We start from the raw sequence: 56,503 nt of genomic DNA, 5'->3' as shown, positions 1-56,503 counted from the left end.
CGCAGGGTTAAAAGTCCCGCCGCACTCGATTGAAGCGGAACAGTCGGTGTTGGGCGGTTTAATGCTGGATAACGAACGCTGGGACGACGTCGCTGAGCGCGTGGTGTCTGAGGATTTCTACACCCGTCCGCACCGTCATATCTTTACCGAAATGGCGCGCCTGCAGGAGTCGGGCAGCCCGATTGACCTGATTACGCTCGCGGAATCGCTTGAGCGTCAGGGTCAGCTGGACAGCGTCGGCGGGTTTGCCTACCTGGCAGAACTGTCAAAAAACACGCCAAGTGCGGCGAACATCAGCGCTTATGCTGATATCGTGCGGGAACGTGCCGTCGTCCGTGAGATGATATCGGTGGCGAACGAGATCGCCGAAGCCGGTTTTGATCCGCAGGGGCGCACCAGCGAAGACCTGCTCGACCTGGCGGAGTCCCGCGTCTTTAAAATTGCCGAAAGCCGTGCGAACAAAGACGAAGGGCCTAAAAACATTGCCGATGTGCTCGACGCGACCGTGGCGCGTATCGAGCAGTTGTTCCAGCAACCGCATGATGGTGTCACCGGGGTCAACACCGGTTATGACGACCTCAACAAAAAGACCGCCGGCCTGCAGCCGTCGGATCTGATTATCGTTGCGGCGCGTCCGTCGATGGGTAAAACGACATTTGCGATGAACCTCGTCGAAAATGCCGCAATGTTGCAGGATAAACCTGTTCTCATCTTCAGTCTTGAGATGCCCTCCGAGCAGATTATGATGCGTTCTCTGGCATCGCTGTCGCGCGTGGACCAGACCCGTATCCGTACCGGCCAGCTCGATGATGAAGACTGGGCGCGTATCTCCGGCACGATGGGCATTCTGCTGGAAAAACGTAACATCTATATCGATGACTCCTCTGGCCTGACGCCGACGGAAGTGCGCTCCCGCGCGCGCCGTATCGCCCGCGAACACGGCGGCATCGGCCTCATCATGATCGACTACCTCCAGCTGATGCGCGTGCCGTCGCTCTCCGATAACCGTACGCTGGAAATTGCAGAGATTTCCCGCTCGCTCAAGGCGTTAGCCAAAGAGCTGCACGTGCCGGTGGTGGCGCTATCGCAGCTGAACCGCTCCCTGGAACAACGTGCCGATAAACGCCCGGTCAACTCCGACCTGCGTGAATCCGGCTCCATCGAGCAGGATGCCGACTTAATCATGTTCATCTACCGTGATGAGGTTTATCACGAGAACAGCGACCTGAAAGGGATCGCCGAAATTATTATTGGTAAACAACGTAACGGCCCGATCGGGACGGTGCGTCTGACCTTTAACGGACAGTGGTCGCGTTTCGACAACTACGCCGGTCCTCAATATGATGATGAGTAATTTCTAAGGAATTCAAATGCAAGCGGCAACTGTAGTCATTAACCGCCGCGCTCTGCGACACAACCTGCAACGTTTGCGTGAACTGGCGCCCGCCAGCAAGCTCGTTGCAGTCGTGAAAGCGAACGCTTACGGACACGGTCTTCTTGAGACCGCGCGAACGCTCCCCGATGCCGACGCCTTTGGCGTCGCCCGTCTTGAAGAAGCTCTCCGCCTGCGTGCGGGGGGGATCACGCAACCCATTTTGCTGCTGGAAGGCTTTTTCGAAGCCACAGACTTGCCTACGATTGCTGACCAGCATCTGCACACGGCGGTACATAACGAAGAACAGCTGTCCGCGCTGGAAAACGCCGAGCTGAGTGAACCCGTTACCGTCTGGATGAAGCTCGACACGGGCATGCACCGTCTGGGCGTTCGCCCGGAAAATGCGGAGGCGTTTTATCAGCGTTTGTGCCGGTGCAAAAACGTGCGCCAGCCCGTGAACATCGTCAGCCATTTTGCGCGTGCCGATGAGCCTGAATGTGGGGCAACCGAGCAGCAGCTCGATATCTTTAACACCTTCTGCGAAGGCAAGCCGGGAATGCGCTCGATTGCGGCTTCCGGCGGGATCCTGCTGTGGCCGCAGTCGCACTTTGACTGGGCGCGCCCGGGCATTATTCTTTATGGCGTGTCGCCTCTGGAGAGCAAACCCTGGGGGCCGGACTTTAGCTTTAAGCCAGTGATGTCTCTGGTCTCGAATCTGATTGCCGTGCGTGAGCACAAAGCGGGCGAGCCGGTGGGCTATGGCGGCACCTGGATTAGCGAGCGCGACACGCGCCTTGGCGTGGTGGCGATGGGCTACGGAGATGGCTATCCGCGTGCTGCACCGACAGGTACACCGGTGCTGGTCAACGGTCGCGAGGTCAACATTGTCGGTCGCGTCGCGATGGACATGATTTGCGTGGACCTTGGACCCGACGCCCAGGATAAAGCAGGTGATGATGTGGTGATGTGGGGTGAGGGCCTGCCCGTTGAGCGCATTGCTGAAATCACGAAAGTGAGTGCTTACGAACTTATCACGCGCCTGACCTCCCGGGTGGCGATGAAATACCTTGACTGAACCGTCTGTGAAGTGAGGTTATTAACCTCACTTCAACTTTATTAACATCCTCTCGACCTTCTCACACTTCCGGTTTATTGTTGAAACTCCTGCCTCATCGAATTCCGGAGAACCATCGCGTGTTTCAGAACGTTGACGCCTATGCCGGCGACCCTATTCTCTCCTTAATGGAGCGTTTCAAAGAAGATCCTCGCAGCGATAAAGTGAACCTCAGCATCGGTTTGTATTACAACGAAGAGGGTATTATTCCTCAGTTACAAGCCGTTGCCGAAGCCGAAGCGCGTCTGAATGCGGTCCCGCATGGAGCGTCGCTCTATCTGCCGATGGAAGGGCTCAATGCGTACCGCAATACCATCGCACCGCTGCTGTTTGGGGCCGATCATCCGGTACTTGCGCAAAAACGTGTGGCGACCATCCAGACGCTGGGTGGATCGGGCGCGCTGAAAGTTGGTGCTGATTTCCTGAAAAAATACTTCCCGGATTCCGGCGTGTGGGTCAGTGACCCGACGTGGGAAAACCACGTCGCAATTTTTGAGGGCGCAGGCTTTAATGTCGAGACTTATCCGTGGTTTGACAGCGAAACCAACGGCGTGCGCGTTGAAGCCCTGCTGGAAAAACTGAAAACGTTGCCGGCGCGCAGCATTGTGCTGCTGCATCCGTGCTGCCACAACCCAACGGGTGCGGACCTCACCAATGACCAGTGGGATGCCGTCATTGAGGTGCTCAAGGCTCGCAACCTGATTCCATTCCTCGACATCGCCTATCAGGGCTTTGGCGCCGGGATGGAAGACGATGCCTATGCTATCCGCGCCGTTGCGAGTGCCGGCCTGCCTGTGCTGGTGAGCAACTCTTTCTCGAAAATCTTCTCCCTGTATGGCGAACGCGTCGGCGGGCTGTCCGTGGTCTGCGAAGATGCCGAAGCTGCCAGCCGCGTGCTGGGCCAGCTTAAAGCTACGGTGCGCCGTATCTACTCCAGCCCCCCGAACTTTGGTGCGCAGGTTGTGGCGACGGTACTCGGCGACGAACAGCTGAAAGCTAGCTGGCTTGCCGAAGTGGAATCCATGCGTAAGCGCATTCTGTCGATGCGTCAGGAGCTGGTCAACGTGCTGAAAGAGGCGGTACCGGGGCATAACTTTGATTATCTGATCAGGCAGCGCGGGATGTTCAGCTACACCGGTTTGAGCGCCGCGCAGGTCGACCGTCTGCGCGACGAGTTCGGCGTCTACCTGATTGCCAGCGGCCGCATGTGCGTCGCGGGTCTCAATGCCAGCAACGTTCATCGCGTGGCACAGGCATTTGCTGCGGTAATGTAAGTACTCACTATGGTTTCTCCCTCTCCCTGTGGGAGAGGGCCGGGGTGAGGGCATCAGGCTACTCAGGTCGATGTCTCGCTTTGTGATCGTCTTCTTTTTCTGCAGATTGATAATCAAAAACTCCTTTTCTTCACCTGCCGCTGGGGTTATGGTCGGATAGTTTTTTGACCATTCACTCAAAATAAAACGATAACAAACTGAATATTCAGGGGAAAATATGCGCAAGATCACACTGGCGCTCAGCGCCGCCTGCTTATTGTTCTCACTTAATAGTGCCGTCGTCGCGCGCGCTTCTGCGCCAACGCCGCTTTACACCGGCACTACCGCTGCCATTCTTGCCGAACAGGCTCCTATTCACTGGGTATCCGTAGCCCAAATCGAAAACAGTCTGATGGGCCGCCCGCCCATGGCCGTTGGCTTTGATATTGACGACACCGTTCTGTTCTCCAGCCCGGGATTCTGGCGCGGCAAAAAAATGTATTCGCCGGACAGCGAAGCGTATCTGAAGAACCCGGCGTTCTGGGAAAAGATGAATAACGGCTGGGACGATTACAGTATCCCGAAAGAGGTCGCCCGGGCGGTCATTGCCATGCATGTGAAGCGCGGCGACAGCATTTACTTCGTCACCGGTCGTAGTCAGACCAAAACAGAAACCGTCTCCAGAACCCTGCAGGATGATTTCCAGATCCCGGCTGCCAACATGAACCCGGTCATTTTTGCGGGTGACAAAGAAGGGCAAAACACCAAAACCCAGTGGCTGGAGAAGAAAAACATCAAAGTGTTCTATGGTGATTCGGATAACGACATTACCGCGGCGCAGGATACAGGAGCCAGAGCGATCAGGGTGTTACGCGCCTCTAACTCGACCTATCGACCGCTGCCAATGGCCGGAAAATTTGGCGAAGAGGTGATTGTTAACTCGGAGTATTAAGCGTCTGGCCGCGAGTTTGATTCTTTTTTAATCAAATCTCGCTGCGGCGGGTTTTACCTTTCGACTTCTTGCTGCACACTTAGAAAGGTTCATCTTTCTAAACGGAGCAGCACATGTGGTATCAACAGACCCTGACCTTAAGCGCTAAACCCCGCGGGTTTCACCTGGTGACGGAGGAAGTCATCGGGCAAATCCGCGATTTGTCGCGCGTCAGAACGGGTTTACTGCATCTGCTGCTTCAACACACGTCAGCCTCCCTCACGCTTAATGAAAATTGCGATCCCACTGTCCGGTCTGATATGGAAAACCATTTTCTGAAGAGTGTCCCGGACAACGCCCCCTATGAGCACGATTATGAGGGCGCAGATGACATGCCTTCGCATATCAAATCTTCTCTGCTCGGGGTATCGCTGATGCTGCCGGTACATAACGGGCGGCTACTGCTGGGAACGTGGCAAGGGATCTGGCTGGGAGAACATCGCATTCACGGTGGTTCGCGTAAAATTATCGCAACGCTACAAGGGGAATAATGATGACAATTTCGGAGCTACTTCAGTACTGCATGAGTAAACCTGGCGCGGAGCAGAGCGTGCATAGCGACTGGAAAGCCACGCAGATAAAAGTGGGAGATGTGCTGTTTGCGATGGTGAAAGAGGTCGAAGGCCGCCCGGCCGCGTCGCTGAAAACCAGCCCGGAGCTGGCGGATTTGCTACGTCAGCAGCATGATGATGTGAGGCCGAGCAAACACCTGAATAAGGCGCACTGGAGCACGGTTTATCTGGATGGATCCCTGCCCGGCTCGCAAATTTACTATCTGGTGGATGCGTCTTATAAACAGGCCGTAGAGCTGCTGCCGGAAGCGACCCGACAACAACTCTCCGTCTGACATTACAGCAACGGTTTAAGGAAGCGCGCGGTGTGCGAGGCTTCGCACTCTGCAACGGTCTCTGGCGTACCGGAGACGAGGATTTCACCGCCGCCGCTGCCGCCTTCCGGGCCGAGATCGACAATCCAGTCCGCGGTTTTAATCACGTCCAGATTATGTTCGATGACCACAATCGTGTTGCCCTGATCGCGCAGCTGATGCAGCACGTCGAGCAACTGCTGGATATCCGCAAAGTGCAGACCGGTGGTCGGCTCATCCAGAATATACAGCGTCTGACCGGTGCCGCGTTTGGAGAGCTCACGCGCCAGCTTCACGCGCTGGGCTTCACCGCCCGACAGCGTAGTGGCGGACTGCCCCAGACGAATGTAGGTCAGACCGACGTCCATCAGGGTCTGCAGCTTACGCGCCAGCGCAGGGACGGCGTCAAAGAACTCGCGCGCCTCTTCGATGGTCATGTCCAGCACTTCGTGAATGGTCTTGCCTTTGTACTTAATTTCCAGCGTTTCGCGGTTATAGCGTTTACCTTTGCACTGGTCGCACGGGACGTAGATATCCGGCAGGAAGTGCATCTCAACTTTGATGACGCCATCGCCCTGGCACGCTTCACAGCGGCCGCCGCGCACGTTAAAGCTGAACCGTCCCGGCGTGTACCCGCGTGAACGCGCTTCCGGCACGCCGGCGAACAGTTCACGTACGGGCGTGAAGACGCCGGTATAGGTCGCCGGGTTCGAGCGAGGGGTTCGGCCAATCGGGCTCTGGTCAATGTCGATAACCTTATCGAAATGTTCCAGCCCCTGAATGTCTCGGTACGGCGCGGGCTCGGCCAGCGTCGCACCGTTCAGCGCCGTCTGCGCAATCGGGAACAGGGTATCGTTAATCAGCGTCGATTTACCGGAACCGGACACGCCAGTGATGCAGGTAAACAGGCCAACCGGTAGCGTCAGCGTCACATCTTTCAGGTTGTTGCCGCGCGCGCCGGTCAGCTTCAGCACTTTTTCCGGATCTGCCGCTACGCGCTGTTTTGGCACCTCAATCTTACGCTTGCCGCTCATGTACTGGCCGGTCAGCGACTCGGGTACCGCCATAATGTCTTTCAGCGTCCCTTCCGCGACCACCTGACCGCCGTGTACGCCCGCGCCAGGACCAATGTCGATCACGTGATCCGCAGCGCGAATCGCGTCTTCGTCGTGCTCCACCACAATCACCGTGTTACCGAGGTTGCGCAGGTGGACCAACGTGCCGAGCAGACGTTCGTTGTCGCGCTGGTGCAGGCCGATTGACGGCTCATCCAGCACGTACATCACGCCGACTAAGCCCGCGCCAATCTGGCTGGCCAGGCGGATACGCTGGGCCTCACCGCCGGACAGCGTTTCTGCCGAGCGGGAAAGCGTCAGGTAGTTCAGACCCACGTTCACCAGGAACTTGAGACGATCGCCAATCTCCTTCAGCACTTTTTCAGCGATTTTCGCGCGCTGACCGGAGAGCTTCAGGTTGTTGAAGAAGTCCATCGCGTGGCCGATGCTCATGTCTGAGATGGTCGGCAGCGCCGTGTTTTCGACAAAGACATGACGCGCTTCGCGACGCAGACGCGTGCCTTCACAGGTGGCACAGGAGCGGTTGCTGATGAACTTCGCCAGCTCCTCGCGTACCGCGCTGGATTCGGTCTCCTTGTAGCGGCGCTCCATATTGTGCAGCACCCCTTCGAACGGGTGGCGACGCACGGAGGTATCACCGCGATCGTTCATGTATTTGAACTCAATGTTCTCTTTACCGGAACCGAAGAGGATCACTTTGTGCACGTTCGGGCTGAGGCTGGCCCACGGCGCTTCCACGTCGAACTTATAGTGCTCCGCCAGCGATTTCAGCATCTGGAAGTAGTAAAAGTTACGCTTATCCCAGCCGCGAATGGCGCCGCCTGCCAGCGACAGCTCAGGGTTCTGGATCACGCGGTCCGGGTCGAAATACTGCTGTACGCCCAGGCCGTCGCAGGTTGGGCATGCGCCTGCCGGGTTGTTAAACGAGAACAGACGCGGTTCCAGCTCGCGCATGCTGTAGCCGCAAATCGGGCAGGCAAAGTTGGCGGAGAAGAGCAGCTCTTCCGCTTTCGGGTCGTCCATATCGGAAACAACGGCGGTACCACCGGAGAGTTCCAGCGCCGTTTCGAACGATTCCGCAAGACGCGTCGCGAGGTCTTCACGCACCTTAAAGCGATCGATCACCACTTCAATGGTGTGCTTTTTCTGCAGCTCCAGTTTTGGCGGATCTGACAGGTCGCACACTTCGCCGTCAATACGGGCGCGGATATAGCCCTGGCTTGCCAGGTTCTCCAGCGTTTTGGTGTGTTCGCCTTTACGCTCTTTAATAATTGGCGCCAGCAGCATCAGGCGTTTGCCTTCCGGCTGCGACAGCACGTTATCCACCATCTGGCTCACGGTCTGCGCCGCCAGCGGGACGTCGTGGTCCGGGCAGCGCGGCTCACCCACGCGCGCATACAGCAGACGCAGGTAGTCGTGAATTTCAGTAATGGTACCGACCGTTGAACGCGGGTTATGCGAAGTCGACTTCTGCTCGATGGAGATCGCAGGCGATAACCCTTCAATATGATCGACATCCGGTTTTTCCATCAGCGACAGGAACTGACGCGCGTACGCGGAGAGAGATTCAACGTAACGACGCTGTCCTTCGGCATACAAGGTGTCGAAAGCCAGTGAGGATTTGCCAGACCCCGAAAGCCCGGTCACGACGATGAGTTTGTCGCGAGGGATTATGAGGTTGATATTTTTGAGATTGTGGGTGCGGGCGCCCCGAACTTCGATCTTATCCATTCACCTTTCCCGGTTGAAACACGGATTGCCTGGTTTGTTTGAAGGACAAACGGCTGTCAGAAACGGCTAATTATGACACAATTTAACCTGTTTGAATATACAGTATTGGAATGCATTTTCTGATTCGCTGTGTAACAATGTCGAGTTCGCGTGAGATTTCGGAACCGACTACGCAACTATGCAAATTGCCGCGTGGAAATGGTACACTCGCGCGTTTACACTATTAAGAAACGTATTCAGGAGACACGAACATGGCCAGCAGAGGCGTAAACAAGGTGATTCTCGTCGGTAATCTGGGCCAGGACCCGGAAGTACGCTACATGCCGAGTGGTGGCGCAGTTGCCAACATTACGCTGGCTACTTCCGAATCCTGGCGTGATAAAGCGACCGGTGAGATGAAAGAGCAGACTGAATGGCACCGCGTGGTGCTGTTTGGCAAACTGGCAGAAGTTGCCGGTGAGTATCTGCGTAAAGGTTCTCAGGTCTATATCGAAGGCCAACTGCGCACCCGTAAATGGACCGATCAGTCCGGCGCTGAGAAGTACACCACCGAAGTTGTGGTAAACGTTGGCGGTACCATGCAGATGCTGGGCGGCCGTCAGGGCGGTGGCGCGCCAGCAGGTGGCGGTCAGCAGCAGCAGGGCGGTTGGGGTCAGCCTCAGCAGCCACAGGGCGGCAACCAGTTCAGCGGCGGCGCGCAGTCTCGTCCGCAGCAGCAGTCTGCTCCGGCACCGTCTAACGAGCCACCAATGGACTTCGACGACGACATCCCGTTCTGATCAACGGATGCTCAAACAAAAAACCCAGACATCGTCTGGGTTTTTTATTTATACAGGAATCAGGTAATCACCATTGGCCAGTCTGGTGGCTGGTGGCTCATTGCCTCTACCATCACGACTTTAATATTTTCCCAGACAGCGGCAATATCCAGCAGGGTGATGCCCAACAGGCCCGTTGCGAACCAGCAAGCCGCGCCAAGTCCCAGCAGAGTGCTGATGACCGCAAGACCCGCGTAGTCAGATTTACGAAACTGAATGTTCAGCGTGCTGGCTAAAAACATCAGTACCGCGCTCAACAAAGGCCAGCGCAGGAGAACCATGCTGGTAGTAATGGTTGCCATAGAACCCATCCTCTACAAAACAGACGAACTGAATGAAACGGTGTTTCTCGTTACAGAATATGTGTGAACTATATCACATTTGTTGATTTATTCGCCAGCGTCTGAGCGTTCAAAATGGGGATTTTATTACGCAAAAAAGGCGATGGTGCCGGGTACCTGGGTCCCGATACCTGGGTGAGCGGACACACGATGGGCCAGCCACGAGGTTTTTATAAGTGGCACGTTATTTTTTGCTCATCCTGAAAATAATGTGGTAATAGCCGGGCATTTATAAAACATCGATTCTCTGTTGTGTTATCTTCAAACCCCACATGTTCGCTGGATAATTATTTCCCTTAATTGAAACGGAACGAATACTTACAGTTTAGCTTACGGGAAAATATTATCGTCATAACGAAATTTAAGATTTTTAATACTAAAAGTCAGTTGCTAACTTCGCATGATTCATGCAACGTAATCACCTGTTTAACAAAGCATCCGGCCTTCATTACTACAGGCGTACAACATGCAGGGATATAGGGCGGGAAATGAATCGTAGCGCGCGGCGCAAAATGCTCAGGGTAGTAGGGATCATCATGGTAGTTATGCTGCCGGTGATGCTTGCCCTATGGTTTGCCCAGCTAAGAGCCGTGTCGGAAACAAGCGCTCAGCTCCGTACATTTGCTGAACTGGCTTTAGACAAAACAGAACTGGTTATTCAACAAGTTGATCTGGCCCGGGACGAGGCCGAAAAATATCAGGGTAAACTTTGTACACCGGAACATCGCCAATATATGTTGAACGTTGTGCGTGGCCGCCTGTTTGTCGCTGATTTAATTTATGCAGAAGGTCAGAATTTTCTTTGTTCAACCGTTTTTACGCCGGACCAACCTTACGCGATCCCGATTGCCAATTACACCCGTAAACCTGACATCGCTATCTATTATTTTCGCGACACGCCATTTTATACTGGCTATAAAATGACATATATGCAGCGTGGAAATTATGTCGTGGTGGTCAATCCGCTTTCTTACAGCGAAGTGATGTCTACCGATCATTCTCTCTCCTGGGGAGTGTACGACACGGTAACCAATGCATTCTTTTCCGTTAGCCAGAAAGCTAATCCTTCTTTATTAAATTCGATGATTCAGGATAAGGAATCGGTATTTCAAAAAGATAACCGTTTCTATACCGTCGTGAAATCACCGAAACGGCCTATTGCCGCTATCGTGTCGACGTCAAATAAGCGTTTTTACGAAACGCTCTACCATCAGGCGACGTTGACGCTGCCGCTGGGGATGATCTGCAGCATTATTATTTTGCTGGTATGGTCGCGGACGCACCGCGAGCTTAATTCGCCAGGGCGGTTGCTGCATCGGGCGTTGCACAAACGACAGCTTTGCCTGCACTACCAGCCGATTATTGATATCAAGAACAACCAGTGCGTGGGGGCAGAGGCGTTGTTGCGCTGGCCGGGTTTCAACGGGCAGGTGATGAGTCCGGCTGAGTTTATTCCGCTGGCTGAAAAAGAGGGAATGAGCGAGCGGATTACGGATTATGTCGTTGAGGAGGTATTCAGCGATCTGGGCCATTTCCTGGCTGAGCATCCGCATCTCTATATTTCAATTAACCTGTCGGCCACGGATTTCCACTCCTCGCGGCTGATCGCCATGATTTCTGACAAGGCGCGCCACTATGCCGTCCGTGCCCAGCAAATCAAAATCGAAGTGACGGAACGTGGGTTCATTGATGTGCCAAAAACCACTCCGGTGATTCAGGCTTTCCGGCAGGCGGGTTATGAAGTGGCGATCGATGATTTCGGGACCGGTTACTCGAACCTGCACAACCTCTATTCGCTGAACGTCGACATTCTGAAAATCGATAAATCGTTTATCGATACGCTAACGACCAACAGCACCAGCCACCTGATCGCCGAGCATATTATCGAGATGGCGCAAAGCCTGCGGCTTAAAACCATTGCGGAAGGGGTCGAAACGGCAGAGCAGGTGAGTTGGTTGCTGAAGCGTGGCGTCCAGTTCTGTCAGGGATGGCACTTCGCGAAAGCGATGCCGCCCCAGGAATTTATGACCTGGCAGCAGCAACCTTTGCACTAAGGGTGATTAATTCAACTGGTGGCGATAGTCGCTCGGCGTACGGTCAAACTCGCGGCGAAACACGCGGGAAAAGGTTTGTTGCGACACATAGCCAAGATCCATCGCGATATCAAAAATCGGTCGCTGCGTTGAGCGTAACGCCTGCGCCGCCAGCAGCAATCTGCGCTGACGAATGTACTCACCCAGGGTTTGATGCATAACCGTGCGGAACATTCTCTGTAAATACCATTTCGAATAGCCCGACTTTTTAGCGACCACATCAATGTTCAACGGTTGATCGATATGATCATCAATCCATTCAATAAGTGTCTGAATAATCTGCTGATGCGACATAAGGTTGCCCCTCTGTAGATACAACTTTCTTGGTTGATTCGTCGTTTTCTCTGCGGGGGAGTATAATTCCTCAAGTTAACTTGAGGTAAAGAGGTTTTATGGAAAAGAGATTGCCGCGTATTAAAGCGCTTTTAACCCCCGGCGAAGTGGCAAAGCGAAGCGGTGTTGCGGTATCGGCGCTCCACTTCTATGAAAGCAAAGGGTTAATTAAAAGCATCCGTAACGGCGGAAACCAGCGCCGCTATACCCGTGACGTTCTCCGTTACGTGGCGATTATCAAAATTGCGCAACGAATCGGCATTCCCCTGGCGACGATAGGTGAGGCGTTTGGGGTGTTGCCGGAGGGCCACACGCTGAGCCCGAAAGAGTGGAAAGAGCTCTCCTCCCAGTGGCGTGAAGAACTGGACAGACGTATCCATACGCTGGTTGCGCTGCGCGATGAACTGGACGGTTGTATCGGCTGCGGCTGTCTGTCCCGTAGCGACTGCCCGTTGCGGAACCCCGGCGACAGGCTGGGCGAGCAGGGGACAGGGGCGCGGCTGCTGGAGGAGGAGTAAGTCTCTGCGGCCTGCGCGTCGGGTGGCGGCTGCGCCGCAAAAAGAACTAAAGCGCCACTAAGGGCGCTTTAGTTTTTCCCGGTCTTTGTCTTTCTCTCTATCCCGCTGGTTCACGGGAGGGTTTCCCCCGACATCAGCACCCCTCGTGTCGAGCTGGTTGGTGAGGTTCCGGATTGTGCTGACACTTTAATTCTATGCAAGCCCCGTTTTTTCGCCAGCGTCGCTGACCGGTTTTTAGCCGAATTTTTTTCGCGGTGTTGTTCAATTTTCTATAGTTAAAAAGTATGAATCACAGGAGAAGACCATGCTCACGGTACATCACCTTAACCAGTCGCGCTCACATCGTGTGATCTGGGCGCTGGAAGAACTCGCCCTGCCTTATGAGATCGTTCACTACCAGCGCGAAAAGAACATGCTGGCGCCTGAGGCTCTCAAAAAGGTACATCCGTTGGGCAAATCACCGGTCATCGAAGATAACGGGCTAATCCTCGCGGAATCGGGTGCCATTCTGGAGTACCTCCAGGAAACCTATGATGCCGAATCGCGCCTTAAGCCGTTAGATCCGGCGCATAAGGTGCAATACCGCTTCTGGCTGCATTACGCGGAAGGATCGCTGATGCCACTGCTGTTAATGAAGTTGGTTTTCAACAGCCTCGGCAAGCCGCCCGTGCCGCCAGGCATCCGACTCCTGGGCAAGGCGCTGGGTAAGGGGGTGCAGAAAGCGTATCTCAATCCCCAGCTGGAAACGCATGCGCGCTTTATTGATTCGCATCTCGCTCAAAACAGCTGGTTTGCCGGGGACGCGCTCAGCATGGCCGACATTCAGATGAGTTTCCCGATCTTTGCCCTGCTGGCGCGTGGGGGCATCGACAATCTGCCGCATATTGAGGCCTGGAAGCAAAAGGTCGATAACAGTCCCGGCTGGAAGCGAACCCTGGAACAGGGGGGGCCATTATCCATCCCGGGTGAGGATTGAAATGTAAACAAATTGCGCATAGACGATAACGTTTGCGCATCCTCTGTTTATTTCTTCAGCGTCATAAGCGAATTTTAGCGAAAAACGATAAAGTTCAGTTGAAAAGGGCGGTGTTTAGGCTGGATAATCGTTTGCCTTAATTTGACCACCCGTTTTTAAGCGCGGAGCTAAACGTTTGCTTTTTTTGTGACGCCCTTTCGTCGCAAACGCAAGACAAGGATTTGACGTATTAGCTGGCAGTGGCGTCTCCACCACGCTTATGAACGTTCTATAAAAACTCTCAGGGGATGTTTTCTATGTCTACGCCATCTGCGCGTACCGGCGGTTCACTTGACGCCATGTTTAAAATTTCGGCTCGCGGCAGCACCGTGCGTCAGGAAGTTGTTGCCGGTCTGACAACGTTTCTGGCGATGGTTTACTCCGTCATCGTTGTGCCGGGCATGCTGGGTAAAGCGGGCTTCCCGCCAGCAGCTGTTTTTGTCGCGACCTGCCTGGTAGCCGGTGTGGGCTCCATTGTGATGGGGCTGTGGGCGAACCTGCCGCTGGCGATTGGTTGCGCCATCTCTTTGACCGCGTTCACCGCATTCAGCCTGGTGCTGGGTCAGCAGATCAGCGTACCGGTCGCACTCGGCGCCGTGTTCCTGATGGGTGTGCTGTTCACCGTTATCTCTGCTACCGGCATTCGTAGCTGGATTTTGCGCAACCTGCCGCAGGGCGTGGCGCACGGCACCGGTATCGGCATCGGTCTGTTCCTGCTGCTGATCGCCGCTAACGGCGTGGGCCTGGTGATCAAGAACCCGCTGGACGGCCTGCCGGTGGCGCTGGGGCATTTCGCGAGCTTCCCGGTGATCATGTCGCTGATCGGTCTGGCGGTGATTATCGGTCTGGAAAAACTGAAAGTGCCGGGCGGCATTCTGCTGACCATTATCGGTGTATCCATTGTCGGCCTGATTTTCGATCCGAACGTCCACTTCTCCGGTATTTTCGCCATGCCGTCGCTGAGCGATGACAAGGGCAATTCTCTGATTGGCAGCCTGGATATCGTCGGTGCGCTTAACCCGGTAATCCTGCCAAGCGTGCTGGCGCTGGTGATGACCGCCGTGTTTGACGCAACCGGTACGATTCGCGCGGTGGCCGGTCAGGCTAACCTGCTGGATAAAGACGGTCAGATTATTGATGGCGGCAAAGCCCTGACGACTGACTCCCTGAGCAGCGTTTTCTCAGGACTGGTGGGCGCAGCGCCTGCGGCAGTGTATATCGAGTCCGCAGCGGGCACGGCTGCAGGCGGTAAAACCGGCCTGACGGCCATCACCGTCGGCGTGCTGTTCCTGCTGATCCTGTTCCTCTCTCCGCTCTCTTATCTGGTACCGGCTTACGCGACCGCGCCAGCGCTGATGTATGTCGGCCTGCTGATGCTGAGCAACGTGGCGAAGATCGACTTTGCGGATTTCGTGGATGCCATGTCTGGCCTGATTACCGCCGTGTTTATCGTGCTGACCTGTAACATCGTGACCGGCATCATGATCGGTTTCGCGTCGCTGGTCATTGGTCGTCTGGTCTCTGGTGAATGGCGCAAGCTGAACATCGGCACCGTGGTGATCGCCGTTGCGCTGGTGGCATTCTACGCAGGCGGCTGGGCCATCTAAGTTGTCCATTGATGCGAAAACGGGTGGCTCAGGCCGCCCGTTTTTATTTTCAGAGCTCATCCCGTTGCCTTTTGCGTTACTCTGAAGAAGATAGAATAAAAGGCACGACGCCTTCCGTAGTACATAAGTAACACAGCAAACAGGGAACGCATGGAAATCTTCTTCACAATACTCATCATGACCCTTGTGGTCTCATTATCCGGGGTGGTTACACGCGTACTGCCCTTTCAGGTCCCCCTGCCATTAATGCAAATTGCCATCGGCGCGCTGCTGGCGTGGCCGACGTTTGGCCTGCACGTGGAATTTGACCCCGAACTGTTCCTCGTGCTGTTTATTCCGCCACTGCTGTTTGCTGATGGCTGGAAAACGCCCACGCGCGAATTCCTTGAGCACGGGCGAGAGATCTTCGGCCTGGCGCTGGCGCTGGTCGTCGTCACCGTCGTCGGGATTGGCTTCCTGATTTACTGGGCCGTACCGGGTATCCCGTTAATCCCCGCCTTTGCGCTGGCCGCCGTGCTCTCGCCAACCGATGCCGTGGCGCTTTCCGGCATTGTGGGTGAAGGTCGTATTCCGAAGAAAATCATGGGGATTTTGCAGGGCGAGGCGCTGATGAATGACGCCTCTGGTCTGGTCGCCCTGAAGTTTGCCGTGGCGGTTGCCATGGGGACGATGGTCTTTACCATTGGCGGCGCGACGCTGGAATTCTTCAAAGTGGCGATTGGCGGTATCCTCGCGGGCTTTGTGGTGAGCTGGCTGTATGGTCGCTCCCTGCGCTTCCTCAGCCGCTGGGGCGGTGATGAACCCGCCACGCAAATCGTACTGCTGTTCCTGCTGCCGTTTGCCTCCTACCTGATTGCCGAACATATTGGCGTATCGGGCATTCTGGCGGCGGTAGCGGCAGGGATGACCATTACCCGCTCCGGCGTGATGCGCCGCGCGCCGCTGGCAATGCGTCTGCGTGCCAACAGCACCTGGGCGATGCTGGAATTCGTGTTTAATGGCATGGTTTTCCTGCTGTTGGGCCTGCAACTGCCGGGCATTATGGAGTCCTCGCTGATTGCGGCAGAGGCCGATCCGAACGTTGAAGTCTGGATGCTGTTTACCGACATCGTGCTGATCTACATGGCACTGATGCTGGTGCGTTTTGGCTGGCTCTGGACGATGAAGAAATTCAGCGTGCGCTTCCTGACGAAAAAGCCGATGGAGTTTGGCTCCTGGACCACACGCGAGCTGCTGATTGCCTCTTTCGCTGGTGTGCGTGGGGCGATCACCCTTGCCGGTGTGCTCTCTATTCCGCTGCTGCTGCCGACGGGCGATGTCTTCCCGGCGCGCTACGAGCTGGTGTTCCTGGCGGCAGGCGTGATCCTCTTCTCGCTGTTCGTGGGTGTGGTGATGCTGCCGATTTTACTGCAGCACATTGACGCCGGGGATTCGACCCAACAGCATAAAGAGGAGCGTATTGCGCGTGCGGCTACCGCCGAAGTGGCGATAGTCGCTATTCAGAAAATGGAAGAGCGTCTGGCGGCGGATACAGACGAGAACATCGATAATCAGCTGCTGACGGAAGTGAGTTCCCGCGTGATTGGTAACCTGCGCCGTCGGGCTGACGGACGTAATGACGTGGAAAGCTCGCTGCAGGAGGAAAACCTGGAACGCCGGTTCCGCCTGGCGGCGCTGCGTTCAGAGCGTGCCGAGCTGTACCATCTGCGTGCCACGCGGCAGATCAGCAACGAGACGCTGCAAAAGCTGCTGCACGATCTGGATTTGCTGGAAGCGTTGTTGATAGAGAATCAGTAGCGCGCTTTTGCCCGGTGGCGCTGCGCTTACCGGGCCTACATTCGAATCGTAGGCCGGGTAAGGCGAAGCCGCCACCCGGCACTATTCAGACTGCACCCAAAACCCCTCACAACACTGCAGCCATGCCTGTGCGCTATGCGACAGATACACCCCTTCACGCCAGATCATCCCTAACTGCCAGTGCAGCTCGCTCTCCAGCGGGACCCAGCGAAGCGTATTTTTATCCAGCCGCTCGCAAATCGGCTGCGGCAGAATGGCAATCCCCACGCCAGCCTGAACCATCGCGGCCAGAAAATCCCACTGACCGCTGCGCACCGCAATGCGTGGCTTCACATTATGTTGGTTAAACAGCGTCATCAGCTGGCGGCTTAAGGCGAAGTCTTCGTTGTAGATCAGCAACGGATGTTCGCCGAGCAGTTCGGGTTTCACCGAGTCAATTTTCAGCCAGTCACCGGAGCGCGGTACGAGCACGCACAGCGGATGGCTGAACAGCGGCAGCGTCGCCAGACCGCTCTCTTCCTCTACGGGGAGGGCCGTCATCGCCACATCCAGCTCGCCGTTCATCACGGCCTGCTGGACGGTCAGGCCGCCAAATTCAGAAATTTTTAGCTCAACGCCGGGGTAGCGCTGACGAAAGAGGCTAATCGGCCCGGCCATCATCATGCCGACCATCGGCGGAATGCCAAGACGTAATAGCCCTTTGGTAAGGTGGTTGATATCCGCAAGCTCAGCCTCAAGCTGGCGGAACTCAGCCAGAATCGCCAGCCCGCGCTCGAAGACCACGCGCCCGGTATCCGTCAGCAGCAGCTTGCGTCCGTCACGAAGCAGCAGGGTACAGTTCAGCTCGTCCTCAAGGTTTTTCAGCATCTTGCTGATGGTCGGCTGGGTAACGAACAACTTCTCCGCTGCGCGGGTAAAACTTTGCTGGCGAACCACCTCGACAAAATAGCGCAGCGTTCTTATGTCCATGATTATTCCTCGAAACTATACCTTCGATGATTTTAATTCATTTCTGTCCCTGACGTGCGCTCACTATACTGGCGCCTCGTCTCAATTTTGAGGAAAACCCCCATGGCCGTGGCGTTAAGTCGTGTTACGCCTGCCGTTGTGCAACGACTCCAGGTACCGGTTCAGGTACTGCTCTATGCCGGACTGTTTGTTTTCGCGGAATATCTTGTCGACTGGCTGCACCTGCCTTTACCCGCCAACCTGGTCGGGATGGTGCTAATGCTAACGCTGATCCTCTGTCGCGCGTTGCCCCTTAGCTGGGTGCGAGCCGGCGCGCGCTGGCTGCTGGCGGAGATGCTGCTGTTCTTCGTGCCTGCGGTGGTCGCGGTGGTGAACTATGCCCAGCTGCTGATGGTCGACGGCTGGCGCATCTTCGCGGTTATCGCCCTGAGTACGCTGATGGTATTGGGCGCCACTGCCTGGGTGGTGGATAAAGTCTATCGCTTTGAAATCAGCAGGCAGAAGCATGACTAACGTTCAGATAAGCGTGCTGTGTCTGATTGCGACCATCGTAATCTACTTTGCCAACAAGCGTTTGTACCGCCGCTTTCGCGCGCTGCCGCTCATGCCGCTGGTGTTCACCCCCATCCTGCTGGTGCTCATGCTGGTCTTCGGCCATATTTCCTGGCAGAACTACATTGGAGAATCCCACTGGCTGCTGTGGCTGCTCGGCCCGGCCACCATCGCCTTTGCCGTTCCCGTGTACGACAACCTGAATATTATTAAACGCCACTGGATGTCGCTTAGCGCAGGCGTTCTGACTGCCACGGTGGTGGCGGTGTGTAGCTCGGTCTGGCTGGCGCGGCTGTTTACGCTGCCCGATGAAATTCAGCGCAGCCTGGCCGTGCGTTCGGTGACGACGCCGTTTGCGCTGGCAGCGGCTAAACCGCTTGGCGGGCAGCCGGATCTGGTGGCGCTGTTTGTGGTCGTGACGGGCGTCTTTGGCATGGCGGTGGGCGATATGCTCTTTTTGCGGCTTTCTATTCGGGAGGGGATGGCGAAAGGGGCAGGGTTTGGCGCGGCGTCTCATGGCGCAGGTACGGCGCGTTCGTATGAGCTGGGTCAGCAGGAAGGCGTGGTGGCAAGTCTGGTGATGATGCTCTCTGGCGTGACGATGGTGCTAATCGCACCGCTGGTGGCATGGGTGATGTTTTAAACTCCCCGGCCTGAGAGACCGGGGAGAAAAGCTTAGTGTGCGCGGCCCTGTTCAACGCCCAGGCCGGTTTGGGAGCGAATAAACTGGGCGCGGAATTTCTCACGCTCCAGGTTACCTTCCGGCGAGTTGTCGGTGGCCGAGAAGACCCAGATACCAATAAACGCCACGGCAATCGAGAACAGCGCCGGATACTCATACGGGAAAATGGCGCTTTCGTGACCGAGGATCTGTACCCAGATGGTCGGGCCCAGAATCATCAGGATCACCGCCGTCAGCAGCCCCAGCCAGCCGCCAATCATCGCCCCACGGGTGGTCAGTTTTGACCAGTACATGGAGAGCAGAATGATCGGGAAGTTACAACTCGCCGCAATCGAGAAGGCCAGCCCCACCATAAAGGCGATGTTCTGCTTCTCGAACAGAATACCGAGCAAAATGGCGACCACACCCAGCACCAGCACGGTGATCTTAGAGACTTTCAGCTCGTCACGTTCGCTTGCCCCTTTACGGAACACGTTGGCGTAGAGGTCGTGCGAGACCGCAGAGGCACCGGCCAGCGTCAGTCCCGCTACCACGGCAAGGATGGTGGCGAAGGCCACGGCAGAGATAAAGCCGAGGAACAGGTTACCGCCCACCGCGTCGGCCAGATGCACCGCCGCCATGTTGTTGCCGCCAATCAGCGCACCCGCCGCGTCTTTAAACGCCGGGTTTGCCCCTACCAGCATGATCGCGCCAAAGCCGATGATAAAGGTCAGGATGTAGAAATAACCCATAAAGCCGGTGGCGTAGAAGACGCTCTTACGCGCTTCACGCGCATCGCTCACGGTGAAGAAACGCATCAGAATGTGTGGCAGGCCCGCGGTACCGAACATCAGGCCGAGACCGAGGGAGAGTGCGGATATCGGATCTTTCACCAGCCCGCCGGGGCTCATGATTGCCTCTCCTTTTGGATGAACCGCCATCGCTTCGGTAAACAGGTTATTGAAGCTGAACCCGACGTGCTTCATCACCATAAAGGCCATAAAGCTGGCGCCGAACAGCAGCAGGACCGCTTTGATAATCTGTACCCAAGTGGTCGCCAGCATGCCGCCGAACAGGACGTACATCACCATCAGGACGCCAACCAGTACCACGGCGATGTGGTAGTTCAGACCGAACAGCAGTTCGATCAATTTACCTGCCCCGACCATCTGCGCAATCAGGTATAGCGCAACCACCACCAGCGAACCGCAGGCGGAGAGGGTACGAATGGGCCCCTGTTTCAGGCGATAGGAGGCCACGTCAGCGAAGGTATAGCGCCCGAGGTTGCGCAAGCGCTCGGCAATGAGGAACAGGATGATCGGCCAGCCGACGAGGAAGCCCAGGGAGTAGATCAGGCCGTCGTAGCCGGAGGTATAAACCAGCGCGGAGATCCCGAGGAACGAGGCGGCAGACATAAAGTCGCCCGCTATCGCCAGCCCGTTCTGGAAACCGGTAATGTTGCCGCCCGCGGTGTAATAATCATTACGAGAGCGCACGCGCTTCGACGCCCAGTAAGTGATGTACAGGGTCAGCAGGACGAAAATCAGGAACATCACAATCGCCTGCCAGTTAGTCGGCTGACGCTGAACGTCGCCGGTGATGGCATCCGCCGCGTGGGCGGCAAAAGGAAGTGTGGCGGCAAGCGCCGTCAGGATCCGCTTCATGATGCTTTTACCTCTTGCAGTACCGCTCTGTTGAGACGATCGAATTCACCGTTCGCGCGCCAGACGTACACGCCGGTCAGTAAGAAGGAGATCACAATCACGCCAATGCCAATAGGAATGCCGCGCGTGACGCTGGTGCCCGCGTGCAGCGGGGTGCCCAGCCAGTGCGGAGCAAAGGCGATCAGCATAATAAAGCCGACGTAGATAATCAGCATGATGATAGAAAGGATGAAGGCAAACCGTTGCCGTTTTTCGACGAGCTCCCTGTAGTGCGCACTATTCTCTATCTGCTGACAAATATGGTCATTCATCACAGAGTCTCCAAAGGTAAGGTTGGTTTGTTTTTAGTCCCCTCTCCCCTTTGGGGAGAGGGTTAGGGTGAGGGGAGAGGAAGGTGCGGTCTGATGCCCTCACCCCGGCCCTCTCCCACAGGGAGAGGGAGAAAAAACTAGGAAGGCATTGCGATGGACTGCTTCTCTTCGAGCAGTTTTTCCACCACGCCAGGATCCGCGAGCGTTGAGGTATCACCGAGGTTGCTGGTATCCCCCGCCGCGATTTTGCGCAGGATACGGCGCATAATCTTGCCGGAGCGGGTTTTCGGCAGCGAGTCGGTCCAGTGCAGCACGTCCGGCGTAGCAAGCGGGCCGATCTCCTTACGTACCCAGTTGCGCACCTCGGCGTACAGCTCGGGTGATGGCTCCTCGCCGTGGTTCAGCGTGACGTAAGCGTAAATCGCCTGGCCTTTGATGTTGTGCGGGATCCCGACAACGGCGGCTTCAGCAATTTTCGGATGCGACACCAGCGCCGATTCAATTTCAGCCGTCCCCAGACGGTGGCCAGAAACGTTGAGCACGTCATCCACGCGACCGGTGATCCAGTAATAACCGTCTTCATCACGGCGCGCGCCGTCGCCGCTGAAGTACATGTTTTTAAAGGTCGAGAAATAGGTCTGCTCAAAGCGTTCGTGGTCGCCGAACAGGGTACGCGCCTGGCCTGGCCACGAGTCGACGATCACCAGGTTGCCTTCGGTGGCCCCGTCCAGCGGGTTGCCCTCGTTATCCACCAGCGCAGGCTGTACGCCGAAGAATGGGCGCGTGGCAGAACCGGCCTTCAGCTGTGTGGCGCCAGGCATAGGGGTGATCATGAAGCCGCCGGTTTCGGTCTGCCACCAGGTGTCCATCACCGGGCATTTTTCATTGCCGATTTTCTTCCAGTACCACTCCCAGGCTTCGGGGTTAATGGGTTCACCCACGGAACCGAGGATGCGCAACGAAGAGCGGTCAGTGCCTTCGATGGCCTTATCGCCTTCCGCCATTAACGCGCGGATCGCCGTTGGCGCGGTGTAGAGAATGTTGACCTGGTGCTTGTCGACTACCTGACACATACGCGCCGGGGTCGGCCAGTTTGGCACGCCCTCAAACATCAACGTGGTGGCACCGCAGGCCAGCGGGCCGTAGAGCAGGTAGCTATGCCCGGTCACCCAGCCCACGTCGGCGGTACACCAGTAGATGTCGCCCGGGTGGTAGTCGAAAACATATTTAAAGGTCGTGGCCGCATAAACCAGATAACCGCCGGTGGTGTGCAGCACGCCTTTCGGTTTACCGGTTGAACCGGAGGTGTAAAGAATGAACAGCGGATCTTCAGCATTCATCTCTTCCGGCTGATGCTGGTCACTCGCTTTCTCGATCAGGTCACTCCACCACAGGTCACGTCCCTCGTTCCAGTCGATCTTGCCGCCGGTACGCTTCAGCACGATAACGTTACTGACCGTTTTGACATTCGGGTTTTTCAGCGCTTCATCGACGTTTTTCTTCAGCGGGATACCGCGTCCGGCGCGCACGCCTTCATCGGCGGTGATCACCAGTTTTGAACTGGAATCGACAATACGGCCTGCAACGGCTTCCGGCGAGAACCCGCCGAAGATAACCGAGTGAATTGCGCCGATACGCGCGCAGGCCAGCATAGCAACCGCGGCTTCCGGCACCATTGGCATATAGATAGCCACCACATCGCCCTTTTTAATGCCTTTTTCCAGCAGGACGTTGGCGAAACGGCAGACGTCGCGATGCAGTTCTTTATAGGTAATGTGTTTGCTCTGTGAGGCATCGTCGCCTTCCCAGATGATGGCGGTTTCATTCCCGCGTTCGGCAAGATGGCGATCCAGGCAGTTCGCCGCCAGGTTCAGCGTGCCATCTTCATACCATTTAATGGAGACGTTGCCGGGCGCAAAGGAGGTGTTTTTCACCTTCTGATAAGGTTTGATCCAGTCAAGGATGTGTCCCTGCTCGCCCCAGAAGGCGTCAGGGTGGGAAACTGATTGCTGATATTTCTCGTGGTACTGCTCCGGGGTGATCAGGCAACGGTCCGCAATGTTTGCGGGAATGTCGTGTTTATGTATTTGGCTCATGGCTTTTTTTCTCCTTGTAAGATGTTAATAATATGTCGCAAAAACGTTAATAGTAGGGGCTTTACAAGCTTTGTTTATTATTTGGGCTACAGATCACGCATTGTTTGAAGAGGTTGAAAAACGAGCGAATGAAACTTTGAAGGGAAATAATTCAGCCTGACGATTATTCGCATTTAGATTTAAAAAAGCGTTTTTATAACAAATGGTTATTTATCAGGATAATGACAAACTCGCGTTATACCGTCATTTTCCAGTGAAATGCGTCGTTCTTTAAGGCTTGCGCAACAGGTCGCGCAAATGATACTCATACGCCGCGTTAAAAAATCCCATAAACCAACGCAACACAATTCATACCCTTTCAGTATGTCTCCATATTCATGCAGTTTTGCTGGTGCGGAGATTTCATTGAGGAAGTCAGTTTCTATGAAAAACGTTAAAGTCAGCCTGGCCTGGCAGATCTTGCTAGCCCTTGTGCTGGGCATCTTGCTGGGCAGTTATCTCCACTATCATAGCGACAGCCGCGAATGGCTGATTGCCAACCTGCTCTCCCCGGCGGGCGATATCTTTATTCATTTGATCAAGATGATCGTGGTGCCGATTGTGATCTCGACGCTGGTGGTCGGCATTGCCGGGGTCGGTGACGCGAAACAGTTAGGCCGTATCGGTGCGAAAACCATTCTCTATTTCGAAGTGATCACTACGGTTGCGATTATTCTGGGGATTACCCTGGCAAACGTGTTCCAGCCAGGTTCCGGGATAGATATGTCGCAGCTGGCCACGGTGGATATTTCGAAATACCAAAGCACAACGGCGGAAGTGCAGAGCCATGCGCACGGCCTGATGGGCACGATCCTTTCACTGGTGCCGACCAATATCGTGGCGTCGATGGCGAAAGGCGAGATGTTGCCGATAATCTTCTTCTCGGTGCTGTTTGGCCTGGGGCTCTCCTCGCTGCCTGCCACGCACCGTGAACCGCTGGTCACCGTCTTCCGCTCCATCTCCGAAACCATGTTCAAAGTGACCCACATGGTGATGCGCTACGCGCCGGTTGGGGTGTTCGCATTGATTGCGGTGACCGTGGCAAACTTCGGCTTTGCCTCCCTGTGGCCGCTGGCGAAGCTGGTGATCCTGGTGCACTTCGCCATCCTGTTCTTTGCGCTGGTGGTGCTGGGCATTGTGGCGCGCCTGTGCGGGCTGAGCATCTGGATCCTGATCCGTATCCTGAAAGATGAGTTGATTCTGGCGTACTCCACGGCAAGCTCTGAGAGCGTGCTGCCGCGCATTATTGAGAAGATGGAGGCTTACGGTGCGCCTGCCTCTATCACCAGCTTCGTGGTGCCGACCGGCTACTCTTTCAACCTGGACGGTTCAACGCTGTACCAGAGTATCGCCGCTATCTTTATTGCGCAGCTGTATGGCATTGACCTGTCGCTGTGGCAGGAGATCGTGCTGGTGCTGACCCTGATGGTGACATCTAAAGGTATTGCAGGCGTACCGGGCGTTTCGTTCGTGGTGCTGCTGGCGACGCTGGGCAGCGTGGGTATTCCGCTGGAAGGTCTGGCGTTTATCGCCGGTGTCGACCGTATCCTCGATATGGCGCGTACGGCGCTGAACGTGGTGGGGAATGCCCTGGCGGTGCTGGTTATCGCCAAGTGGGAACACAAATTCGACCGTAAAAAAGCGCTGGCGTATGAACGCGAGGTGCTGGGGCGTTTTGATAAGACGGCCGATCGGTAACATCTTATGCCCGGTGGCGCTGCGCTTACCGGGCCTACGGGTTTTGTAGGCCCGGTAAGGCGAAGCCGCCACCCGGCGCTTTACTCCCCGCTCAACGCATCAAACTCTTCACATCCCGTATCAAACCCTTCCGTACAGCTCAGGTTCAACCAGTAAAGCGCTTTCTGCATGTTCGGCGTGATAAACCCTTTCTCGCCCTGTCTGAACAGCATCCCCGCCCAGTACTCCGCATAGCCCGTTCGCGACAGGGTAGAACTTCGCTTGAACCACGACGCGGCCCGCACGTCATCCTGAGCCACCTCAACGCCGTTGGCATAGATCAGCCCCAGCAGCAGCTGCGCGTCTACCGCCGAATCGTTGTCGATATCTTCAGTCGCCGTTTGCAGGAGCTTAATGGCCTGGGGATAGTCGGTTTGACCGGCCTGAGTGTTGACCAGCACGCGCGCCAGCATGATCGCGCCGCGTTTGCTGCCTGCAATGTTTGCCTGCTGCGCCAGAGCCTTGGCCTGCGCGTAATCCCCCTGCGTAAAGTGAATTTGCGACAACAGCGCCATGGCATCGACATCGCCACCTTTTGCGGCTTTTTCGGCCCACCGCGCGGCCTGTGTGCGGTCCCCCGAGCTGAAGTAGGTATCAGCAAGATAATACTGGGCGCGGGCATCGCCCGCTTCCGCCTGCTTCAGATACTGGCTGCCTATCTCATCCGCGCAGGCGAACGAGGTTATAAAGAATAACAACAGAAAAATGGCTTTCATGGATTCTTATCTTCTGGGTACACGCCGCGCAGTATAATCGCGGTGGCGGAAATAAAAAAAGGGAGTGAATATATCACTCCCTTTGTTCATTAATTAATTACCCGCTTCAACCCATTGCGCTTTCACGCAGTCGGGCTTTCAGCTTGTTATATTCGTCAATCACATACTGTTCGGCAGCGTGTTGATCCGCAATGGGCTCCACGTTGACGGCACAATATTTATACTCCGGCGTTTTGGTTATCGGGCTTAAATTCTCCGTCACCAGTTCGTTACAGGCACCAATCCACCACTGGTAGGTCATATAGACCGCTCCTTTGTTGGGACGATCGCTCACCTGCGCACGGGTGATGATTCGCCCTTTGCGCGAGTTCACCCATACCAGCGCCTCATCCTCAATACCCAGGCGTTCCGCGTCGGCAGTGTTGATTTGCGCGTAGCCGGGTTCATCTGCCAGCGCGGCCAGCGCGGCGCAGTTCCCGGTCATTGAGCGACAGGAGTAGTGGCCCACTTCGCGCACGGTGGAGAGCACCATCGGATACTCCTCGGTGAGTTTATCGACAGGTGCGACCCAGTCGCAGGTGAAGAACTGCGCCAGCCCGTTCGGGGTGTCGAACGTCTCTTTGAAGAGGTATGACGTCCCCTGGTCGGCTTCCGACTCATCGCGGCATGGCCACTGGATATACCCCAGCTCACCCATTTTTTCATAGGTGGCACCGTAGAAGTCCGGGCACAGATGCCGCAACTCGTCCCAGATCTCCTGAGTGTTGTTGTAGTGCATCGGGTAGCCCATACGGGTGGCGATTTCGCTGATGATCTGCCAGTCGGTTTTCAGATCCCACTTCGGTTCGACCGCTTTGAAGAAGCGCTGGAAACCGCGGTCAGCCGCCGTGTAGACGCCTTCATGCTCACCCCATGACGTCGACGGTAAAATCACATCCGCCGCCGCCGCGGTTTTGGTCATGAAGATGTCCTGGACAATCACCAGCTCCAGATCCTCAAACCCTTTACGTACCGCAGAGAGTTCGGCATCGGTCTGGAGCGGATCTTCACCCATGATGTAGGCCGCACGCACTTCACCGTGCGCCGCACGGTGCGGCAGCTCGCTGATGCGATAGCCGGTGTGTTCCGGCAGGCTTTCGACCCCCCAGGCTTTCGCGAATTTCTCGCGGTTTTCCGGGAATTTGACGTACTGATATCCTGGATAGGTATCCGGCAGCGCGCCCATATCGCAGGCCCCCTGGACGTTATTCTGGCCACGTACCGGGTTGACGCCGACGTGGGCCTTGCCCAGGTTACCCGTCAGCATGGCGAGGCTGGTCAACGAACGCACGGTTTCCACGCCCTGGTAGAACTGGGTCACGCCCATGCCCCACAGAATGGCGGCGGTTTTCGCCCCGGCGTACATGCGTGCGGCCTGGCGGATCTCCTGTGCGCTGACGCCGGTTATCGCTTCAACGGACTCTGGCGTATAGCCTTCGACAATTTTACGATACTCTTCAAAGCCCTCCGTGCGGCTGGCCACAAACGCCTGGTCGTACAGATTCTCCTCAATAATGACGTGCCCCATCGCATTCAACAGCGCGATATTCGAGCCGTTTTTCAATGCAATGTGCATATCCGCAATGCGCGCGGTTTCAATTTTGCGCGGATCGCAGACGATGATTTTCGCCCCGTTCTGTTTGGCGCGAATAACATGGTTCGCGACGATAGGGTGAGAATCCGCCGGGTTATAGCCGAAAATAAACACCAGATCGGTGTTGTCTATCTCGTTGATGGCATTACTCATTGCGCCGTTACCGACCGACTGGTGCAGACCTGCAACCGATGGGCCGTGTCAGACGCGAGCGCAGCAGTCGACGTTATTGGTTCCAATAACGGCGCGTGCGAATTTTTGCATCACATAGTTGGTTTCATTCCCTGTCCCGCGTGAGGAACCGGTCGTCTGAATCGCATCCGGGCCGTACTTGGCCTTGATGGCGCTGAGGCGCGTGGCGACGTAATCGAGCGCCTCGTTCCAGCTGACGGCTTCCAGCTTGCCACCGCGCTCGCGGCGGATCATAGGGGTTTTCAGGCGCGGGGTGAGGATTTGGGTATCATTGATAAAATCCCAGCCGTAATACCCTTTCAGACACAGCGTGCCCTGGTTGGTTTTCCCCTGTGCGGCCTCCGCCCGGACGATTTTGCCGTTATCGACCACCAGGTGGATCTTGCAACCTGAGGCACAATAAGGGCAAACCGTGACGACTTTTTTCATCAGTCTGCTCCAGTTAATCGAATCTTTCGCACCGACTAATGCAGCTTCTATGCCATGTTTTTAGTAGGGGTAATTACGCGCTTTACGGCGTATTCCTGCCGGCAACCCTGACGAAAAGCAGACCATCGTCAAAATTGACGTGTCGAGTGGGCAGGGTATGTGACATGGGTTGAATTTCCGTCACGGAAAACGCTCTTTCACTGGAGCCGACGGCAGAATGGTTCAGACTTAACATAATCCCCTGACGGAAGCATATGATGAAACCGGCGATTCTGGTGGTTGATGACGATTTGGCAGTGTGCGAACTGCTGCAGGATGTGCTGAGTGAACACGTCTTTGACGTGCTTGTCTGCCATAACGGCCAGGATGTGCCGGGCCGGGTACAACAGACGCCGGAGATCGCCCTTGTCCTGCTGGATATGATGCTGCCGGATATCAATGGGTTACAGGTTTTGCTGCAGTTGCAAAAGCAGCGTCCGGCGCTACCGGTGATCATGTTAACCGGGTTGGGCAGTGAATCCGACGTGGTAGTGGGGCTGGAGATGGGCGCCGACGACTATATTGGCAAACCGTTTAATCCGCGCGTGGTGGTTGCCCGGGTTAAAGCGGTCCTGCGTCGGACCGGCGTGCTGGCCGCAGAAACGCCGATGCCACGCGTAGCGGGGATAACCTTCGACAACTGGACGCTGGATACCTCCCGATGTGAACTGATTGATCCGCAGCGTAACGTCGTGCCGTTGACCCAGGGGGAATATGGCCTGCTGCTGGCGCTTACGCAAAATGCCCGCCGGGTACTCAGCCGCGATCAACTGCTGGAACTCACCCACAGCGAAAGCACGGAGGTGTTTGACCGGACTATTGACGTGCTGATAATGCGTCTGCGCCGGAAAATCGAGGCCAATCCGCATCAGCCTGCGCTCATTAAAACCATTCGTGGACTGGGGTATGTATTTGCCACCGATGTTAGCCGCCCCGAACAGGCGGCATAAGGTCTATGTTATCGCCGGAATAAGAAGGGCGGCAAAAATGGCGCTGATGCACAGGTACTTGAGGGCATAATAGGCTTTACGATTTCGTTTTTTAAGACGCTGTCCGCGTTCGCGCCCCGCATGAACATATTTAAAAATGCGATTAATGCCGCCAGTGCGGTCCTTCTCATCATTGGGTGAGCTGGCTGCAGACATCAGCGTCGTCCCTACCCAATGGTTAACTGCCTGTGCCCAGCGCCACTTCATCGGACGCTCGATATCACAGAAAAGAATAATGCGCGTTTGATCGGTTTTATTTTCTGCCCAGTGAACGTAAGTCTCATCAAAAATGACGGCCTCGCCATCGCGCCAGCTATGGCGCTGCTGGTCCACTTCAATAAAGCAGCGATCGTCATTCGGGGTAGATAAGCCCAGGTGATAGCGAACCGAGCCTGCATAGGGATCGCGATGCTTGCCCAGCTTTGCCCCCGCAGGCAGTTCGGCAAACATCGCCGCCTTTACGCAAGGAATTTGACTCACCAGTTGCGTGGTCACAGGGCAAAGCGCTTGCGCAGAAGGGTGAGCGTCGGCGTACCATTTCAGATAAAAACGTTTCCAGCCGCGTTTAAAAAAGGTGTTAAAGCCAGCGTCGTTATTATTTTGCGCCGCCTTTATATGATCCTGTAAACGCACAGCCTCTTCACGAATAACCTGCCAGTTTTCCGTCAGCGTTTTTAATTCAGGGAAACGCTCTGTCTCAAAGAAAGCCTGCCTGGCGGGCAGGGAAGAGAAAGCCGTCATAAACATATTGATGGGTGCCATGAACGTCGAATGGTCGAACAACTGACGAGACAGCGTCTGTTTTTCTTTCCCGCGTGAATGCGCGTAAATAACGCTAATAATGAAAATACCGATGATGATGGCTGCGAACATTTTTCCCTTGTCCTCTTTCTATCTCATTTCGGAAAAGCGTGCGGACAGAGTGCTGCCCACGCCGAATATGCCAGATGGAGAGAGTGTAGTTCGGGAATGTAAAATTCATAGAACTGTAATGAAAAATCGCAATTATTGTTAAATTAATTGCCCTCGCGAATAAAAGCCTGCAGCCCGGCCAGCGTTTTTTGCCACCCACTCTCCCCAAAGGGGAGAGGGTTTAGGCTGAGGGGTTACTTAACCGTCCATCCTTTATAGGTACCGACGTTCTTTTTATCGATCATCGTCACCGGGATCAGCACCGGTTCTTTCGGTGCCGGTTTACCCTGGAGAATGTCGTAGCCGATCTCGACCGCTTTTGCCGCCATCACCTGCGGATCTTGTGCCGGGGTTGCCACAAACAGGGAATTTTCCCGCTTCAGCGCTTCTTCACCATCCGGGCTGCCATCCACGCCCACAATGAAGAATTCATTGCGCTGCGCCTGTTTTGCCGCCAGATCGGCGCCGATCGCGGTAGGATCGTTAATCGCGAATACGCCGTCGATCTTCGGATTGGCCGCCAGAAGAGAGGTCATGACTTCCAGACCGCCTTCACGGCTGCCTTTGGCGTTCTGGTTATCCGAGAGCACCTTGATATCCGGATGTTTTTTGAATTCCATCTGGCAACCTTCCACACGGTTTTGCACCGCTGAGACCGGTGGTCCGTTGATGATCACCACATTGCCTTTGCCTTTCAGGCGGTCGGTAATGTACTTACAGGCCATTTCGCCCGCCTGGGTGTTATTGGAGGTGATGGTCGCATCGGCACCTTCCGCCGCCACGTCAACCGCCACGACCACGATCCCGGCATCCTTCGCGCGTTTCACCGCCGGGCCGATCCCTTTGGAATCCGCGGCGTTGAGGATGATCATGTCCACTTTCGCGGCGATAAAGTTATCGATCTGCGCCACCTGCTGACCGAGATCGTAACCGCTGGAGACCAGCGTCACTTTGACGTTATCGCCCGCCAGCTTGCGCGCTTCCAGCTCGGCACCTTTGGTGATCTGCACAAAGAACGGATTGGCCAGGTCACCCACCGTCACGCCGATGGACTTCAGATCTTTCGCCTGCGCAAACGGCGTTGCGGCAAGCAGCGCGCCAGCACAGAGCGCGGTCACTAACGGTTTTAAACGCATATTGTATTCCTCGAAGCTGTAGGGTTTTGTTGTTATGCACTTTGATGGTGTCGGGTACGGTATTTGTCGATCAGCACCGCAATGATGATCACCGCCCCTTTGATCACCAGTTGCCAGAAGTAGGAGACGCCCATCAGCGTCATGCCGTTGTTGAGGGTGGCGATAATCAATGCCCCCACCAGCGTGCCGGTGATCGTGCCGATCCCGCCGACGAAGCTGGTACCGCCGAGGATCACCGCCGCAATCGCATCCAGCTCATAGCCGGTACCGAGGTTGCCGTTGGCGCTGTAAAGGCGTGAGGCGCTCATCACGCCACCGAGGCCGGAGAGCAGCCCGCTCATGCCGTAGACAAACAGCAGTACCATCCAGACTTTGATGCCCGTCAGGCGCGCCGCCTGCATGTTGCCGCCCACGGCGTAGATGTGAACGCCCAGCGTAGTGCGGCGCAGGATAAACCAGCAGATAGCAATGACCGCCAAAGCAATGACCACCAGCCATGGCACGGGACCGAGGTAGTTATTGCCGATCCACTCGAAGTTGATGTTCGAGTTGATCACCGTGGTGCCGTCTGCCAGCAGGTAGGCCGCGCCGCGCAGCGCCGTATAGGTACCGAGCGTGACGATAAACGGCGGTAGCCCGGCAAAGGCCACCAGCGCGCCGTTGAACAGCCCCAGCACCATGCCGAGCATCAGCGCCGCCGGAATAGAAAGTCCGGCGAATTCCGGGATCAGCGACACCACCATTGCCGCAACGGCGGTAGTACCGAGAATCGACCCCACGGAGAGGTCAATCCCACCGGTTAAGATGATGAAGGTCATCCCCGCTGCCAGCACGATGTTGATCGACGCCTGACGGGTGATGTTGAGCAGGTTGCTCTCGGTGAAGAAGTTAGGGGCGATAAAGCCAAATACCGCCACGATCAGAATTAAAATAGGTAAAATGCCGATCGTTTGCATCAGATCGCTCATCAGCATTTTTTTGGCGGAGGCGGATTTCGCCACCTGCTGCGGATGGGTTGGAGTTGTCATAATTACACCGCCTGATGATGTGTGTCGTCCACGCCGGTTGCCAGCGTCATGATGTTTTCCTGAGAGATATCGCGCCCGTGGAGTTCACCCGCAATGCTGCCTTCGCGCATCACGTACACCCGGTCACTCATGCCCACCACTTCCGGCAGTTCGCTGGAGATCATCAAAATCGCCACGCCCTTACGCGCCATCTGGTTCATGATGCGGTAGATCTCGCTTTTCGCGCCAACGTCCACGCCGCGGGTGGGTTCGTCCAGAATCAGAATGCGCGGGCCTATCGCCACCCAGCGCGAGATCAGCAGTTTTTGCTGATTACCGCCGGACAGTCCGCCCGCGCGTACCTGTGAATGAGGCACACGAATGTTGAGCAGGGCGATAGCGTCATCGGAAATGGACTGGGCTTTTTTGCGGTTCAGCATGCCGAAGGTGGCATCGCGTTCCAGCGTCGCCATCGTGATGTTCTCCTGCGCCGCCAGCTCCAGAAACAGCCCCTGCTCCTTACGGTTCTCGGTGAGAAAACCGATCCCGTTTTCAATGGCCGCGCGCGGGGAGTGGATCACCACCGGCTCGCCGTCCACCTCAATCATGCCGCCCGTGGCTTTGCGCACGCCGAAAATCAGCTGCGCCAGCTCGGAGCGTCCGGCCCCGACCAGCCCGGCCAGCCCGACGATTTCGCCGGAACGGACCTGTAAACTGCACGGCCGCACTTTTTTACCGTCGGTAAGGTGGTGGACGTTCAGGCGCGGGCTGCCGAGAGGGATATCGCGCTCTTTGTTGAACAGATCGCTTAAGGGGCGGCCCACCATCATTTTCACCAGCTCGGAGGCGTTGAGCTTGTCGCGCGTCAGGCTGCCGACGTACTGCCCGTCACGCAGAACACTGACGCGGTCAGAGAGTTCATACACTTCCGCCATGCGGTGGCTGATATAGATAATCGCCATGCCTTCATCGCGCAGGCGCAGAATCAGTTCAAACAGGCGGTGGGTTTCGCGGGAAGAGAGGGCAGCGGTGGGTTCGTCCATCACCAGAATGCGGCTGTTGCGGTGCAGCGCGCGGGCAATTTCTACCTGCTGCTGTTCGGCGATGGTCAGCTTCATCACCCGATCGGTGGCGCTGAACTGGGCGCCGAGGCGATCGATCACCGCCTGCGCCTGGGCGGCCATCTCTTTACGCTGAACCAGCCCGCCGCGCGACAGTTCGCTGCCGAGGAAAATGTTTTCCGCCACGGTCAGATTGGGGGCGAGCTGCATCTCCTGGTAAATCAAGGTAATGCCTGCGGCCAGGGCATCTTTCGGCCCTTTGATGTGAAACGGCTGTCCGTCGATCAGGATCTCACCGCGAGTGGCAGTGTAGGCACCTGCGAGGATTTTCATCAGCGTGCTTTTGCCCGCGCCATTTTCGCCCATCAGCGCGTGGATCTCACCGGGGAAAACCGTCAAATCCACGCCCTTGAGCGCGTGGAAATTGCCAAAGGTTTTGGCTATGCCGCGCATCTCTAAAACCGGGGTTCTGCTCATGGCGGATCTCCTGTGAATGTCGATATCTGCACTTCATCACAGGTGCGTAAATGCAAAATGTCAGAAGCTGTTCATATTTGTCATAGTTATGAATAGCTAACCGCCGTCACATTTCTCTTTTCACTCTCCCCGTGGGGGAGGGCCAGGGTGAGGGCATCAGACCGCTAAGGAGCCTAAAGAGATGTCATCACGCCCCCCGTTTTTTACCAGTGCACGTGGCCGCCTGCTGATGTTCAATCTGCTGGTTGTTGCGGTCACGCTGATGGTCAGCGGCGTGGCGGTGCTTGGCTTCCGTCATGCCAGCCAGATCCAGGAGCAGGTGCAGCAGCAAACGCTGGATGACATGACCGGCAGCATGAACCTCGCTCGCGATACGGCTAACGTGGCGACGGCGGCGGTGCGGCTGTCGCAGGTAGTCGGATCGCTGGAGTACAAAGGCGAGGCGGAGCGGTTAAAGCAGATGCAAACGGCATTGCGCCGCTCGCTGGAGCAGCTGGCCGATGCGCCGCTGGCGCAGCTGGAGCCGGCGCTGGTGGCGCGGATTATTCAGAGAAGCAATGAATTACAGCAAGGCGTGACGGGGATGCTGGAGCGCGGGCAGCGACGCCATCTGGAGCGTAACGCGCTGCTCAGTTCGCTCTACCAGAGCCAGAGTTACCTGCGTCATCTGCAGGACATCAACCGCCGTACTGGCGGCGATGTTCCGGATGCGCAGCTGCTGATGGAAATGGACAGGCTGATCGCCGCCGCCATCGAAACCCCTTCACCACGCGCCACGATACAGCAGCTGGATACGGTGACGGCGATGTTGCCCCAGCGCGCGACGCAGCCTGCGGTCAACGTTGTGCTGCCCGACTTTAACGCCGAGCTGCGTAAGCTTGCCCCGCTGTCGACGCAGCTGGCAGAGAGCGATCTGGCAATAAGCTGGTATATGTTCCACATCAAGGCGCTGGTGGCGATACTGAATAGCGATATCAATCAGTACGTTGAACAGGTCGCGCAAGCCTCCCGGCTTCGCACAGCCCAGAGCCATCACGAGCTGCAATCCATTAGCGTTTTTATCAGCATTTTCGCCGTGCTGGCGCTGATCATCACCGGGTGCGCCTGCTGGTATATTTACCGTAACCTGGCCTCCAACCTGACGGCTATCTCCCGGGCCATGTCGCGCCTTGCCCGTGGCGAACAGGATGTCTCGGTGCCCGCATTGCAGCGGCGGGACGAGCTGGGCGAGCTGGCGCGAGCGTTTAACGTTTTTGCCCGCAACACTGCTTCACTTGAGCACACGACGCGTCTGCTGAAAGAGAAAACGACGCAGATGGAGATTGACCGCATCGAGCGTCAGGGACTGGAAGAAGCGTTGCTCCACAGCCAGAAGATGAAGGCTGTCGGACAGCTGACCGGCGGGCTGGCGCATGATTTTAATAATCTTCTGGCGGTGATCATCGGCAGTCTTGAGCTGACCGACCCCGAATCAAAAGACGCGCCGCGTATCACCCGGGCACTGAAGGCGGCCGAACGCGGCGCCATGCTGACCCAGCGCCTGCTGGCATTTTCCCGCAAGCAATCCCTGACGCCGCATACCGTTGAGATGAAACCGCTGCTGGAGAACCTGCGGGAGCTGATGCGCCACTCCTTGCCTGTCACCCTGACGCTGGAGATTGAAGCGCAAACCCCGGCATGGTCCGCATGGATAGACGTCGGCCAGCTGGAAAACGCGATTATCAATCTGGTGATGAACGCCCGCGATGCGATGGAAGGGCAAAGCGGCGTCATTAAAATTCGTACATGGAACCAGCGCGTGACCCGCAGCGACGGGCGCAGGCAGGATATGGTGGCGCTGGAGGTCATTGACCATGGTAGCGGTATGGCGCAGGAGGTGAAATCCCGGGTCTTTGAACCGTTCTTTACCACCAAACAGACCGGAAGTGGCAGCGGATTAGGGTTGTCGATGGTGTACGGTTTTGTGCGTCAGTCCGGGGGACGCGTGGAGATTGAAAGCGCGCCGGGGCAGGGCACCACCGTTCGGCTCCATCTGCCGCGCTCGACGTTTTCCACCGTGTCTGAAAGTGAGACGCTCCCGGCTACCACCTCCCCGGATAGCGAGCGGCTGGTGCTGGTACTGGAAGATGAGGCGGATGTCCGCCAGACCCTGTGTGAGCAGCTGCATCAGCTGGGCTACCTGACGCTCGAAGCGGAGAATGGCGAGCAGGCCCTGAGCATGCTGGAGGCATCACCGGATATTGGCATGTTTATCAGCGACCTGATGCTGCCCGGAAGCCTCAGCGGAGCGGAGGTCATTAACCATGTGCGCAGTCATTATCCGCAGCTTCCGGTGCTGCTGATCAGCGGCCAGGATTTGCGGCCGACGCATAACCCTCAGCTGCCGGACGTTCAGCTACTGCGTAAGCCGTTTACCCGCGTACAGCTGGCACAGGCGCTGCGTAAGGTGATGGTAATTTGAGATTCCTCCGCTACTCCGGCACAGTGCCGTTGATTACCTTAACGCCAGTCCACCTGTGAGTCTGGCCTTATGAAACGTTACTTTTCCGCTCTGATATTGGGTCTGCTGTCACTCACCAGCCAGCTGGCCCACGCCGACGTGATTGATGATGCCATTGGCAACATTCAGCAGGCGATCAACGATGCTTATAACCCCGACAGCAGCCGTAATGACGACGACGATCGCTACGATCGCAGCCGTCAAAGCGACAGCCGTCAGTACGACGATCGCCGTCGGCAGCTCGAAGACAGACGCCGCCGTTTAGACGAGCGTCAACGTCAGTTAGATGACGACAGGCGTCGACTGGAAGAGGATGAACGGCGTTTAGAAGACGATTACGATCGCGGCTAAAGCCTGGTGGCGCTTCGCTTACGCAGGCCTACAAAACCCTGGCGTGTAGGCCGGGTAAGGCGCAGCCGCCACCCGGCAAAACTCAGTCGAGTACCAGCACCATGCCGTCATACCCCGCTTCGATACCGTTCGGCAGCGGGGTGTTCATCATCCACACGTCAAACTGATGGCTGATGTGCGTCAGGATCACCTGCGGACAGCCAATCACCTCGTTTAACGCAACCACGGTGTTCAAATCACAATGGTTACGCGGCGGCTCGTCACGCGGTTCATGACTGCAGTCGATGATTATCGCCTGCGGCTGATTGTTGAGCAGAAACTTCACCGTTTTTTCCGGTAATCCCGCCGTGTCTGAAAGCCACGCCACGCGGCTGTGGGCGGATTCCAGCAGATAGCCAAACGTCAGCTTCGAATGGTTGAGGGGCAGCGGAGTCACCCGCAGTCCCTGTAGCTCAAACACCACAAACGGTTCGACCGTATGACTGAAATCCAGGATCCCCGGATGTTTGAACAGGTCGTCACACCCCGCGTCGTCCGGTGGGCCGTAGACCGGAATCGTTGCACCCACGCCCCAGCGCAGGGGAAACAGCCCCTGAACGTGATCCATATGATAGTGAGTGAGTAAAAACTGCTGAAAACTGCCCGCGGGCCAGTCCTCCATCAGGTGTGGAATACCGGCGTCCAGCAACGTGACCGCATCGTTGTATTTGACCACCGCACTGCAGGGACGACGGCGATAATTTTCCTGCAAACGCGCGCGTCTACACGCCGCGCAGTCGCAGCCAAAGACGGGCACCAGCTGGGCACCGCCGGTGCCGGTTAACGTTATGGTCAGACTCATCACTCACCTCTACAGCGGTTTGGTGAAGCGGAAATGGCTCTGCGTATACCCTTCACGAAGGTAGAAACGGTGGGCGTCCACGCGCTTCACGCTGGTGGAAAGTTCTGTCAACTCCGCGCCAGCCTGTCGTGCAACGTCCTCTGCCCAGGCGAGCAACTGGCTACCCACCTTTAACCCGCGCGCTTGCGGCATGACCACCAGCTCCTGGATCTCGCCGATCCAGCGGGCGTGATGGAGGTGAAACTGCATGTGCAGACCGATCATGCCGATGACTTCCCCGTTCAGCTCGGCAAGCTGGTAGCGCATATTGTGATCCTGCAGATTAGCCAGATAGCCGGCATGAAACGCCTGGTGATCGAACTCTGCTTGCTTAAGTTCGCAGATGAGGGCGTACACGCTCTGCGCATCATCAGCAGTGGCGGGGCGAAGCTGGCAGTCAGGCATGCTGTTTCTCCTTCTGACGGATAAGGGATAAAAAGATCTCGACTGACTGTAGCAAACTTCCGTCGTTATTGAGGACATGGCAGCCTGAAGGGGTGTAGCGCGCCGCGCGCGCCAGCCGCTGGTCAATCTCACGCGCGTTTTCGCGCCCCCGGTTTTGCAGCCTGCTGCGCAGAACGTCCGGGGAAACCTGCAGGCAGATCGGCAGCAGGGCCGCCTCATATCGGGCTTTTGCCTGCGGCAGATGGGCGCGTGAGCCGTTGACCAGCACATCAAAACCCGCGTGCAGCCAGAGGTCGATCTCAATGCCGACGCCATAGTAGAAACCGTTAGCGTGCCAGCTCAGTGCCAGCAGGTTTTGCCCGGCGCGGGTGAAAAACTCCTGCTCGCTCAGGGCGATATGGTTTTCACTTCCGGCGTTCGCCGCGCGGGTAATATAGCGGTGCGCCACCAGCAGCTGTGAATGTTCCCGCTGCCGCAGGGCAGACAGCAGGCTGTCCTTACCGGAGCCGGACGGCCCCATCAACCAGATAAGTCTTCCCATCAGAACACCCTTTTTCCCTGACGCCAGACGTGGTCGATATGAATATGCTCGCCTTTGCGGTGGGCCAGCACCAGATCTGCCCGTTTTCCTTCGGCAATCTCACCGCGATCCTGAAGATTGAGTGCGGCGGCCGGGTTTTTGGTCACCAGGCGAATGGCCTGCGGCAGCGTAAAACGGTTCTCCTCATCGTCCGCGACCCGGAATGCCGCATCCAGCAGGCTGGCGGGGTAGTAGTCAGACGAGAGGATATCCAGCAGGCCGAGCGAGGCGAGCTTGCTTGCCGCCACGTTGCCGGAGTGCGAGCCGCCGCGCACGATGTTCGGCGCGCCCATCAGCACGTTCATCCCGTGCTGACGTGACGCCTCTGCGGCTTCGAACGTAGTGGGAAATTCGGCGATCACGCTACCAAGCTGGTGGGATTCACGCACATGATCGTGCGTGGCATCGTCATGGCTTGCCAGCGCAATATTGCGGTCACGGCACATTGCGGCAATCCTGAGACGGTTCGGCTGCGACCACTGTGCCGCAAGCGCCAGCTGTTCTTCTTCGTAGCGCGCCATCTCGGCATCGTTGAGCGAGTATTTGCCCTGATAGTATTCACGATACTTCTCAATGTTGGCGAACTGACGCTGCCCCGGCGAGTGGTCCATCAGGGAGACCAGCGAGACAGGCTCGCGGCCCACCAGTTTTTCAAACAGCGGCAGGGTGGTGTGGTGCGGCAGTTCACAACGCAGATGCAGGCGGTGCTCGGCGCGGTTGAGGCCACGCTTTTGCGTCTCTTCCACGGCGTTAATCATCTTCTCCAGGTTTTCAAGTCTGTCGCCGCCGTCGCGCACGTCGCCAATCGCCACCGCGTCGAGCACGGTGGTAATACCGCTGGCGACCATCAGCGCGTCGTGGCTGCTCATCGCCGAATGGGCGGGCCAGTCCACCTTCGGGCGCGGGGTGAAAAATTTGTCGAGGTTGTCGGTATGCAGCTCAATGAGCCCCGGCAGCAGCCAGCCACCTTCGCCGTCCATCGCGTCAGGCGCGCGGCTCCGGGTTTCGGCAAACGCGCGGATGACGCCGTCCTGGATTTCAACCGAGCCATCCACGACCTCGTTTTCCAGCACCAGCCTGACGTTATTGATAATCATACGTTTGTCCCCATCGGGTGCAGTCTGTCCGCTACGCGCTCGCGCACGGCTTCATCGTGGAAGATCCCGACGATCGCTGCGCCGCGCGCTTTGGCCTGTTCGATCAGTTCCATCACCGCTGCGCTGTTTTTGCTGTCGAGCGAAGCGGTGGGTTCATCCAGGAGTAAAATCGGGTAGTCGACAATAAAGCCGCGTGCGATGTTGACCCGCTGCTGCTCGCCACCGGAAAAGGTCGATGGGGCAAGGTGCCACAGACGCTCCGGCACGTTGAGGCGTGTCAGCAGGCTGGCGGCTTTGGCAGCACAGGTGTCACGCGGGACGCCGAGATCCAGCAGTGGCTGCATCACCACGTCCAGAGCGGAGATCCGCGGGATCACCCGCAGAAACTGGCTGACCCAGCCGATCGTCGAACGGCGCACTTCAAGTACCTTACGCGCGGGTGCCTGCACCAGATCCACCCACTCGTTGTTGTGGCGAATATGAATGTGGCCTTCGTCTGGCTGATAGTTGGCGTACAGGGAGCGCAGCAGGGTGGATTTTCCACTGCCGGAGTGGCCGTGCAGCACGACGCATTCGCCGTTGCCGACCTCTAACGACGCGTTTTGCAGGACGGGCAGCCGCACGCCGTTTTGCTGGTGGAGCACAAAGGTTTTACTGACGTTTTGTACGTGGATCATGTTGGCCTCGAGATTCGTTTTGCCGGGTGGCGGCTTCGCCTTACCCGGCCTACAGGCGCGGTGTTCGTAGGCCGGGTAAGCGCAGCGCCACCCGGGGACAGCGCCCTCAATTCTGCAATACGGACGACACCAGCAGCTGGGTGTACGGATGATGGGGATCGTCGAGCACGCGGTCGGTCAGCCCACTTTCCACCACCTGACCCTGCTTCATCACCAGCAGACGGTCCGCCAGCAGGCGTGCGACGCCCAAATCGTGGGTGACAATCACCACCGCCAGGTTCAACTCCACCACCAGGCCGCGCAGCAGATCGAGCAGGCGCGCCTGAACCGAGACGTCCAGCCCGCCGGTGGGCTCATCCATAAACACCAGCTTCGGATGGGTGACCAGGTTGCGGGCGATCTGTAAACGCTGCTGCATGCCGCCGGAGAAAGTGGTGGGCAGGTCGTCGATACGCGAGGCGGGGATTTCAACCTCCTCCAGCCAGTGCTGCGCGGTGGCGCGGATGTGACCGTAGTGGCGCGCGCCGGTGGCCATCAGTCGTTCGCCGATGTTGCCTCCCGCTGAAACCTGGCGGCGCAGCCCGTCCATTGGGTGCTGATGCACTACGCCCCACTCGGTACGCAGCAGGCGACGGCGCTCGGCCTCGCTCATGCCATACAGCGACGTGCCCTCATATAAAATCTCACCGTTCTGCGGCGTCAGGCGCGCGGAGAGGGACTTGAGAAGCGTGGTTTTGCCGGAGCCGGACTCGCCGACAATCCCCAGCACTTCGCCCGGCCACAGCTCGAACGACACGTCGCTGAAGCCTTTGCCCGGCGCGAATAGGTGAGTCAGGTTATTAACCGAAAGCAGCGGTTTCATTGGCTGTTCGCCTCGCTCTGTTGGCGGCAGAAATCGGTGTCGGAGCAGACGAACATCCGTTTGCCCGTGTCATCCAGCACCACTTCATCCAGGTAGCTATGTTGGGATCCGCAGATGGCGCATGGCTCGTCCCACGCCTGCACCGTAAACGGGTGGTCATCAAAATCGAGACTCTCCACACGGGTGTAAGGCGGTACGGCATAGATGCGTTTTTCACGCCCGGCGCCAAAGAGCTGCAGGGCTGGCATCATGTCCATCTTCGGGTTATCGAATTTCGGGATTGGCGACGGGTCCATCACATAGCGCCCGTTGACCTTCACCGGGTAGGCGTAGGTGGTGGCGATATGGCCGAAGCGGGCGATGTCCTCGTAAAGCTTCACCTGCATCACGCCGTACTCTTCCAGCGCGTGCATGGTGCGGGTTTCGGTTTCCCGCGGCTCGATAAAGCGCAGCGGCTCCGGGATCGGCACCTGGAAAATCAGAATCTGATCTTCAGTCAGCGGGGTTTCCGGAATGCGGTGGCGGGTCTGGATCAGCGTTGCGTCTTCGGTTTTTTCAGTGGTCGCTACGCCGGTCACGCGCCTGAAGAAGTTGCGGATCGAAACGGCGTTGGTGGTGTCGTCTGCCCCCTGGTCGATGACCTTAAGCACGTCGGCTTCCCCGATCACGCTGGCGGTCAACTGAATACCGCCGGTGCCCCAGCCGTAGGGCATTGGCATCTCGCGGCCGCCGAACGGTACCTGGTAGCCCGGAATGGCAACCGCTTTGAGGATGGCGCGGCGGATCATGCGTTTGGTTTGCTCATCCAGATAGGCAAAGTTGTAGCCGCTTAAGTTAGCCATTGGCGCGCTCCCGTTGCAGACGTTTCAGCAGTTCCAGTTCGGCCTGGAAATCGACGTAGTGCGGCAGCTTGAGGTGCGAGACGAAACCGGCGGCCTCAACGTTGTCTGCATGGGCCAGCACGAACTCCTCATCCTGCGCCGGGCCGGCGATGTGCTCGCCGTAGTCCGGTGCCTGCAGGGCGCGGTCGACCAGCGCCATCGCCATGGCTTTGCGTTCGCTCAGGCCAAACACTAGCCCGTAGCCGCGGGTAAAGTGCGGGTCTTCATTCTCTGGCGCGACAAAGCCGTTAACCATTTCGCATTCGGTCATCAGCAGTTCGCCGACGTTCACCGCAAAACCCAGCTCTTCCGGCACAATTTCCACGTCGATATAACCGCTGCGAATTTCGGCCGCAAACGGGTGGTTACGCCCATAGCCGCGCTGGGTGGAGTAGGCCAGCGCCAGCAGATAGCCTTCGTCGCCGCGCATCAGCTGCTGCAGACGCGAGGAGCGCGAGCACGGGAAAACTGGCGGCGTGCGGGTGATGTCATCCGGCGCGGTACCCGAATCTTCTTCCGCTTTCGCCAGCCCCTGGTTTGCCAGCAGGCTGAAGACGTGCGGAGACGGCTCCTGTTCGGCATCCGTGGTGCTGAGCCGTGGCGCTTCGCCGTTCGCCAGCAGGGTAAAATCCAGCAGGCGATGGGTGTAATCGTAGGTGGGGCCAAGCTGCTGGCCGCCGGGGATGTCTTTATAAACGGCAGAAATACGGCGCTCCAGGCGCATCTGCGCCGTATTCAGCGGCTCGCTCGCCGTGAAGCGGGGAACCGTGGTGCGCCAGGCGCGCAGCAGAAAGATGGCTTCGACGTTATCGCCGCTGGCCTGCTTCAGCGCCAGCGCCGCCAGCTCGCGATCGGCGACGCCGCCTTCGGTCATCACCCGGTCAACGGCCAGGTTCAGCTGCTGCTCAATCTGGGCGACGCTCAGTTCGGGCAGTTTTTTATCGCCCCGTCGTCTGTGTTCCTGCAAGGCATGGGCGGCGGCGATCGCCTTTTCGCCCCCTTTAACGGCAACGTACATCAGCACACCTCCACGTGGGTGGTCCGCGGGATGGCGAGCAGACGCTCGCCGCAGGTCAGGATCAGGTCTATGCCCAGCGGGAACGGGTGCGGGCGTTCGGTCAGCTCATGAATGATGCATTCCGGCAGCTGCGGCGCAACCATGCGTTCATCGGCGATACCTGCACCGGTCAGGCGGAGCATGCGGCCTCCGCTCAGGCTGGAGACCTGCAGAATCAGCGTGGCGCTGGTTTCCGGTGCAACGGCGCTCCCTTCGCTCAGGGCGTTGAGCTGCTCGTGGCTGATGTGTTCGTCGGCCACGGCAAAGACCGCCTGTCGCGGTTGCTCAACCAGCGGAGCACTGGTGTGAAAACGCAGGTTCTGGCTGGCGATGTCATTAGATAAGGCGCCTGACAGCCACACCGGCGTGTCGTTGTCGGCAAGGGTCAGCAACACGCTGGTGGTCGCCAGATTCAGCGGCAGCCAGCCCTGTGAAAGCTGATGCAGCGAGACAATCACCCCCGGCTCGCTCATGGCTTTCAGCAGGCGACGAAAACTTTGTTGGGCATCCTGGACGGCAAGGGTAAAAGCAGGTTGAAGCGTCATGCGTTGTCTCCGCGAACGAGCGTAAAGAAGTCGACCCGACTGGTATTCACTTCGGCCTGACGTGCGGCAAGTCGTGCGGCGCGGTCAGCTTCCAGCGGGGCAATAAGGGTTTCCATTAACGTCTGAAAATGCGTTTGTTCCTGCAAAAGGGCGTCTATCACTGCGCAGCGCTCGGCGTGTGCTTTATCGCGTCCCAGCACGTAGCTGTAGCCCAGCGTGCCGCTGTTCAGGCGGATCGCGGCGCGGGTGAGGGGGGCGTCTCCCGCAAAAAAGCGCTGCCCTGTGCCGCCCATCCGGGCCTGGATCTGCACCAGGCCAATTTCCGGTGCGCGGATAGTGTCGTAGTCTGGCGTCAGGCTCAGGGCGTTCATGCGATCGCGCAGGGCAGCAGGCTGGCTGTGGGCCAGCACACGCATCCAGCGCTGTCGGGTGGCGGTATCGACGTGCATTCAGTGCTCCATAGTGAATTCGATCATGTCGGCACGGGTCAGGCTGACGGAATATTCCGTCGCATTGACCTCGCCGTCACGGTGGTTGAGGGTGCGCACGCAGAGCAGCGGCGCCATATTGGGGATTTCGAGCACTTTGCTCTCTTTAGCCTGCGCGCGGCGGGCGCTGATACGCGTCTGGGTGCGCTTGAGGGCGATGCCCGTGGCATCCTGCAGAAAGTCGTGCAGGGAACCGCTGGAAAAGTTTTGCAGCACTGGCCAGAGGGCGAGGTCCGCGAAGTAGTGGTCAATCTGGCATACCGCTACGCCGTTGACGCGGCGCAACGTGCGCAGGTGGATGACGTTATCGCCTTCCTGAATGCCCAGCGCGTCCGCCACATGGCTGGAGGCCGGGCGCAGAACCGAGAGCAGCTTTTCGCTGGTGGGATGGCTGCCCTGATCCAGCAGGTTCTGACTAAAGCGCGCCTGGGCATTGAGCGGATAGTCGAACGGGCGCATCAGCACCAGCACGCCCACGCCCTGACGGCGTTGCACCCAGCCGCGCTCGACCAGCTGGTCAATGGCGCGGCGCAGGGTGTGGCGATTCACTTCATAGCGATCCGCAAGCTGCTGCTCGGCGGGCAGGTAGTCTCCGCAGCGGTAGTGCGTGCGCAGTTCCACTTCGAGCTTTGCCGCAATTTCTTGCCAACGGGTTGGGTAACTGGTCGGATGTCTGGATAAGTACATAGAAAACAAAGCCTCGCTTCTCAGATGAAGTGCTTACGCAAACGTTGAGAGAGGAAATCCAGCAGGCTGACGGTGACAATGATGAGCACCATCAGGGCGCAGGTTTGCTGGAACTGGAAACCGCGAATCGCTTCCCACAGGGTGACGCCGATTCCGCCTGCGCCGACCATGCCGACGACCGTGGCGGAGCGAACGTTGGACTCAAAGCGGTACAGCGAGTAGGAGATCAGCAGTGGCATCACCTGCGGCAGGACGCCGTAGAGGATCTCTTCGATTTTGTTGGCGCCGGTGGCGCGGATGCCTTCCACCGGGCCGGGCTCAATGGCTTCGACCGCTTCCGAGAGCAGCTTGGAGAGCACCCCGGTGGTGTGGATGAACAACGCCATGACGCCCGCGAACGGACCCAGACCCACGGCCACCACGAACAGCATCGCAAAGACCATTTCGTTGATCGCGCGGCAGGCATCCATCAGGCGACGCATCGGCTGGTATACCCACCACGGCACGATGTTTTCCGCGCTCATCAGGCCAAACGGAATGGAGAGAATGACGGCAAGGGCGGTGCCCCAGACGGCAATTTGCAGGGTAATGGCCATTTCGCTGAGATAGTCCTGCCACTGGCTGAAATCCGGTGGGAAGAAGTCGGCGGCGAAGGTGGCCATGTTGCCGGAATCTTTGAAGAGCAGCAGGGGATCCATTTCTGCGCCCTTCCAGGAGATAACCAGCACCGCCAGCAGGATGGCCCAGCTTATGAGCGAGAACCAGCTGCGCTTTGGCGGTGGGAGGGTAATGGTTTGCATGTTGGCTCCTTGGGTTTTAATTCCCTCTCCCTTGAGGGAGAGGGTTAGGGTGAGGGGGAAATGTGCGCGCTGATGCCCTCACCCCGGCCCTCTCCCACGGGGAGAGGGGGAAAAGAAACTACTGCACCGCTTTATTTACGCTGGTCATGGCGCCGAGTGCCGCGGTCAGGCGGTCGAGGTCTTCCAGCTGGGCCTGAATGTCAGAGACTTTGCTGGTCTTCTCTTCTTCCTTGAGCCCTTTGTTGTCCTTCACGGCCTGCATCTGTTTAAACAGCGCCAGCTGGCGAATCGGGACCAGCTGAAGGTCGCTGGAGGCGCGGAACGGTGCCCAGCCCAGTTTCTCAAGAACCGCTTTCTCTTCCGGCGTTTTGCCGTAGTTCATAAAGAAGTCGTACACCTTGTCCTTGGTGCTTTCGGAGAGGTTTTTACGCCAGACGATCGGGTCGCCCGGGATCAGCGGCGATTTCCAGATCACCTTCAGTTCTTTCAGCTTGTCCGGCGCGGAGGTTTTCAGCTTGTCGAGGTTTTCGGTGTTGTTGGTGGCAACATCCACCTGCTTGTTCGCCACGGCCAGGGCGTTGGTTTCATGGCTGGCGTTGACGGTGCGTTTGAAGTCGCTGGCGGAGGCGTTGTTTTTCGCGAAGACGTAGTAGCCAGGGACGAGGAAGCCGGAGGTGGAGTTCGGGTCGCCGTTACCAAAGGTCAGCTCTTTGCGTTTGGCGAGCATGTCGTTGAGGTTGTTGATCGGGCTGTCTTTGTTCACGATCAGCACGCTCCAGTAGCCCGGGGAGCCATCTGCCGCAACGGTCTGGGCAAAGACCTGGCCGTTGGCGCGGTCCACCGCTTCCATTGCGGAGAGGTTGCCGTACCAGGCGATGTCGACTTTATTAAAGCGCATTCCCTGGATAATGCCCGCGTAGTCCGGGGCGAAGAAGGCATTCACTTTGATCCCCAGTTTGGTTTCCATATCTTTCAGGAACGGTTCCCACTGAGGCTTCAGGTTCTGCTGTGATTCCGTCGAAATAATGCCGAAGTTCAGCGCTTTTTCCTGCTCTTGTGCATACGCCGGGCTTAACAGGGTGCTGATGCTGAACATGCTGGTAAAGGCCAGCGCGGCAACGGCTTTGTAGTTCATTTCCATTCCTCGTTATGGGGAGTTATGCAGCCTGCGCGCGCTCTTCGACGCGGTTTACGCTGCGGTAGAGATGATCAAAACGGTCGTTATCAAACTGATGGCTTGCGCCGTCAAAGAACACATGGCCCTGACGCAGGGCGACAATGCGCTCGCAGTAGCGCAGGGCGTAATCCACCTGATGCAGCGTTACCACCACGGTAATGCCGTCGTTCTGGTTAATGTCGCGCAGGGTTTCCATCACGATGCGGGCGGATTCCGGGTCCAGCGAGGCGATAGGTTCATCGGCCAGAATGATTTTTGCTTTCTGCATCAGGGCGCGGGCGATGGCGACGCGCTGCTGTTGTCCACCGGACAGGGTGGAGACACGCTGGTGGGCGAGGTGTGCCATACCGACGCGAGTCAACGCCTGAAGAGCTTCCTGCTTCTGGGAAGGTGAGAACCAGCGCAGGCAGGTGCGCCAGAACGGTGTGCTGCCGAGTGCGCCAATCAGCACGTTCTCCAGTACCGTCAGGCGATTGACCAGGTTGAACTGCTGGAAGATGTAGCCCGTCTGGGCACGGCTCTTGCGGATATCACTTGCCAGACGCCCGGCGCGCTGCACTGTGTTGCCCAGCAATTCGACGTGACTTTCCGGCGTTTTATCGCAGGTGATAAGACCGCTTAAATGGCGCAGAAGGGTGGATTTACCTGAGCCAGAAGGGCCGAGAAGCGCCACCATGTCGCCCTGCTGGACGGTCAGATCAACGGCATGCAGCGCCTTGTTGTGATTGAAGGTCTTGCTCAGTTTCTCGACGCGGATGACAGTTTGCATGTGCGGGGCCTCACGATAAATGTGGCCTCATGCTGGCGCATCAATGTGACATTTGGGTTAAGTCTCGGTTGCGGGAATTTGAAGAGTTGAGGGGAGTTTGATGACAGGCGGAGGCGGACCGCCCACCGCCAGAAAATTAGTGCTGCTGCTTAACGACGTTAATCATCCACGGTACGCCGTATTTATCGGTGACTTTACCGAAACCGTGCGCCCAGAAGGTCTCCTGCCACGCCATGTCGATATTGCCGCCAGCGGCGAGGTTGTCGAACCAGCGCTTGCCTTCTGACACATCCTGCGTGTCGAGCACCAGCGTGAACCCGGCGTACTGCGCGTTGCTGCCCGGCGGCTGCCCGTCGCTCATCATGATGTCGCTGCCCGCAATGCGGACGTTAGAGTGGGCGATAGCGGAATCAGGAAACTGCATGCCGGACGGACAGCCTTCTTCACTGCTGTCGCTTTTGGGCATTTCACCGAAAGTGATTTTATAGAGGAGTTCAGCGCCGACGGCCTGCTGATAAAAGGCGGTTGCCTCTGCACAGTTGCCGGCGAAGGAGATGTAGGGACTTAACGGCATATTCTTTACCTCACGTAAGAAAAGCCCATTAAGTGTAGTTCTTTTTTTGTAGGCCGGATAAGCGTAGCACATCCGGAAAAGCGCCCGGCGGCGCTTCGGTTATCGAGCCTACAGGAGAAAAATCAGTTCTTTTTCACGAACTCAGATTTCAGTTTCATCGGACCGAAGCCGTCAATTTTGCAGTCGATATTATGATCGCCTTCAACCAGACGGATGTTCTTCACTTTGGTACCGATCTTCAGCATGGAAGAGCTGCCTTTGACTTTCAGATCTTTAACTACGGTGACGCTGTCGCCATCCGCCAGCAGGTTACCGTTCGCATCTTTTACGATCAGGGCATCTGCATCCTGTGCCGGTTCGGCATCATTCCATTCATGCGCACATTCCGGGCAGATGAACATGCCATTATCTTCATAGGTGTATTCAGAATTGCATTTCGGGCAGTGTGGGAGAGACATATCGGTATCCTCAAAAAAGTGTTAACACGCTGGAAAATGCCAGCTAAATGACGGCAGTGTGCCGAAAAAGGCGGCAAGTATAGCGCAAATCCACACGTTTGTCGGTGATATTCTGAATTTAAAAAAAAGCAAAAAATGTGTCGGGAGTGACACTTCCTGTCAGTCAGTTAAGCGATGCTAACGTCATTAACACGGTGGAAAGAGAAGTCGCTAAATATATCGAATATTTTATTGTGGCAAATTGCTACGCACCTTCATTTCGGATAAGGTGAAGCAACACATTGTTATTTATCTTTGGTCTTTGCTGCCATGCATTTCGTATGGTTGTGGCATAACCCGTTCTTTTTAGGTGGATAAATAATGATGATATATCCTGAAGTTTCTTAAAAAGGGCTACGCTTTTTATCTTTTGGCTGTCAGGCCTTGAGGAGAGCTTTACACGCCATGCAAGGATAGCCATTTATTTCTGATTATCTTCAATCAGTTATATTCCGGTGAACATGTTTTCCACACGTGATCATATAAGCCTGAACATCATAATTAATACCAGTGGCTTAATAAAAGTAATAAATTTGCGTTAAGGAAAGGCTTTTATCATGCACACACAGACCATTTTTGAATTAAGCCAGGAAGCTGAGCGTTTGTTACAGCTTGCCCTGCAAAATCTTGATACCTTGAAGTCAATGCCGACAGCGATGCTGGAGAACACGACGGCCGCTATTACGGGTGAAAAGAACAACGTTCTGCCTTTGCATTTTAGTGCGCGGGGTGTCGAAGCGCAGCAGGCAATGCTGAATAATGAATTACGCAAAATAACACGTCTGGAAATGGTTCTGGCTATCGTTGGTACCATGAAAGCGGGGAAATCGACCACCATTAATGCCATTGTGGGGACCGAAGTGTTGCCTAATCGCAACCGCCCAATGACGGCGCTTCCTACCCTGATTCGTCATACGCCAGGCCAGAAAGAGCCGGTACTCCATTTCTCACATGTCTCGCCTATTGATGATTTGATCCAGCTGCTGCAGAAACAACTATGCGATTACGATCGTGGGAAGCTGGCCCAGCATCTGGAAATTGATAAAGACATGAATACGCTGCTGGAACGCATTGAAAAAGGTGAAGCCTTTGAAAAGCATCATCTTGGAGCGCAGCCAATATTTCATTGCCTGAAAAGCCTCAATGACCTGGTCAGACTCTCTCAGGCGCTGGGCGTGGCGTTTCCGTTTTCAGAATACGCGGCCATTGAACACATTCCGGTCATTGAAGTGGAGTTCGTGCATCTTGCGGGTCTGGATGCCCACCTCGGGCAACTGACGCTGCTCGATACCCCTGGGCCTAATGAGGCCGGACAGCCGCATCTGCAAAAAATGCTGAGTGAGCAGTTAGCCCGCGCATCGGCGGTGCTGGCGGTAATGGATTATACCCAGCTTAAATCTATATCTGATGAAGAGGTCCGTCAGGCTATTTCGGTGGCGGGGAAATCCGTGCCTCTGTATGCCCTGGTGAATAAATTCGACCAGAAAGATCGCAATAGCGATGATGAAGAGCAGGTCCGGGCGATGATCTCCGGCACCTTAATGAAAGGCAATATTTCGCCTGGCCAGATCTACCCTGTCTCCTCCATGTGGGCGTATCTGGCGAACCGCGCTCGCTACGAGATGAATACCCACGGACAACTGCCGGATCATCAGGAGCAACCCTGGGTGCAGGATTTTGCCGAAGCCGCCCTCGGTCGCCGCTGGCGTACGGCGGACCTGGATGATATTGGCCATATCCGTCACGCCGCCGATTTGCTCTGGGAAGATTCGCTGTTTGAACAACCGATACGCAAACTGATTTACGCCGCCTATGCTAATGCCTCGTTATTTGCGTTGCGCTCGGCGTCCCATAAGCTGCTCAACTACGCACAAAATGCCCGGGAATATCTCGACTTCCGCTATCAGGGGCTGACGGTCGCCTTTGACGCGCTGGAACTGAATATTACGCGTCTTGAAGAGGACATGGCGATGATGCAGACGCGCCAGCGGGTGGTGAGCGATGAGGTGAAACATGAAGTTGAGCAGGCGCTGAATGCCACTGCGGACTTTATGGGGGCCCAAAAAACAGCGCTTCACCAGGCGATTGGTCACGTGTTTAGCGCTCGCAATATCCTTGATTTAGCCGGTAACGATCGGTTGAATCCTCGCGGTGACGAACCGCAAGAACTACAGCAGCTGGTACTGGATGACGAGGGGCAGGCACAGATTGCCCTGAGTAAAATCCGCTCCTCCTGCGAGCTTATCATGCTGGATGCGCAGACAAAGATCTGCCGGGAGCTGGCGTTACGCTTCGATCAGCTGGAGTCTACGCTGGCGCGTTCCCTGAATGACGCCATGCGTCCCATCGAAACGCGTATTAAAGAGCATCTGAGCCATGCCGGCTTTCGGGCGCGGATTAGCTTCCCGGCTTTTCAGGCTAACCAGCTTAACGTCAATACGCAGGCGCTGTTTAACGATGCCATCGCGCAGGACAACCGCCCTGCAGGACAGCCATCGGGCGCGGGCAGCATGCGTGAGACCGTCTCTCGCTGGCTGAATAATCCGGGCTGGGGCTGGGATGAATATGTGGCGACCCGCACGCGCTATGTTATCGACATTGCGCAGCTACATGACAAATTTAAGCAACATATTGATCAGTTTTGTGAACATATACGTAAAGCTTTGTCCGCCCAGGTCGATGTCTCTGTTACGGCAGGAATGGCGACGTTCTTTGCAGAATTTTCGTTATACCTGACCGGGTTACAGGAAAGCTTGCGTGATAGCCTCGCAGTGCGTCAACAAAATGAGCATTCGACCCGAGCGCTCAGCCAGCTGTTGAAGCAAAGTATCACTACTGCGACGTGGATACAGGAAGATACCCGACTGTTACGCGATGATATTCAAACTCTATTCGCGGCAGAGCAACCATGACAACACAGCTACTGGACGGTCCCGGGCGGACGCTGGAGTGTATTCATCCTAAATTTATGGTCGATCTTGTGCAGGGCGTGGACGTTGCGCGTCATCCTCATTTGGGGCCGCAGCAACTGCAGTTTCGTGAGCGCTTGACTCAGGAGATCATGACGCACACCCGGTTACGACCCTGGGCGATGGCCGGAATGCTGAATGAGAATGCTGCCCTGCGCCTCGGTCTGGCTGAAAAACTCGCCGGGATGCTTGACCCTGGCCATCTTGCGCTTACGCTGATGGCGGATAAATTGAATACACTTCGTCAGCAGGCTCACTTAAGGGCTCAGCCCTCTCCGGGCCTGCTTGAACAGTACGCTGAGCTCTCATCGCATTTTACCCAACGTGCCGTTTATAAAGAAAAGGCGCTAACTCAGCGTGGACTGACCGTCCAGGCGGGTGAGCACAGCGAGCAAATTTTCACTCGCTGGCGAGCCGGTCATTATGATGGCTGGTCGCTGGCCGGGCGTTGTTTCATTGTCCTGGAAGAGTTGCGCTGGGGGGCCTTCGGCGATGCTTGCCGTCTGGCGAAGGACGATGTATCGGCCATGCTCAAGGATAATTTACGCAGTATGGCTGCCAATTATCTTGCTCAGGGTATCAATGCGTCTCCTGCGACGCGCCATTTCTATCATCAGTGGCTGACCACACCCGCTTCGGCGGGTTTAATCGATCATAAAGACATGCTGGGCTGGCTGGGTGACTGGTGTCAGGCGGATAAACACCCGGTGAGCTGGTCAGTTACGCAAAACTGGCAGACCGTTGCGCTGGGTATGCCGAGGCTGTGTTCGGCAAAACGTCTGGTGGAGGCGATGGTGGAGGAGATTTTTGGTTGAACCCCTCACCCCTCACTCTGGCCCTCTCCCCAGAGGGGAGAGGGGATGGTTTGGTGCGGTTTGTTAATGTTGAAGCTCTGCTGCCTTCCTTTCTACATCTTTCTCTTGCACGTTTCCGTAGCGTTTCGCGTACAGTGCCGTGATGATCGGCACCAGAATCGCGGTAACAATCACGCTGGCAGCCACCAGTGCCGTTGCAGAAGCGGCTACCGGTTCGAAGGCCGGGTTAATCTGAGCAATAATCACCGGGTTTGCGACCGCAGCACCTGCGGCTGAAGAGGCGGCGACACCCGCCGTGCCGTTTCCGCCGCCAATCACGCGGTCGGCAATAATCAACGGAATACCGGTGATGATGATGACCGCAACCCCCAGCACAATACCCAGCAGGCCCGTATCAAGGATCACGTTCAGGTTGATGGTGTTGCCCAGCGCAAAACCAAAGAACGGGATGAGTACGGGTGTGGCTTTGCTGAAGAAATCGCGCAGATCGTGATCCAGATTCCCGAGGGCGAAACCGATCAGGAAGGGCAGGATCGCGCCAACAAAGTGGTGAGGCTCAAAAGAGGCCAGGCCAGCAGAACCCAGGATCAGCATCGTCATGAGCGGGCCGGACTCCAGAGACATCAGGACAAATGCCCCGGATTCTTCTTTCGTTCCGTACTGGTTCATCAGGCTGGCATACAACCCGCCGTTAGTCATATCCATCGCCGAGACAATTGCCAGGACCGATAAACCCGCGAAGAAACCGGTCTGAATTCCATTCTCCGGAATGAACATCGCGCATATCATGGCGACAACCCAGGCCACCGCTATTTTGGTTATAACCAGCGTGCCGGATTTGCGTAATACGGTGCCTGTTGCACGTAAATTAATGGATGCACCGATACAAAAGAACCAGACTGCCAGGATGGGGACGGTGCCTGTAATCATCCCTTTTGTGAAACCGCCAAAATAAGCCCCGGTTTCAGGCGCTAAGGTATTCAGAATAGCACCGAGTACCAGGGGGACCAGCATCATACCACCAGGAATACGTTCTATCGTGGCTTTAATCTTCATATACAACCCTCACAATGTTACCCCTCGTAGCGAGCGGCGGGCGCGAATAAAAAATCAATAAATTCAAAATGATGAAGGGTTTTCTTGATGGCTCGTATTGGATAACCCCGCAACAAAATTCAGTAAGCGCTCTGGTTTTCTCTTGTCAGAAAACACTCATCGCTATGTTTCGGGAATTATCATGCGATCACTGGAATAATGATTCAATGAAAATAAAACAGTGTTTTAGTTATCTGCGTCACATATTGATTGTAAACTTTACGCCGCGTTCTGGCTGGATGGGGTTTATGTAAATCTCTTGTAAAAAAGCGGCTTTTTATGTCGTGATAAAAAGAAAAGGGGACAACATGAAAATGTTTCTATGGGACGGGTTGAGAAAGTGCTTATTTGCGGAAATTGACAAAGAATGTCTTCACTTTACGCAGCATAAATATATGTGTGAAGTTGATCACAAATATAAACGCTGGTAGGGTAAAAAGGTCATTAACTGCCCTGGCAGGCGTCAACAGGTTCGGTTGTATCGACGATAAACGTCAATGTAAGTAAACCTGCTACGCTTGAATAAGGCGATTCGCATGGAGCGGATCCCAAGGTTCACAGCACCCACACTGGATTGTGAAACAGACAGGGCCGAGTCAACGAGGATAGCTATGCTGAGAAGGAAAAAGATTAAACCCATCACGCTTCGCGACGTCACTATTATTGACGACGCAAAATTGCGTAAGGCCATCACCGCAGCCTCGCTCGGTAATGCGATGGAATGGTTCGATTTTGGTGTCTATGGCTTTGTGGCCTACGCGTTAGGTAAAGTGTTTTTCCCAGGGGCTGATCCCAGCCTGCAGATGATTGCCGCACTGGGGACGTTCTCCGTTCCTTTCCTTATTCGCCCGCTGGGTGGTCTGTTCTTCGGTATGCTCGGTGATAAATACGGTCGCCAGAAGATCCTTGCCATCACCATTGTCATCATGTCGATAAGTACCTTCTGTATCGGCCTGATTCCGTCCTATGCCACGATCGGCATCTGGGCACCGATTCTGCTGCTGCTCTGTAAGATGGCGCAGGGTTTCTCCGTCGGTGGGGAATATACCGGTGCCTCGATCTTCGTCGCGGAGTATTCCCCGGACCGTAAGCGCGGTTTTATGGGGAGCTGGCTGGACTTCGGCTCGATTGCCGGGTTCGTGATGGGGGCGGGTGTCGTGGTGCTGATTTCAACCGTCGTCGGTGAAGAGAACTTCCTCGACTGGGGCTGGCGTATCCCGTTCTTCCTCGCGCTGCCGCTGGGGATCATCGGTCTGTATCTGCGTCATGCGCTGGAAGAGACACCGGCGTTCCAGCAGCACGTTGAGAAACTGGAGCAGGGTGACCGCGAAGGGCTGCAGGATGGTCCGAAGGTGTCGTTCAAAGAGATTGCCACTAAGCACTGGCGCAGCCTGCTGACCTGTATTGGTCTGGTGATTTCGACCAACGTGACCTACTACATGCTGCTGACCTACATGCCGAGTTATCTGTCGCATAACCTGCATTACTCGGAAGATCACGGTGTGCTGATTATTATCGCCATCATGGTGGGTATGCTGTTCGTGCAGCCGATTATGGGTCTGCTGAGTGACCGCTTTGGCCGTCGACCGTTCATTATTCTGGGAAGCGTGGCGCTGTTTGCCCTGGCAATCCCGGCCTTTATTTTGATCAACAGTAACGTGCTGGGGCTGATTTTTGCGGGTCTGCTGATGCTGGCGGTGATCCTGAACTGCTTCATCGGGGTGATGGCCTCAACGTTGCCTGCGATGTTCCCGACGCATATTCGTTACAGTGCGCTGGCGGCAGCCTTTAACATCTCGGTACTGATTGCCGGTCTGACCCCGACGCTTGCCGCCTCGCTGGTGGAAAGCACGCAGAATCTGATGATGCCTGCTTATTACCTGATGGTGATCGCGGTGATTGGCTTGATTACCGGTATTACGATGAAGGAGACGGCGAACCGTCCACTGAAAGGGGCGACGCCTGCGGCATCGGATATTCAGGAAGCGAAAGAGATCCTGCGTGAGCACTACGATAACGTAGAGCAGAAGATTGAAGACATTGATGCAGAGATTGAAGAGCTGCAGAAAAAACGCTCCCGGCTGGTGGATCAGCATCCACGCATCAACGAGTAATAAAGAAACCCGCCAACGGCGGGTTTTCTTTTATTAGCATCCGGCAGCGATATAGTCGCCGTTGGCGCTGATGGGGATGACCGTCAGGAAGAGAACGGTCGCGAACAGGATCAGAACTATCCCGCCGGCTATTTTGACGGCTGGCACCAGCCATCTTAACGTGCTATTTCCCCCGAAGCAGGCCACCGTGCGTTCACGGGCATAACGTACCGCCAGCGAGAGCCCCATAATCGAGAGTGCCGTTCCCAGTGACATTGTCATGACGGCAGCCATCCCCCAGGTGACAATGCCCAGCGCATTTGAAAACATCAGAATCATGATTGCCCCACTGCACGGGCGTGCGCCAATCGCCAGAATCACCCCCAGGCGAGTTTTCCAGTCTCCCTGCGTCAGGTCGGCACCCACGCCGTGATGGCCGCAGCCACAGTGTTCATTGTGCTGATGGAGGGGACTGATGGCTGAGATCGTCATTCTGCGCGGACGCAGGCTCTTTAATGCCTGATAAATGACGAACGCGCCGAATACACCAATCAGCACTGCGCTTATCTTCTCTACATACCAGCGGCTGGTACTAATATCCCCTGAGGCGAGGTTAAACCCCACCGCCAGAATAAAGACAAACAGAATGGCGCTCACGCCCTGCATCAGGCTGCCAAGGAAAGGAACGACCCGGGCAGCCCGCTCGCTTTCCTTATTAGTGGTCAGATAGGTCGTCACAATGAATTTCCCGTGCCCCGGCCCGATGGCGTGCAGCACGCCATAAAGGAAGGCGCCTGTTAAGAGCCATAGTCCGCCGCTGTACTGGTGGTTATTCAGCTGCAGCAGATACATCACCAGATAACGGTGCAGGGTAATTTGAGTGGCAAGACACCACTGGATAAAGGCGCTCCAGTGTGTATGCAGGGTAAAACTGGCAAACAGAATAGCCAGCAGCATCGCCCCTGCGGTAGGGAGACGCCAGTCGCGGGCGAGGCGTTGTGTGTTCATGAGGGAGTGCTCTGCCAGGAAGAATATTTGCCGCTAGTATAGTTGATCTTCCTTTTCAGTTCGCAGGATCGCATCGGGATCCTGATGATGTTGTGGATAAGTCTGTGTGTAAAAGGGTATAAGGCGGGGTTTTGCTGTGGAATGCAGCA

Annotated in this window: 52 protein-coding genes (1 of these 52 cut by a window edge); 21 read left to right on the top strand and 31 right to left on the bottom strand. The window is 56.4% G+C overall.

Going from position 1 to position 56,503, the window contains the following annotated elements; all coding sequences use genetic code 11:
- The 6 genes from dnaB to ACOTYN_RS12600 all read left to right on the top strand — a co-directional run.
- On the top strand, positions 1-1,354 hold the 3' portion of the coding sequence (gene dnaB / locus ACOTYN_RS12625; RefSeq protein ID WP_008503375.1) for a replicative DNA helicase. The gene continues 59 nt to the left of window position 1, outside the view; the window shows 1,354 of its 1,413 coding nt (coding positions 60-1,413); the start codon falls outside the window, past its left edge; its stop codon occupies positions 1,352-1,354.
- A 16-nt stretch (positions 1,355-1,370) separates the two neighbouring features.
- Complete coding sequence (gene alr / locus ACOTYN_RS12620; protein ID WP_332957884.1) at positions 1,371-2,450, top strand: alanine racemase; 1,080 nt, start codon at positions 1,371-1,373, stop codon at positions 2,448-2,450.
- Between the two features lie 119 nt (positions 2,451-2,569).
- Positions 2,570-3,763 carry an aromatic amino acid transaminase gene (gene tyrB / locus ACOTYN_RS12615; protein ID WP_014882147.1) on the top strand — a complete coding sequence of 398 codons (1,194 nt, stop codon included), beginning with the start codon at positions 2,570-2,572 and terminating at the stop codon, positions 3,761-3,763.
- Positions 3,764-3,980: 217 nt separating this feature from the next.
- Positions 3,981-4,694, top strand: a complete 714-nt coding sequence (gene aphA / locus ACOTYN_RS12610; RefSeq protein WP_014882148.1) for an acid phosphatase AphA — start codon at positions 3,981-3,983, stop codon at positions 4,692-4,694.
- Between the two features lie 113 nt (positions 4,695-4,807).
- The gene (locus ACOTYN_RS12605) at positions 4,808-5,224 is read left to right on the top strand and encodes a secondary thiamine-phosphate synthase enzyme YjbQ (protein ID WP_014882149.1); all 417 of its coding nucleotides are present in this window, start codon (positions 4,808-4,810) and stop codon (positions 5,222-5,224) included.
- Between the two features lie 2 nt (positions 5,225-5,226).
- A complete protein-coding gene (locus ACOTYN_RS12600; RefSeq protein WP_014882150.1) occupies positions 5,227-5,580 on the top strand; it encodes an MmcQ/YjbR family DNA-binding protein in 354 nt (117 codons plus the stop codon).
- 2 nt (positions 5,581-5,582) lie between these two features.
- Here the strand turns inward: ACOTYN_RS12600 and uvrA are convergent, their stop codons facing one another.
- Entirely contained in the window at positions 5,583-8,405 is a 2,823-nt protein-coding gene (uvrA, locus tag ACOTYN_RS12595) for an excinuclease ABC subunit UvrA (protein WP_023331804.1), read from the bottom strand.
- Positions 8,406-8,656: 251 nt separating this feature from the next.
- On the opposite strand from uvrA, the gene ssb1 reads away from it, so the two are divergent.
- Positions 8,657-9,184 carry a single-stranded DNA-binding protein SSB1 gene (ssb1, locus tag ACOTYN_RS12590; protein ID WP_014882152.1) on the top strand — a complete coding sequence of 176 codons (528 nt, stop codon included), beginning with the start codon at positions 8,657-8,659 and terminating at the stop codon, positions 9,182-9,184.
- Positions 9,185-9,243: 59 nt separating this feature from the next.
- Here ssb1 and ACOTYN_RS12585 read toward each other — a convergent pair whose 3' ends face one another.
- Entirely contained in the window at positions 9,244-9,525 is a 282-nt protein-coding gene (locus ACOTYN_RS12585; RefSeq protein WP_014882153.1) for a YjcB family protein, read from the bottom strand.
- Positions 9,526-10,052: 527 nt separating this feature from the next.
- On the opposite strand from ACOTYN_RS12585, the gene ACOTYN_RS12580 reads away from it, so the two are divergent.
- Positions 10,053-11,618, top strand: a complete 1,566-nt coding sequence (locus tag ACOTYN_RS12580) for an EAL domain-containing protein (RefSeq protein ID WP_023336605.1) — start codon at positions 10,053-10,055, stop codon at positions 11,616-11,618.
- 6 nt (positions 11,619-11,624) lie between these two features.
- On the opposite strand, the gene soxS is transcribed toward ACOTYN_RS12580, so the two are convergent.
- On the bottom strand, positions 11,625-11,951 hold the full coding sequence (soxS, locus tag ACOTYN_RS12575) for a superoxide response transcriptional regulator SoxS (RefSeq protein WP_008503387.1): 327 nt from the start codon (positions 11,949-11,951) through the stop codon (positions 11,625-11,627).
- Between the two features lie 98 nt (positions 11,952-12,049).
- Between soxS and soxR the strand changes: the two genes are divergently transcribed.
- From soxR to ACOTYN_RS12555, 4 genes are all read left to right on the top strand, one after another.
- Positions 12,050-12,508: a redox-sensitive transcriptional activator SoxR gene (soxR, locus tag ACOTYN_RS12570; RefSeq protein ID WP_014882155.1), complete on the top strand. Its 459-nt coding sequence runs from the start codon at positions 12,050-12,052 to the stop codon at positions 12,506-12,508.
- Positions 12,509-12,812: 304 nt separating this feature from the next.
- A complete protein-coding gene (locus ACOTYN_RS12565) occupies positions 12,813-13,484 on the top strand; it encodes a glutathione S-transferase family protein (protein WP_063667367.1) in 672 nt (223 codons plus the stop codon).
- Positions 13,485-13,780: 296 nt separating this feature from the next.
- Complete coding sequence (ghxP, locus tag ACOTYN_RS12560) at positions 13,781-15,130, top strand: guanine/hypoxanthine transporter GhxP (protein WP_014882157.1); 1,350 nt, start codon at positions 13,781-13,783, stop codon at positions 15,128-15,130.
- Positions 15,131-15,280: 150 nt separating this feature from the next.
- Positions 15,281-16,927, top strand: coding sequence for a Na+/H+ antiporter (locus ACOTYN_RS12555; RefSeq protein WP_014882158.1), 1,647 nt, complete (start codon positions 15,281-15,283; stop codon positions 16,925-16,927).
- Positions 16,928-17,008: 81 nt separating this feature from the next.
- Here the strand turns inward: ACOTYN_RS12555 and ACOTYN_RS12550 are convergent, their stop codons facing one another.
- Entirely contained in the window at positions 17,009-17,896 is an 888-nt protein-coding gene (locus ACOTYN_RS12550; protein ID WP_058690668.1) for a LysR family transcriptional regulator, read from the bottom strand.
- A gap of 102 nt (positions 17,897-17,998) precedes the next feature.
- On the opposite strand from ACOTYN_RS12550, the gene ACOTYN_RS12545 reads away from it, so the two are divergent.
- Complete coding sequence (locus tag ACOTYN_RS12545; protein ID WP_014882160.1) at positions 17,999-18,409, top strand: CidA/LrgA family protein; 411 nt, start codon at positions 17,999-18,001, stop codon at positions 18,407-18,409.
- Positions 18,402-19,091, top strand: coding sequence for an LrgB family protein (locus tag ACOTYN_RS12540; protein ID WP_014882161.1), 690 nt, complete (start codon positions 18,402-18,404; stop codon positions 19,089-19,091). Before ACOTYN_RS12545 ends, ACOTYN_RS12540 begins: the two co-directional genes overlap by 8 nt.
- 32 nt (positions 19,092-19,123) lie before the next feature.
- Here ACOTYN_RS12540 and actP read toward each other — a convergent pair whose 3' ends face one another.
- The 3 genes from actP to acs form a co-directional block, all read right to left on the bottom strand.
- Entirely contained in the window at positions 19,124-20,773 is a 1,650-nt protein-coding gene (gene actP, locus ACOTYN_RS12535) for a cation/acetate symporter ActP (RefSeq protein ID WP_014882162.1), read from the bottom strand.
- Positions 20,770-21,084 (bottom strand): DUF485 domain-containing protein, encoded by a 315-nt coding sequence (locus ACOTYN_RS12530; protein WP_014882163.1) that lies wholly within the window; start codon positions 21,082-21,084, stop codon positions 20,770-20,772. The genes actP and ACOTYN_RS12530 overlap by 4 nt, the downstream gene beginning before the upstream one ends.
- A 137-nt stretch (positions 21,085-21,221) precedes the next feature.
- Positions 21,222-23,180, bottom strand: coding sequence for an acetate--CoA ligase (acs, locus tag ACOTYN_RS12525; protein ID WP_023331810.1), 1,959 nt, complete (start codon positions 23,178-23,180; stop codon positions 21,222-21,224).
- A gap of 423 nt (positions 23,181-23,603) precedes the next feature.
- Between acs and gltP the strand changes: the two genes are divergently transcribed.
- Positions 23,604-24,917, top strand: coding sequence for a glutamate/aspartate:proton symporter GltP (gltP, locus tag ACOTYN_RS12520; protein WP_014882165.1), 1,314 nt, complete (start codon positions 23,604-23,606; stop codon positions 24,915-24,917).
- Positions 24,918-24,997: 80 nt separating this feature from the next.
- On the opposite strand, the gene ACOTYN_RS12515 is transcribed toward gltP, so the two are convergent.
- Both ACOTYN_RS12515 and fdhF read right to left on the bottom strand, forming a co-directional pair.
- Entirely contained in the window at positions 24,998-25,672 is a 675-nt protein-coding gene (locus ACOTYN_RS12515) for a tetratricopeptide repeat protein (RefSeq protein WP_332957888.1), read from the bottom strand.
- 106 nt (positions 25,673-25,778) lie between these two features.
- Positions 25,779-27,926 (bottom strand): formate dehydrogenase subunit alpha, encoded by a 2,148-nt coding sequence (fdhF, locus tag ACOTYN_RS12510; protein ID WP_081367688.1) that lies wholly within the window; start codon positions 27,924-27,926, stop codon positions 25,779-25,781.
- A 257-nt stretch (positions 27,927-28,183) separates the two neighbouring features.
- On the opposite strand from fdhF, the gene ACOTYN_RS12505 reads away from it, so the two are divergent.
- Positions 28,184-28,915: a response regulator gene (locus ACOTYN_RS12505; RefSeq protein ID WP_032637732.1), complete on the top strand. Its 732-nt coding sequence runs from the start codon at positions 28,184-28,186 to the stop codon at positions 28,913-28,915.
- 3 nt (positions 28,916-28,918) lie between these two features.
- On the opposite strand, the gene lpxO is transcribed toward ACOTYN_RS12505, so the two are convergent.
- The 4 genes from lpxO to ACOTYN_RS12485 form a co-directional block, all read right to left on the bottom strand.
- Positions 28,919-29,827: a lipid A hydroxylase LpxO gene (gene lpxO / locus ACOTYN_RS12500; protein ID WP_071922691.1), complete on the bottom strand. Its 909-nt coding sequence runs from the start codon at positions 29,825-29,827 to the stop codon at positions 28,919-28,921.
- Positions 29,828-30,060: 233 nt separating this feature from the next.
- A complete protein-coding gene (locus ACOTYN_RS12495) occupies positions 30,061-31,002 on the bottom strand; it encodes an ABC transporter substrate-binding protein (RefSeq protein WP_014882170.1) in 942 nt (313 codons plus the stop codon).
- A 32-nt stretch (positions 31,003-31,034) separates the two neighbouring features.
- Positions 31,035-32,030 (bottom strand): ABC transporter permease subunit, encoded by a 996-nt coding sequence (locus ACOTYN_RS12490; protein ID WP_014882171.1) that lies wholly within the window; start codon positions 32,028-32,030, stop codon positions 31,035-31,037.
- Between the two features lie 2 nt (positions 32,031-32,032).
- Positions 32,033-33,547: a sugar ABC transporter ATP-binding protein gene (locus ACOTYN_RS12485; protein ID WP_014882172.1), complete on the bottom strand. Its 1,515-nt coding sequence runs from the start codon at positions 33,545-33,547 to the stop codon at positions 32,033-32,035.
- 181 nt (positions 33,548-33,728) lie between these two features.
- Here ACOTYN_RS12485 and ACOTYN_RS12480 point away from each other — a divergent pair, with 181 nt between their 5' ends.
- Together ACOTYN_RS12480 and yjdP are read left to right on the top strand one after the other, a co-directional pair.
- The gene (locus ACOTYN_RS12480) at positions 33,729-36,008 is read left to right on the top strand and encodes a hybrid sensor histidine kinase/response regulator (protein ID WP_071922690.1); all 2,280 of its coding nucleotides are present in this window, start codon (positions 33,729-33,731) and stop codon (positions 36,006-36,008) included.
- A 69-nt stretch (positions 36,009-36,077) separates the two neighbouring features.
- Complete coding sequence (gene yjdP, locus ACOTYN_RS12475) at positions 36,078-36,398, top strand: DDRRRQL repeat protein YjdP (RefSeq protein ID WP_014882174.1); 321 nt, start codon at positions 36,078-36,080, stop codon at positions 36,396-36,398.
- Between the two features lie 82 nt (positions 36,399-36,480).
- Here the strand turns inward: yjdP and phnP are convergent, their stop codons facing one another.
- The 16 genes from phnP to ACOTYN_RS12395 all read right to left on the bottom strand — a co-directional run bounded on the left by phnP (position 36,481) and on the right by ACOTYN_RS12395 (position 48,335).
- The gene (phnP, locus tag ACOTYN_RS12470) at positions 36,481-37,239 is read right to left on the bottom strand and encodes a phosphonate metabolism protein PhnP (RefSeq protein ID WP_071922689.1); all 759 of its coding nucleotides are present in this window, start codon (positions 37,237-37,239) and stop codon (positions 36,481-36,483) included.
- 9 nt (positions 37,240-37,248) lie between these two features.
- Positions 37,249-37,683: an aminoalkylphosphonate N-acetyltransferase gene (phnO, locus tag ACOTYN_RS12465; protein ID WP_063944075.1), complete on the bottom strand. Its 435-nt coding sequence runs from the start codon at positions 37,681-37,683 to the stop codon at positions 37,249-37,251.
- Positions 37,676-38,227 (bottom strand): ribose 1,5-bisphosphokinase, encoded by a 552-nt coding sequence (phnN, locus tag ACOTYN_RS12460; protein ID WP_032637724.1) that lies wholly within the window; start codon positions 38,225-38,227, stop codon positions 37,676-37,678. Before phnN ends, phnO begins: the two co-directional genes overlap by 8 nt.
- Complete coding sequence (phnM, locus tag ACOTYN_RS12455; RefSeq protein WP_014882178.1) at positions 38,224-39,360, bottom strand: alpha-D-ribose 1-methylphosphonate 5-triphosphate diphosphatase; 1,137 nt, start codon at positions 39,358-39,360, stop codon at positions 38,224-38,226. The genes phnN and phnM overlap by 4 nt, the downstream gene beginning before the upstream one ends.
- Positions 39,357-40,037, bottom strand: a complete 681-nt coding sequence (phnL, locus tag ACOTYN_RS12450) for a phosphonate C-P lyase system protein PhnL (protein ID WP_014882179.1) — start codon at positions 40,035-40,037, stop codon at positions 39,357-39,359. The genes phnM and phnL overlap by 4 nt, the downstream gene beginning before the upstream one ends.
- A gap of 106 nt (positions 40,038-40,143) precedes the next feature.
- Positions 40,144-40,899, bottom strand: coding sequence for a phosphonate C-P lyase system protein PhnK (phnK, locus tag ACOTYN_RS12445; RefSeq protein ID WP_071922686.1), 756 nt, complete (start codon positions 40,897-40,899; stop codon positions 40,144-40,146).
- Positions 40,896-41,741, bottom strand: a complete 846-nt coding sequence (phnJ, locus tag ACOTYN_RS12440; protein WP_047027971.1) for an alpha-D-ribose 1-methylphosphonate 5-phosphate C-P-lyase PhnJ — start codon at positions 41,739-41,741, stop codon at positions 40,896-40,898. The genes phnK and phnJ overlap by 4 nt, the downstream gene beginning before the upstream one ends.
- The gene (locus tag ACOTYN_RS12435) at positions 41,734-42,798 is read right to left on the bottom strand and encodes a carbon-phosphorus lyase complex subunit PhnI (protein ID WP_071922685.1); all 1,065 of its coding nucleotides are present in this window, start codon (positions 42,796-42,798) and stop codon (positions 41,734-41,736) included. Before ACOTYN_RS12435 ends, phnJ begins: the two co-directional genes overlap by 8 nt.
- Positions 42,798-43,382 carry a phosphonate C-P lyase system protein PhnH gene (gene phnH, locus ACOTYN_RS12430; RefSeq protein WP_023331820.1) on the bottom strand — a complete coding sequence of 195 codons (585 nt, stop codon included), beginning with the start codon at positions 43,380-43,382 and terminating at the stop codon, positions 42,798-42,800. Before phnH ends, ACOTYN_RS12435 begins: the two co-directional genes overlap by 1 nt.
- Positions 43,379-43,831, bottom strand: coding sequence for a phosphonate C-P lyase system protein PhnG (gene phnG, locus ACOTYN_RS12425; protein WP_014882184.1), 453 nt, complete (start codon positions 43,829-43,831; stop codon positions 43,379-43,381). The genes phnH and phnG overlap by 4 nt, the downstream gene beginning before the upstream one ends.
- A complete protein-coding gene (phnF, locus tag ACOTYN_RS12420) occupies positions 43,832-44,557 on the bottom strand; it encodes a phosphonate metabolism transcriptional regulator PhnF (protein ID WP_014882185.1) in 726 nt (241 codons plus the stop codon).
- Between the two features lie 20 nt (positions 44,558-44,577).
- Complete coding sequence (gene phnE / locus ACOTYN_RS12415) at positions 44,578-45,357, bottom strand: phosphonate ABC transporter, permease protein PhnE (protein ID WP_023331823.1); 780 nt, start codon at positions 45,355-45,357, stop codon at positions 44,578-44,580.
- 118 nt (positions 45,358-45,475) lie between these two features.
- Positions 45,476-46,492 carry a phosphonate ABC transporter substrate-binding protein gene (gene phnD / locus ACOTYN_RS12410; protein WP_045135406.1) on the bottom strand — a complete coding sequence of 339 codons (1,017 nt, stop codon included), beginning with the start codon at positions 46,490-46,492 and terminating at the stop codon, positions 45,476-45,478.
- Positions 46,493-46,514: 22 nt separating this feature from the next.
- Positions 46,515-47,303 (bottom strand): phosphonate ABC transporter ATP-binding protein, encoded by a 789-nt coding sequence (gene phnC / locus ACOTYN_RS12405; protein WP_045282277.1) that lies wholly within the window; start codon positions 47,301-47,303, stop codon positions 46,515-46,517.
- Positions 47,304-47,439: 136 nt separating this feature from the next.
- Positions 47,440-47,877 carry a VOC family metalloprotein YjdN gene (yjdN, locus tag ACOTYN_RS12400; protein ID WP_014882189.1) on the bottom strand — a complete coding sequence of 146 codons (438 nt, stop codon included), beginning with the start codon at positions 47,875-47,877 and terminating at the stop codon, positions 47,440-47,442.
- 122 nt (positions 47,878-47,999) lie between these two features.
- On the bottom strand, positions 48,000-48,335 hold the full coding sequence (locus ACOTYN_RS12395) for a zinc ribbon domain-containing protein YjdM (RefSeq protein ID WP_008500067.1): 336 nt from the start codon (positions 48,333-48,335) through the stop codon (positions 48,000-48,002).
- A 596-nt stretch (positions 48,336-48,931) separates the two neighbouring features.
- Between ACOTYN_RS12395 and crfC the strand changes: the two genes are divergently transcribed.
- Positions 48,932-51,286: a clamp-binding protein CrfC gene (crfC, locus tag ACOTYN_RS12390; protein WP_014882190.1), complete on the top strand. Its 2,355-nt coding sequence runs from the start codon at positions 48,932-48,934 to the stop codon at positions 51,284-51,286.
- Positions 51,283-52,158, top strand: a complete 876-nt coding sequence (locus ACOTYN_RS12385; RefSeq protein WP_032637716.1) for a diguanylate cyclase regulator RdcB family protein — start codon at positions 51,283-51,285, stop codon at positions 52,156-52,158. Before crfC ends, ACOTYN_RS12385 begins: the two co-directional genes overlap by 4 nt.
- Before the next feature lie 63 nt (positions 52,159-52,221).
- Here the strand turns inward: ACOTYN_RS12385 and kdgT are convergent, their stop codons facing one another.
- A complete protein-coding gene (gene kdgT, locus ACOTYN_RS12380; protein ID WP_014882192.1) occupies positions 52,222-53,214 on the bottom strand; it encodes a 2-keto-3-deoxygluconate transporter in 993 nt (330 codons plus the stop codon).
- A gap of 650 nt (positions 53,215-53,864) precedes the next feature.
- On the opposite strand from kdgT, the gene proP reads away from it, so the two are divergent.
- Complete coding sequence (gene proP, locus ACOTYN_RS12375; protein ID WP_014882193.1) at positions 53,865-55,367, top strand: glycine betaine/L-proline transporter ProP; 1,503 nt, start codon at positions 53,865-53,867, stop codon at positions 55,365-55,367.
- Positions 55,368-55,400: 33 nt separating this feature from the next.
- Here proP and ACOTYN_RS12370 read toward each other — a convergent pair whose 3' ends face one another.
- Positions 55,401-56,354, bottom strand: coding sequence for a nickel/cobalt transporter (locus ACOTYN_RS12370; protein ID WP_071922683.1), 954 nt, complete (start codon positions 56,352-56,354; stop codon positions 55,401-55,403).
- Between the last annotated feature and the right edge of the window lie 149 nt (positions 56,355-56,503).

The sequence above is a fragment of the Enterobacter cloacae complex sp. IR5458 genome (assembly GCF_049238025.1).
Taxonomy (GTDB): domain Bacteria; phylum Pseudomonadota; class Gammaproteobacteria; order Enterobacterales; family Enterobacteriaceae; genus Enterobacter; species Enterobacter kobei.
This window is presented reverse-complemented; position numbering and strand designations above follow the sequence as displayed.

What these genes read in the sequence shown, in the direction of transcription:
- alr (WP_332957884.1), top strand. Translation starts at nt 1,371, where the DNA reads ATGCAAGCGGCAACTGTAGTCATTAACCGCCGCGCTCTGCGACACAAC.
- aphA (WP_014882148.1), top strand. Translation starts at nt 3,981, where the DNA reads ATGCGCAAGATCACACTGGCGCTCAGCGCCGCCTGCTTATTGTTCTCA.
- ACOTYN_RS12605 (WP_014882149.1), top strand. Translation starts at nt 4,808, where the DNA reads ATGTGGTATCAACAGACCCTGACCTTAAGCGCTAAACCCCGCGGGTTT.
- ACOTYN_RS12600 (WP_014882150.1), top strand. Translation starts at nt 5,227, where the DNA reads ATGACAATTTCGGAGCTACTTCAGTACTGCATGAGTAAACCTGGCGCG.
- uvrA (WP_023331804.1), bottom strand. Translation starts at nt 8,405, where the DNA reads ATGGATAAGATCGAAGTTCGGGGCGCCCGCACCCACAATCTCAAAAAT.
- ssb1 (WP_014882152.1), top strand. Translation starts at nt 8,657, where the DNA reads ATGGCCAGCAGAGGCGTAAACAAGGTGATTCTCGTCGGTAATCTGGGC.
- ACOTYN_RS12585 (WP_014882153.1), bottom strand. Translation starts at nt 9,525, where the DNA reads ATGGCAACCATTACTACCAGCATGGTTCTCCTGCGCTGGCCTTTGTTG.
- ACOTYN_RS12580 (WP_023336605.1), top strand. Translation starts at nt 10,053, where the DNA reads ATGAATCGTAGCGCGCGGCGCAAAATGCTCAGGGTAGTAGGGATCATC.
- soxS (WP_008503387.1), bottom strand. Translation starts at nt 11,951, where the DNA reads ATGTCGCATCAGCAGATTATTCAGACACTTATTGAATGGATTGATGAT.
- soxR (WP_014882155.1), top strand. Translation starts at nt 12,050, where the DNA reads ATGGAAAAGAGATTGCCGCGTATTAAAGCGCTTTTAACCCCCGGCGAA.
- ACOTYN_RS12565 (WP_063667367.1), top strand. Translation starts at nt 12,813, where the DNA reads ATGCTCACGGTACATCACCTTAACCAGTCGCGCTCACATCGTGTGATC.
- ghxP (WP_014882157.1), top strand. Translation starts at nt 13,781, where the DNA reads ATGTCTACGCCATCTGCGCGTACCGGCGGTTCACTTGACGCCATGTTT.
- ACOTYN_RS12555 (WP_014882158.1), top strand. Translation starts at nt 15,281, where the DNA reads ATGGAAATCTTCTTCACAATACTCATCATGACCCTTGTGGTCTCATTA.
- ACOTYN_RS12550 (WP_058690668.1), bottom strand. Translation starts at nt 17,896, where the DNA reads ATGGACATAAGAACGCTGCGCTATTTTGTCGAGGTGGTTCGCCAGCAA.
- ACOTYN_RS12545 (WP_014882160.1), top strand. Translation starts at nt 17,999, where the DNA reads ATGGCCGTGGCGTTAAGTCGTGTTACGCCTGCCGTTGTGCAACGACTC.
- ACOTYN_RS12540 (WP_014882161.1), top strand. Translation starts at nt 18,402, where the DNA reads ATGACTAACGTTCAGATAAGCGTGCTGTGTCTGATTGCGACCATCGTA.
- actP (WP_014882162.1), bottom strand. Translation starts at nt 20,773, where the DNA reads ATGAAGCGGATCCTGACGGCGCTTGCCGCCACACTTCCTTTTGCCGCC.
- ACOTYN_RS12530 (WP_014882163.1), bottom strand. Translation starts at nt 21,084, where the DNA reads ATGAATGACCATATTTGTCAGCAGATAGAGAATAGTGCGCACTACAGG.
- acs (WP_023331810.1), bottom strand. Translation starts at nt 23,180, where the DNA reads ATGAGCCAAATACATAAACACGACATTCCCGCAAACATTGCGGACCGT.
- gltP (WP_014882165.1), top strand. Translation starts at nt 23,604, where the DNA reads ATGAAAAACGTTAAAGTCAGCCTGGCCTGGCAGATCTTGCTAGCCCTT.
- ACOTYN_RS12515 (WP_332957888.1), bottom strand. Translation starts at nt 25,672, where the DNA reads ATGAAAGCCATTTTTCTGTTGTTATTCTTTATAACCTCGTTCGCCTGC.
- ACOTYN_RS12505 (WP_032637732.1), top strand. Translation starts at nt 28,184, where the DNA reads ATGAAACCGGCGATTCTGGTGGTTGATGACGATTTGGCAGTGTGCGAA.
- lpxO (WP_071922691.1), bottom strand. Translation starts at nt 29,827, where the DNA reads ATGTTCGCAGCCATCATCATCGGTATTTTCATTATTAGCGTTATTTAC.
- ACOTYN_RS12495 (WP_014882170.1), bottom strand. Translation starts at nt 31,002, where the DNA reads ATGCGTTTAAAACCGTTAGTGACCGCGCTCTGTGCTGGCGCGCTGCTT.
- ACOTYN_RS12490 (WP_014882171.1), bottom strand. Translation starts at nt 32,030, where the DNA reads ATGACAACTCCAACCCATCCGCAGCAGGTGGCGAAATCCGCCTCCGCC.
- ACOTYN_RS12485 (WP_014882172.1), bottom strand. Translation starts at nt 33,547, where the DNA reads ATGAGCAGAACCCCGGTTTTAGAGATGCGCGGCATAGCCAAAACCTTT.
- ACOTYN_RS12480 (WP_071922690.1), top strand. Translation starts at nt 33,729, where the DNA reads ATGTCATCACGCCCCCCGTTTTTTACCAGTGCACGTGGCCGCCTGCTG.
- yjdP (WP_014882174.1), top strand. Translation starts at nt 36,078, where the DNA reads ATGAAACGTTACTTTTCCGCTCTGATATTGGGTCTGCTGTCACTCACC.
- phnP (WP_071922689.1), bottom strand. Translation starts at nt 37,239, where the DNA reads ATGAGTCTGACCATAACGTTAACCGGCACCGGCGGTGCCCAGCTGGTG.
- phnO (WP_063944075.1), bottom strand. Translation starts at nt 37,683, where the DNA reads ATGCCTGACTGCCAGCTTCGCCCCGCCACTGCTGATGATGCGCAGAGC.
- phnM (WP_014882178.1), bottom strand. Translation starts at nt 39,360, where the DNA reads ATGATTATCAATAACGTCAGGCTGGTGCTGGAAAACGAGGTCGTGGAT.
- phnL (WP_014882179.1), bottom strand. Translation starts at nt 40,037, where the DNA reads ATGATCCACGTACAAAACGTCAGTAAAACCTTTGTGCTCCACCAGCAA.
- phnK (WP_071922686.1), bottom strand. Translation starts at nt 40,899, where the DNA reads ATGAAACCGCTGCTTTCGGTTAATAACCTGACTCACCTATTCGCGCCG.
- phnJ (WP_047027971.1), bottom strand. Translation starts at nt 41,741, where the DNA reads ATGGCTAACTTAAGCGGCTACAACTTTGCCTATCTGGATGAGCAAACC.
- ACOTYN_RS12435 (WP_071922685.1), bottom strand. Translation starts at nt 42,798, where the DNA reads ATGTACGTTGCCGTTAAAGGGGGCGAAAAGGCGATCGCCGCCGCCCAT.
- phnH (WP_023331820.1), bottom strand. Translation starts at nt 43,382, where the DNA reads ATGACGCTTCAACCTGCTTTTACCCTTGCCGTCCAGGATGCCCAACAA.
- phnG (WP_014882184.1), bottom strand. Translation starts at nt 43,831, where the DNA reads ATGCACGTCGATACCGCCACCCGACAGCGCTGGATGCGTGTGCTGGCC.
- phnF (WP_014882185.1), bottom strand. Translation starts at nt 44,557, where the DNA reads ATGTACTTATCCAGACATCCGACCAGTTACCCAACCCGTTGGCAAGAA.
- phnE (WP_023331823.1), bottom strand. Translation starts at nt 45,357, where the DNA reads ATGCAAACCATTACCCTCCCACCGCCAAAGCGCAGCTGGTTCTCGCTC.
- phnD (WP_045135406.1), bottom strand. Translation starts at nt 46,492, where the DNA reads ATGAACTACAAAGCCGTTGCCGCGCTGGCCTTTACCAGCATGTTCAGC.
- phnC (WP_045282277.1), bottom strand. Translation starts at nt 47,303, where the DNA reads ATGCAAACTGTCATCCGCGTCGAGAAACTGAGCAAGACCTTCAATCAC.
- yjdN (WP_014882189.1), bottom strand. Translation starts at nt 47,877, where the DNA reads ATGCCGTTAAGTCCCTACATCTCCTTCGCCGGCAACTGTGCAGAGGCA.
- ACOTYN_RS12395 (WP_008500067.1), bottom strand. Translation starts at nt 48,335, where the DNA reads ATGTCTCTCCCACACTGCCCGAAATGCAATTCTGAATACACCTATGAA.
- crfC (WP_014882190.1), top strand. Translation starts at nt 48,932, where the DNA reads ATGCACACACAGACCATTTTTGAATTAAGCCAGGAAGCTGAGCGTTTG.
- ACOTYN_RS12385 (WP_032637716.1), top strand. Translation starts at nt 51,283, where the DNA reads ATGACAACACAGCTACTGGACGGTCCCGGGCGGACGCTGGAGTGTATT.
- kdgT (WP_014882192.1), bottom strand. Translation starts at nt 53,214, where the DNA reads ATGAAGATTAAAGCCACGATAGAACGTATTCCTGGTGGTATGATGCTG.
- proP (WP_014882193.1), top strand. Translation starts at nt 53,865, where the DNA reads ATGCTGAGAAGGAAAAAGATTAAACCCATCACGCTTCGCGACGTCACT.
- ACOTYN_RS12370 (WP_071922683.1), bottom strand. Translation starts at nt 56,354, where the DNA reads ATGAACACACAACGCCTCGCCCGCGACTGGCGTCTCCCTACCGCAGGG.